Origin of the sequence: Mycobacterium kubicae, assembly GCF_015689175.1 — a bacterium.
GTDB lineage: Bacteria > Actinomycetota > Actinomycetes > Mycobacteriales > Mycobacteriaceae > Mycobacterium > Mycobacterium kubicae.
This window is the reverse complement of the sequence record NZ_CP065047.1, coordinates 4,704,840-4,760,171: the sequence shown is the minus strand read 5'-3', so window position 1 is coordinate 4,760,171 and position 55,332 is coordinate 4,704,840. Positions and strand designations below refer to the sequence as shown.

Genomic DNA, 55,332 nt, shown 5'->3' with positions numbered 1-55,332 from the left:
CTCCACGGTGGCGACGGTGCTCAACTCCTCGGCCAGATCCCGTTCCAGCGGGCCGGGCACGACGATGGTCAGGTCAGCCTGCACCAAGAAGTGGTCGATCGGTTTGGGCAGCGCTTTGCTCATCGCGTTGATCGCGGTGGCGGCGGCGTCGTCGTGGTGGTCCAGCAGGGCGCGGCCTGCGGTGCTGATGGCCCCGCGACCGATCAGCCCCAACGCGTGGCCCTCACCCAGCAGATCTGCGACGGGCCCCGGCTGCAACCGCCGGGCCCAGCGCGGGCGACGCCAGAGCAAGGCCTCGGATGCGCTGGTGACGTCGACGCCAGCCCCGGGGGGCAACTCGGCCAGCATGTCCAGCAACAGTCGGCGATCCAGCGGGGCGGCCGTGGAAAACAACGAATCCGACAGTGCGCCATAGGGTTTGCCGTCGGGACCGCGGGTGCCGATCAGCGCCGGGCGGCCGGGCAGATCCAGCCAGGTGCAGGCCAGCAGGTGCCAACGTTCGGCGGCGGACAGCGAGGTGAACCGGTCGGCGGTCGCCGTCGGCGCCCAGTACGGCCCGTCCCCGTAGGCGGGGACGGGCTCGGGCACGCCGCTGGCGATCAGGCCGGAAGCGGAAGCAAGCTCGAGGATCAGGCCCAGCCGCGGCTCGTCCATGCCGCTCGCCTTGGCCAGGCGCTTGACCTCCCGCACCCCCAGCCCGCCGCTGCGCAGTTCGGCAACCGGGGTGGTGCCGAGATTCTCCAGCAGCACGTCGACGTCGCGCAGCAGGTCGATGACCGCACCGGCGGCCACCGCATCGGCGTCTGCGGGGGTGGTGGTGACCACCACCGGGTCCGGCGCGGTCAGCTGCATCGGACCGGGCCGCTCCCCACGCAGCACCTGCCCGACATGGCGGGGCAAGATCACCGTCTCGGCATCGATGCGGCGCAGCAGTCCGGTCGCGAGCAGACGCGGCACCGGCCGGTCCGCTGGCGCGCCGGGTGCCGCGTCGCGGGTGCGGCCCATCGGGGACCCTTCCAGCAGCCGTTCCAGGACGTCGCGCTGCGCTTCGTCGAGGCCGTCGATCAACGCGGCGATCTCCTCGCCGCTGCGCACCCGGTCTTCCAGGGTGACTTGGCCGGGATGCCAGGGCAGCGCCGTGGCGGCGTCGGCGGGCACCCGTACCGCGGTGTCACCCCAGGCCAAAGCCCGCGCTTTCAAGTCGTCCAGGGCGCCGACGATGTCGGCTTCGGGCGCGTGCTCACCCAGCAGCGCCAGCAGTTTGGTGACGGCCACCGGCTCGACGTCGGCCTGCAGAACCAGTAGGGCATCGATGACGGCCAGGCGCAGAAAGTCCAGCTCATCGGTGGCAGCCTTGACCGACTGACGAGCCTGCGCGCGCGCGGCGAGCGCGGCGATGCTGCCAGGTGGGGGTTGGGCCAGATCGGGCCGCAGTTCGAGCAGCCGAATCAGCCGCTCGTCGGACAAGTCGGCCAGCCACGACCCCAGCGGAATATCCGGGGTTTGTTCGGTCATTGCTGATCAGCGTAGGCCGCACCGGCAGCCTTGCGCCGCGGCCGGGTGTGCGACCTGTCAGAATGGACCCCGTGGCTGACACAGACGGCAAGGCACGCAAACCCAGGTATGTAGACAACGGCTGGCCGACCACAGACCCGGACGACCACGCGGTGAGCGAACTGGTGACCGACCGCACGGGCGCGTTGTCGCCGTTCGGTGAGGTGGCGTTCCCGGTGGACGCCGATACCCTCCCCTACGTCCATCCAGTGACGGACGTCAACTGGTAGGCCCGTGCGATGACCAGCTCAGCCGGGGCTAGCGGGGTTTCCCCCGACGCCCCGGTGAACGCGCTGTCACACCTGGATGAGCAGGGGGCGGCGCACATGGTCGACGTCACCGAGAAGGTGACCACCCGACGCACCGCCGTCGCCGCGGGGGCGCTGCGCACATCCGCTGAGGTGGTGGCGCTGATCTCCCGCGGCGGCTTGCCCAAGGGCGATGCACTGGCCACCGCGCGGGTCGCCGCCATCCTGGCCGCCAAACACACCAGTGACCTCATCCCGTTGTGCCATCAACTCGCCCTGACCGGAGTCGACGTCGACTTCACCGTCGGGGAAACGGACATCGAGATCACCGCGACCGTGCGCAGCACCGACCGCACCGGTGTCGAAATGGAAGCCCTGACCGCCGTCAGCGTGGCGGGCCTCACCCTCTACGACATGATCAAAGCCGTCGACCGGAGCGCGCGCATCGACGACATTCGGGTGCTCCGCAAAGAAGGCGGGCGTAGCGGAAGTTGGACACGACCATGAGCCGATCTGCACGAGTGATCATTTCCTCCACCCGCGCGTCGGCCGGTGTCTATACCGACGAATGCGGCCCGATCATCGTCGAATGGCTGCAGCAACGCGGGATCGCCTCGGGTGAGCCCGTGGTGGTGGCCGACGGAAACCCGGTCGGCGAAGCGTTGCACGACGCGCTCGACGAGGAAGTCGACGTGATCATCACCTCCGGCGGCACCGGAATCTCGCCCACCGACAGCACTCCGGAACAGACCGTGGCCGTGCTGGACTTCATCATCCCGGGCCTGGCCGACGAGATCCGCCGCTCCGGTCTGCCCAAGGTGCCGACGTCGATCCTCTCCCGCGGGGTGTGCGGGGTGGCCGGGCGCACGCTCGTGATCAATCTGCCCGGTTCGCCCGGCGGGGTTCGCGACGGGCTGGGCGTGCTGGAAAACGTCCTAAACCATGCGCTCGATCAGTTGGCCGGCCAAGACCACCAGCGATGACGGTCGTCGTGCGGGCCGAGGTCACCGAGCAGCCGATATCTCTGGCCGAACATGAGGAACTGGTCAGCCACCAGTCTGCCGGGGCCGTCGTCGGTTTCGTCGGGGTGATCCGCGACCACGACGGCGGACGCGGCGTGCGGCGACTGGAGTACTCCGCGCACCCGTCGGCGGGGCAAGTCTTTGCTGAAGTGGTCGCAGAGGTGGCCGAGTCGGCGACCGGGGTGCGTGCCGTGGCGGCCAGTCACCGCGTCGGCGCATTGCACATCGGGGAAGCCGCCCTGGTGGCCGCGGTCGCTGCCGACCATCGCCACGCCGCGTTTGCTACCTGCGCGCGCTTGGTCGACACCATCAAGGAGCGGCTGCCGGTGTGGAAGCACCAGTTCTTCGAGGACGGAACCGAAGAATGGGTTGGCTCGGCCTGATCAGCTGATCAGCACGCAGACCCCCGCAAACAGCGGTGTGCTGCACCGCTTGCGGGGGCCTGCGTACTGATGGTTCTTGAACGCCCGTTACCGAACCGCGAGCGCGTCGAGCGCGTCGTTGCCGCTGACGTCCTGAGCGCGGATCGCCTGCCACAGCTTGGCGGTGTAGCCGACGGTCGATGCGTCGTGGACCTCGGCGGGCGCCTCGGTGACATCACCGGGAGCCGGCGGCACGTCCGCGGGCTGCGGAGCCTGCTCGGGTGCCTGCACGCCGGCCTCGACGACTACGGGAGCAGGAGCGGGAGCAGGCTGCTCACCCGCCGGTGGCGCCGGCACCTGGTCGGCCGGCGGCGGGGCGTCGGCGGGGGGCGCCGGCAGTTCGGCCGGCGGGGCGGGCGGCATTGCGTCGGGAGCCGGCAGGTCGTTGCTGGCCAATTCGACGGCAGGGGCGGGCTCAGCCGGCGCGGGCGCTTCCGCCGGCGGCGGCGCGTCCGGTGCTGCCAGCTCACCGTTCAGCCCGGGAGCGTCCAGCGGCTCGTTGAAGTCGGCCGGCTTGGGGAGCACGTTGCGCGGCGATGGCCCGGAAAGGCTCGTGCCACACACCGGCCACGCGCCACGGCCCTGGGTGGCCAGCACCCGCTCGGCGATGGCGATCTGCTGGTCCTTGGTGGCTAGCTGGGCCGACGGGGCGAACTCGCCACCGCCGTGGGAGGCCCAAGTGCCAGCGGCGAACTGGACGCCGCCGTAGAAACCGTTGCCGGTGTTGATCGACCAGTTTCCACCCGACTCACAACGGGCAACCTGGTCCCATTCGGTGTCGGTTGCCGCGGCCGCCTGACCGGCCATGGCGATGCTGCCGCCACCGAGTACTGCACCGGTGAAGGCGATCTTGGCGACGCTGACGCTTGAAGTAGTGGGCTTGCGGTGACGTCCACTCATTGGCGTTATGAAATTCCTCTCGTGTACACGCCTACGAGGTCAGCTGTCGGGTTCGGGTTTGAGAGGTCACCCGGCCGGTGTCGTCAGTGACGCCGGCTTCACCCCAAGGAGCCCGTGTGGGCCCCGTCTGGTCTCGGTGGACCTGGTGGGTCCCCCGCCTCCATCCGTGGGTCGGGATCCCTCATCTACCGGATGGAGCTCGGCGTGCTGTAGAGGAGGGAGGCTTGTCGCTTGGGTTCGGTGTGACGAGCCATCGCAGACGGTAGCGGGTTCAGCCGGTCGCGTCACGTCTGCCAAAAGTCGGCGTTTCCCTCACAGCCACAACGGAAACGCCTGCAGCGGCTCGCGTTTCCCCAGCTCATAACAGCCCGCAATCAGGGTGTGGCCGTGTCGTTATCGATCCGTTACGTGAGATATTTCACAGTTTCATCCGCCGGCGAACGGCGGGAGTACGTCAACGGTGTCGCCGGCGGATAACACCGTGGTGTCATCTCGGACGGCAATTCCGTCCCGCAGGTATGAGCATCGGCGCAACACCGTGGACAGCCGGTCGCTGCGCACAGCCAGGATCTCCACCAGCCCGGCCACCGAGGTGCCGGCTGGGAGCGTCACGATCTCGGACTCGCAGCCCGCAGCCGCGCGGGCGGCGGCGAAATAGCGCACCGTCACCCGCAACGGGCCGGACTCGCCGGCCGGGCGCACCGCGGGGCTAGCCACCGATCGCACTCATCGGGCGCTCAGGCTGGTGGAAGTCGGGATCGTTGATGCCATGCCCGGCGGGTTTGGCCCACATGGCGGCGCGCCACGCCGCCTCGATCGCGTCGTCGCTGGCGCCGCTGCGCAGCAGGGCGCGCAGATCGGTCTCCTCGGTGGCGAACAAGCAGCTGCGGATCTGGCCGTCGGCGGTGAGCCGGGTGCGGTCGCACGTGGAGCAGAAGGCGTGTGAGACCGAAGCGATCACCCCGAACTTCCCGGACGGGGTGTCGGGGCCGGTGTCGACAAGCCACAGCTCGGCGGGCGCCGAACCGCGCGGCGCCGGGTCGGGCCGCAGCCGAAAGTGCGGCCGCAGCGCCGCCAGCACATCGTCGGCGCTGAGCGCGGCGTCGCGGCGCCAGCGGTGCCCGGCGTCCAGCGGCATCTGCTCGATGACGCGCAGCTGGTAGCCATGGGTGAGGCAGAACCGCAGCAGCTCGACGACGTCCTCGCGGCCGGTGACGGGATCCAGGACGGCGTTGACCTTCACCGGCGCCAGGCCGGCTTGCTTGGCGGCGGCCAAGCCGTCGAGCACATCGGTGAGCCGGTCGCGCCGGGTGATGGCGGCGAAGTGGGCGCGGTCGACGCTGTCCAGCGACACGTTGACCCGGTTCAGGCCGGCTTGGGCCAAAGCGGCGGCCCGGCGCGCCAAGCTCACCCCGTTAGTGGTCAGCGAGATCTCGGGGCGGGGCTGAAGGCCGGCCGCCACGGCGATCACCGTGTCGAGGTGGCGGGCCACCAGCGGCTCCCCGCCGGTGAACCGCACACTGGTGATGCCCAACCGGGTGACCGCGATACGCAGCAGCCGGGCCAGCTCGTCGGCCCGCAACAGTTGCTCACCGGGCAGCCAGTCGAGGCCCTCGGCGGGCATGCAGTAGGTACAGCGCAGATTGCAGCGGTCGGTCAGCGAGACCCGCAGATCGGTGGCGGCCCTGCCGAACGTGTCGACCAACGGTCCGGTGGTGGGTGCGGGTGCGCCGCCGACGTTTGCCGGAACCGGCCGGCTCCGGCGCACCGAGGGGACCCCCAACGCGGTCAGCGTCATGCCGGCACCCGCTCGAGTCGCGTGCCGGCCGGGCCGGCGGGCACTATCTCCTTGCCCAACGGCAACAGCGAGACCGGGATCAGTTTCAGGTTTGCCAGCGCGAGCGGGATACCGATGATGGTGACCGCCATCGCCGTGGCGGTCAGCACGTGCCCGATGGCGAGCCACAGCCCGCACAGCAGCACCCAGATGACGTTGCCGATCAATGCGCCCGTCCCGGCGCGGGGTTTGTCGACGATGGTGCGGCCGAACGGCCACAGCGCGTAGGAGGCGATCCGTAGCGCGGCGAACCCGAACGGGATGGTGATGATCAGTAGGAAGCAGACAAGCGCCGCCAGCAGGTATCCGAGGGCCAACCAGAGCCCACCGAAGACCAGCCAGATGACGTTCAGGATCAGGCGCATATCTCCTCCAGCGGTAGTGCCAGCCTACCCAGTGGCGGTCAACAGGGGGTGCTGGCCGGGGATCCGCCCGAGTAGGATCTGTCAACGTCATCGCGTCCTGCGCAGGCTGGACGCGTCTTTCGTGTTAATCCCAGTGACCAGTCAGACAAGCAGGTGAGACCAGTGCCGACCGGCAAGGTGAAGTGGTACGACTCCGACAAGGGGTTCGGCTTCCTCTCCCAGGAGGACGGCGAGGACGTCTACGTGCGTTCCTCGGCGTTGCCCGCGGGCGTCGAGGGGCTCAAAGCCGGTCAGCGGGTGGAGTTCGGCGTCGCTTCGGGGCGGCGCGGACCGCAGGCCTTGAGCCTCAAGCTGATCGACCCGCCACCTAGCCTGTCGCGCACCCGGCGGGAGACGGCGCCGGCCGAGCACAAGCACAGCCCCGACGAGTTGCACGGCATGGTCGAGGACATGATCACCTTGCTCGAGAGCGCGGTGCAGCCAGAGCTGCGCAAGGGTCGCTATCCGGATCGCAAGACGGCTCGACGCGTTTCCGAAGTCGTCCGGGCGGTGGCGCGCGAGCTCGACGCCTGAGGTGCCGTGCTCATCGGCGCGCCGGCGGTCGCGGCCCGTGGCCGCCAGGTGAAAATGGGTACTCCAGCCTCATTGTGATTCGTTAGCGAGGAGGCGGCGATGGCACAGCAAACGCAGGTCAGCGAAGAGCAGGCCCGGGCCGTCGCCGAAGAATCCCGCGAAAGCGGCTGGGAGAAGCCGTCGTTCGCCAAAGAACTGTTTTTGGGACGCTTCGGCCTGGAACTCATCCATCCCTTTCCCCGGCCGGCCGACGCCGACGAGCAACGCACCGCGGCGTTCCTGGAGAAGCTGCGGGAATTCTTGACCACGGTGGACGGCAGTGTCATCGAGCGCGACGCCAAGATTCCCGACGAGTACGTGAAAGGTCTGGCCGCACTGGGCTGCTTCGGCATGAAGATCCCGTCGGAGTACGGCGGCCTGAACATGTCGCAGGTCGCCTACAACCGGGCCTTGATGATGGTGTCGACGGTGCATCCCAGCCTGGGCGCGCTGCTGTCGGCCCATCAGTCGATCGGTGTGCCCGAGCCGTTGAAGCTGGCGGGCAACGAAGAGCAGAAGCGGAAGTTCTTGCCGCGCTGCGCCGCCGGTGCCGTGTCCGCCTTCCTGCTCACCGAACCCGACGTCGGCTCCGACCCGGCGCGGCTGGGCTCCACGGCGACACCCGTCGACGGCGGTGCCGCCTACGAACTCGAGGGTGTGAAGCTTTGGACCACCAACGGGGTCGTCGCCGAACTGCTGGTGGTCATGGCGCGCGTGCCGCGCAGCGACGGGCAGCGGGGTGGCATCAGTGCCTTTGTGGTAGAGGCGGATTCACCGGGGATCACCGTGGAGCGGCGCAACAGCTTCATGGGATTGCGCGGCATCGAGAACGGCGTCACCCGGATGCACCGAGTGCGCGTTCCCGCCGAAAACCTGATCGGTCGCGAAGGCGACGGGCTGCGGATCGCGCTGACCACACTCAACGTCGGCCGGTTGGCCCTGCCGGCAATGGCGACCGGTTCGGTTAAATGGTCGCTGAAGATCGCCCGCGAGTGGTCGGGTGAGCGGGTGCAATGGGGCAAGCCGATCGGCAAACACGAAGCGGTGGCCCGCAAAATCGGGTTCATGGCCGCGACCACCTATGCCCTCGACGCGGTGGTCGAATTGTCCGGTCAGATGGCCGATGAAGACCGCAACGACATTCGCATCGAGGCGGCGTTGGCCAAGTTGTGGTCCAGTGAGATGGCCTGCGTCATCGCCGACGATCTGATGCAGATCCGGGGCGGTCGCGGCTATGAGACCGCCGACTCGCTGGCGGCGCGGGGAGAGCGCGCCGCGCCGGTGGAGCAGTCGCTGCGTGACCTGCGCATCAACCGCATCTTCGAGGGATCGAGTGAGATCATGCGCCTGCTCATCGCTCGCGAAGCCGTCGACGCACACCTGATGGCCGCCGGTGATCTGGCGAAGCCGGACGCCGACCTGCGGCAGAAGGCCACCGCCGCCGTCGGCGCGAGCGGCTTCTACGCGAAGTGGTTGCCCAAGTTGGTCTTTGGTGAGGGGCAGCGACCGAGGGCGTACGGGGATTTCGGCCCGCTGGCGCCGCATTTGCGGTTCGTCGAACGCTCCAGTCGCAAGCTGGCCCGCAACACCTTCTACGGGATGGCGCGCTGGCAGGCCAAGTTGGAACAGAAGCAGGGATTCCTGGGCCGGATCGTCGACATCGGTGCCGAACTGTTCGCCATGTCGGCGGCATGCGTACGGGCCGAAGCTCAGCGCGCCGCCAACCCCGAGATCGGTAAACAGGCCTACGAGTTGGCCGAATTGTTCTGCCAGCAAGCGACATTGCGCGTCGAAGCGCTGTTCGACGCGTTGTGGACCAACACCGACAGCGCCGACGTCCGCGTCACCAACGACGTATTGGACGGTCGCTACACCTGGTTGGAAGGCGGAATAATGGATCAGTCGGAAGGCACCGGACCGTGGATTGCGCCGTGGGAACCCGGCGCGTCCACCCAGACGAATCTGGCCCGGCGGTTCATTGCGGAATCCTCGCAACCCGCGGCGAGTCGGTGAGGCGGCGCTGATGGGGTCCTACGTTGCCGGAACCGGCGAATTCAACCGCGACACCAATTACATCACCACCCGCATCACCGCTGACGGACGCGACGGCTACCCGGTGGAACCGGGCCGCTACCGGCTCATCGTCGCCCGCGCGTGTCCCTGGGCGAACCGCACCATCATCGTGCGCCGGCTGCTTGGGCTGGAACCCGTTCTCTCCATTGGGTTTTGCGGACCCACCCATGACGAGCGCAGTTGGACCTTCGACCTGGACCCCGGTGGCGTGGACCCGGTGCTGAAAATCCCGCGACTGCAGGATGCCTTCTTCAAGCGGTTCCCCGACTACGACAAGGGCATCACCGTCCCGGCCATCGTCGACGTACCCACCGGTGCCGTGGTCACCAACGACTTCCCGCAGATCACCCTGGACTTCTCCACCGAGTGGACCGCATACCATCGCGACGGCGCTCCGCAGCTCTACCCCGAGCGGCTGCGCGACGAGATCGACGAGGTGAGCACCAAGATCTACACCGAGATCAACAACGGGGTTTACCGCTGCGGCTTCGCCGGCTCCCAGGAGGCCTACGACGCCGCCTACGACCGGTTGTTCACCGCGTTGGATTGGGTGAGCGACCGCTTGGCCCAGCAGCGATACCTGGTGGGCGACACCATCACCGAAGCCGATGTGCGGCTGTTCACCACGTTGGCCCGCTTCGATCCGGTGTATAACGGCCATTTCAAATGCAACCGCTCCAAGCTCAGCGAGATGCCGGTGCTGTGGGGTTACGCCCGCGATCTGTTCCAGACTCCCGGCTTCGGCGACACCATCGATTTCGTGCAGATCAAGCAGCACTACTACATCGTGCAGGCCGACATCAACCCGACCCGCATCGTGCCCAAGGGGCCGGATCTGTCCGGCTGGTTGACCCCACACGGACGAGAAGAGCTGGGCGGCAGGCCGTTCGGTGAGGGCACTGCGCCGGGCCCGCCGGTCGAAGGCGAGCGTGTCCCAGCCGGTCACGGCGCCTAGGACGACCTCAATAGGTGAGGCGCAGGGACCATTCCGCGTGCGGGACGTCGCGTAGGTCACCGGAGGGGTCCACCACCAAGGTCAGCAACTGCACCACCAGGCCGGTCATCTTGCCGCGGTGCGGATCGACCGTCGGGATCGTCACCGCCAGGCGGGTGTCCGGCCGGAACAGGGTCGCGGTGGTGTTTGCGGGATCCTCGTAGACCTGCAGCAGCCGCCAGGGTGCGCGCGAGATGGCTTCGGGCACAGACAATTGCACCGGGTAACGCTCGCTGACCGGCAACTCGCCCTGGGCCTGCGGCTCCTGGCAGTCGTTGAGGTTCAGCGCGTTGCAGTACAGGTAGGGCCCCACCCGCGCCAGATGCCCGTGCGAGTAGGCGCTGATGACCGGCGGGCGCGGACCGGGTTGACGGACCAGCATCCAGGTGCCGACCCCGGTCCCGATCGCCAGCACCACCACCACGGCCACCACCAGCCAGGTGACAACCGGCTTCTTCGCCCGGTTCACTCGGGCACCACCGCAGCGGTGCGGCGCGTGCCCTCCTGCTCGACCATGACGGGCCGGTTGCCGCCCAGGCCCGGGATCAACGAGTTACCCCGGAAGCTGACGATGGTCTGGGCCAACCCGAGGATTAGCAGGGCGCTCACGGCGGTGAAACCCACCCACAATTCCGTGTACACCAACACCCCGACCGCGCCACCCAGGACCCACGCCAGCTGCAACGTCGACTCCGAACGCCCGAACGCCGAGGCGCGCGACTCCTCCGGCAGGTCGTCTTGCAAGGAGGCGTCCAGCGAGGCCTTGGCGATGGCGCTCGATCCGGAGGTGATCAGGGTGGCGACGGCGGCCACGACCAGGTTGCCGGCCACCGCGGCGGCCAATGCGGACGCGGTCACCACCACGGTGCACCGCACCACCAGGACGGCCGGCCTGCCCAATTGCAGTCGCGCGCTGGCGAAGTTGCCGGCGAAGTTTCCGATACCCGCCGCCGCACCGATGATGCCCAGCATGGCCAGTTGCACCCAGCCGTCGGCGTCGTGCGCCTTGGCCACAAACGCCGGATACAGGAACAGGAAGCCCACCATCACCTTGATGGTGCAGTTGCCCCACAGCGAGGTGATGATGTTGCGGCCCAACGGCTGTCGCAGCGTACCCCCGACCTTCTTGGCTTCGTCGGGCCAGCTTCGGCGCAGCGGTCCGCTGTCTCGGTGATAGCTCAAGGTCGCCGGCACCTCGCCGGTGGTCACCTCGACCCAGCGCGGTATCCGCATGGACAGCAGGGCACCGGCGATGGTGATGCCCACGACGACGAACAGCGCTCCGGGCAGCTTGAACAGATGGGTGCAGCCGAATTCGACACCGGCCGCGACCGCGCCCCCGGCGATGGTGCCCCCGAGCAGACCGAACATGGTCAGCCGGGAGTTGACCCGCACCAGGTCGATGGTGGGCGGCATGACCCTGGGTGTCACCGCGCTGCGCAGCACGCTGAACGATTTGGAGAACACCATCATGGCCAGCGCGCACGGGTACAGGACCCAGGACGGGAAGCTGCCGGAGGCACCGTCGTAGTTCATGATCAGCACTAGCGCCAACACGGTGCGCAGCGCGAAGGACAATGCCAGAGCGACCCGGCGACCGTGTTGCAGCTTGTCCAGCGCCGGGCCGATCAGCGGGGCGATGACGGCGAACGGCGCGATGGTAATCAGCAGGTAGAGAGCGACTTTGGACTTGCTCTCCCCGCTGGCCGCCGCGAAGAACAGGGTGTTGGCCAGCGCGACGGCCATCGCGGAGTCGACGGCGAAGTTCGCCACGACCGGCCAGGTCAGCGCCGTCAGGCCGGACTTGTCCGCGCCGTCGGCGGTGGCGGCCCGCTGCACCATCGAGTACATCCGCGAACCCATCTCGCGGCTGCGCATGGCCGCGGCCCGGGTGACGGTGATCCGTTCGCCGTTGCTGGCGCCCCGGGGCGGTGGCGGCGGACCGCTACGGCCGCGTTGGTGTTGCTCGCCGAGCGGGGGAAGATATCGGTTGGCGCTGGGCATCGGCGGCGGGCGGCGCGACCGGCGGTAATCGGAGTCGTCGGCGGGATAGTTCGCCATACCCGGATGGTCGCGCTGGCCCTCGGGTGGCACCGTGCGCCCCGGATGATCACGCCGCCGTCCAGACACGGTTCAATTCTGGCCTATGCCGACGCCGCGTGGAGCCAACCGGCTGTGCTGGCGCACCGTGTCTTCCGGCAGTATTGATACGCAGTGCAGAAAGGGGAGAGCGTGACCGGACCCATCGAGGATTCCGCTGCGGCAACCGTGGCCGAATGGCCCGAGGAGTTGGCGGCGGTGCTCACAGGTGCGGCCGACCAGGCCAGAGCGGCGGTCGCCGAACACAGCGGCGCCGAGACGGTGGGGGAGTATCTCGGCGTCAGTTACGAGGATCCCAACACCGCCACCCACCGCTTCCTGGCGCGGCTGCCCGGCTATCAGGGCTGGCAGTGGGCCGTCGTCGTAGCGAGCTACCCCGGTGCCGATCACGCCACCATCAGTGAAGTCGTCCTGATCCCCGGACCCACCGCGCTGCTGGCGCCCAACTGGGTGCCGTGGGATCAGCGGGTGCGGCCCGGCGACCTGAGTCCCGGAGATCTGCTGGCGCCGGCGAAGGATGATCCGCGCCTGGTGCCCGGGTACACCGCGAGCGGCGACCCGCAGGTCGACGAGGTGGCCGCGGAGGTCGGACTGGGCCGACGGTGGGTGATGAGCGCACTGGGGCGGGCCGAAGCGGCCGAACGCTGGCATGACGGCGACTTCGGTCCCGGCTCACCGATGGCGCGGTCGACCAAACGGGTCTGTCGCGACTGCGGTTTCTTCCTGCCCCTGGCCGGGTCGCTCGGTTCGATGTTCGGGGTGTGCGGCAACGAGTTGTCGGCCGACGGCCATGTCGTCGACAAGTTCTACGGGTGCGGCGCGCACTCGGACACGCCGGCGCCTGCCGGTAGCGGATCACCCGCGTTCGAGCCGTTCGACGACGGCGTGCTCGACGTGCAGGAAAAGCCGGCCGAAACCGCGGATTAGGCGCTTTCCGCAGCGGCTTTGATCTTGGCCAATGAGGCGTTCATGCCCTCGACCAATTCGCTTTCGAAGTTCGTCGTTCCGCCGAACAGCGCGTTGACCGTCATGTTCGACAAGGCTTTGACGCCGTTTTCGGCGTGCCGGGTCTCGGTCACCCGGGTGGTCTGACCGTTCTCTTCCAGCTCATAGGTCCAGATGGTGCCGTTGGTGTTGACGCGAAACGCCAGCTTCTTCTCCGGGATAACCTCGACGATCGTGGACGTGGTCGGCCAGACCAGGCGGTTGCGCCGATTGAGGTTCAGCGTGCGGGTGCCTTGACGCACCGGGCCCAGGGGCTTCATCAAACGACATTGCGGACTCCACTGGGGCATCCGCCGGAAATCCGATATCAGCGCCCACACCTTCGCCGCGGGGGCATTGATGTCGATTTGGGCTTGCAGCAGTGGGGCTACCATCGGTCCTCCCGAATAGGCGTCGGTTATTTGCGGTCTAGATAAGCTTCGAGGCCGGACTGCGCGCCGCGCGACCCACGACGGGCCGCTGCCAGCTGCCACATGAAGATGCTGGTGCCCAGCGCGGACACCCCCAGTCCGGCCACGGCGAGCGGGCGCCAGGTGTGCAGGCTCGGCACCAAGAAAGCCACTGCCGCCGCGGCCAGCCACCCCAGCGCGCCCACCACAATCACCGGCCACACCTCGAGTAGCACGGGCGGCAACGGCGGCGGCTCGGGGCCGCGGACAGGTTCGGTGCTCATTGCGTTTTAACCTAGCCTCCGCCCCGAAGTGGTGGTCGACTTGCCCGCCTCACAGCGACAAACCGCGGTGGCACCCGACGAAGGCGCGGGTTGTCGCTCGGAGGTGGGCAAAAAGCGGGTCGACTCCCGCAGCGACGGATGTGACCAACGAGGCAGCCGTGACGTCAAGCGACTTTCCTTCGCGTTTCTAATGACCCGCGCTAACGTTCCGATGTAACCTCGCGCTGTGCCGGACAGCGATGCGCGACTGGCCGCTGACTTGTCACTGGCAGTCATGCGGTTGGCCCGGCAGTTGAGGTTCCGAAACCCGTCCGCGCCGGTGTCGCTCTCCCAGCTGTCGGCGCTGACGACGTTGGCCAACGAAGGCGCGATGACGCCGGGTGCCTTGGCGATTCGCGAACGGGTTCGCCCGCCGTCGATGACGCGGGTCATCGCCTCTCTGGCCGACGAGGGCTTCGTGGATCGCACTCCGCACCCCGTCGATGGCCGGCAGGTGCTGGTGTCGGTCTCCGAGCGCGGTGCCGAATTGGTCAAGGCGGCCCGCCGCGCTCGTCAGGAGTGGCTGGCTGAGCGGCTGGCGACATTGAACAGCGAGCAGCGAGACACCCTGCGCACCGCCGCCGACCTGATGTCGGCGTTGGTCGACGAAAGCCCGTGACCGCACCTGACTCCGTTCCGGACGTCGATGTGCAGGATGTCACCGATCCCGACGATCCCCGCGTCGACGACTTTCGTGACCTCAACAGCGTTGACCGCCGCCCCGACCTGCCGACCGGCAAAGGTCTGGTGATCGCCGAGGGTGTGCTGGTGGTGCAGCGGATGCTCGCGTCTCGTTTCGCCCCGCACGCACTGCTCGGCACCGATCGCCGGTTGCAAGAGCTCAAAGACGACCTGCCTGGGTGTGCGGCGCCCTACTATCGCGCCTCGGCCGAGGTCATGGCTCAGGTCGTCGGGTTTCACCTCAACCGCGGTGTGCTGGCCGCCGCCAGGCGCGTGCCAGAGCAATCCATCGCCGAAGTCGTCGAAAACGCGAGGACCATCGCGGTGCTCGAAGGCGTCAACGACCACGAGAACCTGGGCTCGATCTTCCGCAATGCGGCGGGTCTGGCCGTGGACGCGGTGCTCTTCGGCAGCGGCTGCGCTGACCCCCTCTACCGTCGCGCCGTGCGGGTCTCGATGGGGCATGCGCTCCTGGTGCCCTATGCCCGGGCCACCGATTGGCCCGCCGACCTGGCGACGCTGCAACGGGCCGGCATCCGCCTATTGGCGCTGACGCCCCGCGCCGACGCGCTGCCGCTGCCCGAGGCGATGGCCGCGGTGCACCAAGAACGGGTCGGCTTGCTGGTCGGCGCGGAAGGTCCCGGCCTGACCCCGGCGGCTCTGCGCAGCGCCGACATGCGGGTCCGCATCCCGATGTCGCGGGGCACCGACTCGCTCAACGTCGCGACGGCAGCGGCTCTGGCCTTCTACGAGCGGGCTAGGCTCGGGCCGTGAATGACGAGTCCGTCCCCTGGGGAACGGGTTTGGCGGTGGCCGGTTTCGTCGCCGCCATCACCGGTGCCAGCGTCGTGGTGTTGAGCCTGGGCCTGATCCGCGTGCATCCGCTGCTGGCGATCGGTCTCAATATCCTGGCGGCCGGCGGGCTGGCGCCGACGCTGTGGGGGTGGCGCTACACCCCGGTGCTGCGCTGGTTCGTTCTGGGCGCGGCCGTCGGGGTGGCCGGTGGGTGGGTGACAGTGCTCGGCCTGACCGCGGTTGGCGGCGGCTAGCGCTGGCCGCCGGAACGGACCCCGAGCAGCACGTCTTCCCAGGCCGGAATGGCCGGCTTGCCCCGGCGACTGCTGGCGGCTGGTTCGGGCTGGGCGGGCGCCGGTTGGGCCGGCTCGTCGAAGGCGATGTGGGCCACCGGCGCCAGCGGCCGCAGCGGAGATTTGAACTCCGGGTCGATCAACTCGCTGGCGGCGTCGTCGATCGCGGTGGTGGTGCCGCCGTGCGCACCGGGCGTGAAACGGAAATGGGCGACGTTGTCCGAACGGCCGGCCTGCCACCCGAGCTGGACTGTCCAGCGGCCGTCTTCGTTGCGCCATGCGTCCCAGTTGAGGCGGTCGGGGTTGAGGCCGCGGGCGACCAGGGCGGTGGTGACCGTCTCCAGCAGGGTGAGCACCGCGGGGCCGTCGGCCAGGACCGGGTGGGACGCCGACGCCAGCTCGGCGGCGCGCGAGCGTTCCAGCAGCACCGGATGGGCGAACCGCTCAACCCGGGCGATGTCGGTGCCGGACGCGGCGGCCACCTGCTCCACCGACGCCCCGGCGCGGATGCGGGCCTGAATCTCTTTCGGGCTCAGCATGTTGGTGACCTGAATGTCCAGCGGCGGCTGTTCGGGCATCGGCTTGTCCCCACTCACAATGGACCGCAATCGGTCGTTTGCGGGCACTTTGAACTGCTCAGCGGTGTCAGCGTCCTCGCAGATGAGGTATTTGCTGTTGGCGTCGAGGCCAACCACCTTGAGCTCCCGCATGGCTTCTCCTCGCAGGCTCCGTGCAGGTCACCACTGGAGCCGATAAGTGCGCACTCTAGACCGACAATCGCCGTTAACCCCGCTGACACGCGGGGGCTGGCCCCGGCTTCGCTAGAGCCGCTCGACCACCCAGTCGATGCACTGGGTCAGCGCGCTGACGTCATCGGGCTCCACCGCGGGGAACATCGCCACCCGCAGCTGGTTGCGGCCCAGCTTGCGGTAGGGCTCGGTGTCGACGATGCCGTTTGCCCGCAGTGTCTTGGCGACGGCGGAGGCATCGACGTCGTCGGCGAAGTCGATCGTGCCCACCACCTGGGAGCGCAGCGCGGTGTCCTTGACGAACGGCGTCGTGTACGGACGCTCCTGGGCCCAGGAGTAGAGGCGCTGCGAGGAGTCGGCGGTGCGCTTGACCGCCCAGTCCAGCCCGCCGTTGCCCAGCAGCCAGTCGATCTGTTCGGCCAGCAGCACCAGGGTGCCGATCGCCGGGGTGTTGTAGGTCTGATTTTTCACGCTGTTCTCGATGGCGATCGGCAGCGACAGGAAGTCGGGCACCCAGCGGCCGGAGCCCGCGATCGCCTCCACCCGCGCCAGTGCGGCCGGGCTCATGATGGCCAGCCACAAGCCGCCGTCGCTGGCGAAGTTCTTCTGCGGCGCGAAGTAATAGGCGTCGGTCTCGGCGATGTCGACAGGCAGCCCGCCGGCGCCGGAGGTGGCGTCGATGACCACCAGAGCCGAACCGGAATCCGCCGGACGGCGCACCGGCACGGAAACGCCCGTCGACGTCTCGTTGTGGGCCCACGCGATCACGTCGACGGACGGGTCCGCCTGCGGCTCCGGGGCGCTGCCCGGTTCGGCCTTGACGATGATGGGATCCCCGACGAACGGGTTCTTGGCGACCGCGGACGCGAATTTCGAGCTGAACTCCCCGTAGGCCAGGTGCAAAGACCGCTGGTCGATCAAGCCGAACGCCGCGGCGTCCCAGAATGCCGTCGCGCCGCCGTTACCGAGGATGACCTCGTACCCGTCGGGCACCGAGAACAGCTCGGCCAACCCCGACCGCACCCGGCCGACCAGGTTCTTGACTGGCGCCTGCCGGTGCGAGGTACCGAACAGCGCCGCCGCGGTGGTGCTCAGGGCCTGCAGTTGCTCCGGGCGCACTTTGGACGGACCCGATCCGAAACGGCCGTCGCGCGGTTTGAGGTCTTCGGGAATCTCGAGCTGGTCAGCCATGGCAGTCAAGGGTAGTGAGCGAACCTGCGGCTCAGCTGGACGGGCCGGTGCTGTGAGCTCGGTCACAGGCTGACGCTGACTGCGGGTTGGGCCACAGCGCCGCCGGCGACCCTGGATAATTCCCAGTACCGCCGGTACCGTGTTCTTTACCCGTCCGATGTAAAACCTCGTCTGGAGGCAGCTCATGGCAAGGACGCAAATGGTTCGGCGTTGGCGCAGCAATATGGAAGTGCGCGACGACGCGGAGTATGTGGAGATGCTGGCCACCCTGTCCGAGGGGTCGGTGCGGCGAAACTTCAACCCGTACACCGATATCGACTGGGACTCCCCGGAATTCGCGGTCACCGACAACGATCCGCGGTGGATTCTGCCGGCGACCGACCCGCTGGGACGGCATCCCTGGTATCAGGCGCAGCCGCGGGAACGCCAGATCGAGATCGGAATGTGGCGCCAGGCCAATGTGGCCAAGGTGGGCCTGCACTTCGAGTCCATCTTGATTCGCGGGCTGATGAACTACACGTTCTGGGTGCCCAACGGCTCCCCGGAGTATCGGTACTGCCTGCACGAATCGGTTGAAGAGTGCAACCACACGATGATGTTCCAGGAGATGGTCAACCGCGTGGGCGCCGATGTGCCGGGAATGCCGCGGATGCTGCGCTGGATCTCCCCGCTGGTGCCGTTGGTGGCCGGCCCGCTGCCTGTGGCGTTCTTCATCGGGGTGCTCGCTGGTGAGGAGCCGATCGACCACACGCAGAAAAACGTGCTGCGCGAAGGGAAGTCGCTGCACCCCATCATGGAACGGGTGATGGCCATCCATGTGGCCGAGGAAGCCCGGCACATCTCGTTCGCGCACGAATTCCTGCGCAGGCGGTTGCCGCAGTTGAACCGGCGGCAGCGGTTCTTGACCTCGCTGTTCTTCCCGGTGACCATGCGGCTGCTGTGCAACGCCATCACGGTGCCGCCCAAGCAGTTCTGGCGCGAGTTCGACATTCCGCGCGAGGTCAAGAAGGAACTCTTCTTCCGGTCACCGGAGTCACGAAAGTGGTTGCGGGACATGTTCGCCGACGTCCGGATGCTGGCCCACGACACCGGGTTGATGCAGACCCGGTCGGCGCGGCTGATGTGGCGGATCTGCAAGATCAACGGCAAACCGTCGCGCTACCGCAGCGAGCCGCAGCGCCAGCACCTGACCGTCCCCGCCGCGTAATCGTTTATGCCGCACGTCATCACGCAGTCGTGTTGCAACGACGGGTCCTGCGTCTTCGCGTGCCCCGTCAATTGCATCCACCCCTCGCCGGACGAGCCGGGATTCGCAACGTCGGAGATGTTGTACATCGATCCGGCGGCGTGCGTGGACTGCGGCGCCTGTGTCAGCGCCTGCCCGGTGGGCGCCATCGCGCCGGACAGTCGGCTGGACACCAAGCAGCTGCCGTTCGTGGAGATCAACGCGTCGTTCTATCCCGAGCGGCCCGCCGACGTGAAGCTGCCGCCGACATCGAAACTGGCGCCGGTGCTGCCGGCGCCGCAGGTGCGGGCGCGTCGCCAACCGCTGACGGTGGCCATCGTCGGTTCCGGTCCGGCGGCGATGTATGCCGCCGACGAATTGCTGACGCAACAGGGCGTGCGGGTCAACGTCTTTGAGAAGTTGCCTACGCCCTACGGTCTGGTGCGGGCGGGGGTGGCCCCCGACCACCAGAACACCAAACGGGTCACCCGACTGTTCGACCGGGTGAGCCGACACCGCCGGTTCCGCTTCTACCTCAACGTCGAAGTCGGCAAGCATCTCAGCCACGCCGAATTGATGGCGCACCACCACGCCGTGCTGTATGCCGTCGGTGCGCCCGACGACCGTCGCCTCGACATCGACGGAATGGGTCTGCCGGGCACCGGCACCGCGACCGAACTGGTCGCCTGGATCAACGGGCATCCCGACTTCGCCGGATTGCCAGTGGATCTCAGCCACGAGCGCGTCGTCATCGTCGGCAACGGCAACGTCGCGCTCGACGTGGCCCGGCTACTGACCGCCGATCCGGACGCCCTGGCGCGCACCGACATCGCCGACCATGCGCTGCGGGCCTTCCGCAAGTCGGCGGTCCGAGAGGTGGTGATCGCGGCCCGCCGCGGACCCGCGCACTCCGCGTTCACCCTGCCGGAGTTGATCGGACTCACCTGCTCATCCGATGTCGTGCTCGATGCCGCTGACCGGCGGCGGGTGATCGACGCGCTGGCAACCGCTTCCGATCCGCTGGTGAAACGAAAGCTCGAGATCTTGAGCACGCTGGGCGACGGGTCAGCACCCGCGACCCGTCCGCGCATCCGGTTGGCCTATCAACTCACACCCCGGCGCGTTCTGGGTCAGGACCGGGCCAGCGCAGTGGAGTTCACCGTCACCGGCACCGACGACGTGCACCGACTGGACGCCGGCCTGGTTCTGACGTCAATCGGCTACCGCGGCAAGGCTCTTCGGGATCTGCCGTTCGACGAGGCGGCCGCCGTCGTGCCCAATGACGCTGGGCGCGTTGTGGATCCGAGCACCCAGCGACCGGTCACCGGCGCGTACGTCGCGGGCTGGATCAAGCGCGGACCGACCGGCTTCATCGGCACCAACAAGTCGTGCTCGCTGCAAACCGTCGCCGCCCTGGTCGACGACTTCAACGCGGGCCAACTGACCGACCCGGTGGCCAAACCGTCGGCGCTCGACCACCTCATAGGCACCCGACAGCCCGAAGTCGTCGACTCCGGGGGATGGCAGGCCATCGACGCGGCCGAAATCGCCAGCGGCAGCAGGGAACACCGACCCCGCAAGAAGTTCACCGACATCGGCGACATGCTTGCCGTGGCCGCGACCGCGCCACAGCAGGCGACGCCGCTGGGGCGCCGCCTGCTGGCCCGGCTGCGTGCCTCGTCCTAACTATCCGGATTGCGCGGACATGGCGGCCTGCAGCTCTTCCATGCTGACCTCGCGCACCGGTTGGCCCAGCGACCACTGGTGACCGAAGGGGTCCTGCACCACTCCGTAGCGGTCGCCCCACATCTGGTCGTCGAGCGGGAGCACGACGGTCGCACCGGCGTCGACGGCGCGCTGGAACTTCGCGTCGACGTCGGTGACGGTGAGGTGGATGGTGACCGGCGTGCCGCCCAACGCCTTCGGCGTCATCGACTTGCCGCCACACATTTCGGGGAAGTCGTCGTTGAGCATCACCATGAAGCCGTTGATGCGCAGCGCGGCGTGGACCAACTTGCCCTGAGGGCCGGGCACGCGGCCCAGCTCGACGGCGTCAAACGCTTTGACATAAAAATCGATCGCCGCGGCGGCGTCGTCGACGACGAGGTGGGGGGACAACGCGGGTTCAACGGTGATGGCCATGGTGATCACTCCTTAGTGGTGATTGGTCGCCCGTCCGGGGCTCACCAAGACTGACCGGGAGAAGCGACAAAACTCATCGCACCCTAGGCGCTGGTGCGTACCTGGTCCCAGCCTTCGACCGACTCCGGGCTGCGCGGGCCGGGCCCGACGTAGATGGCCGACGGGCGCACCAACTTGCCCAGCCTCTTCTGCTCGAGGATGTGCGCACACCACCCCGCCGTGCGCCCGCAGGTGAACATGGCCGGCATCATGCTGGCCGGCACCTCGGCGAAGTCCAGAATGACCGCGGCCCAGAACTCGACGTTCGTCTCGATCGGGCGGTCCGGACGCCGCTCTCGCAGCTCGGCCAGGGCCGCCTGCTCCAGCGCGACCGCGACCTCGTAGCGCGGCGCGCCCAGCCTCTTGGCGGTCGCCCGCAAAACCCGGGCGCGAGGATCCTCCGCGCGATACACCCGGTGCCCGAAGCCCATCAGCTTTTCCTTGCGGTCCAGGATGCCCTTCACCAGGCCGCGGGCGTCGCCGGTGCGCTCGACTTCTTCGATCATCGGCAACACTCGGGCTGGGGCTCCCCCGTGCAGGGGACCGCTCATCGCGCCGATCGCCCCCGACAGCGCGGCGGCCACGTCGGCGCCGGTCGAGGCGATCACCCGAGCGGTGAAGGTCGACGCGTTCATGCCGTGCTCAGCGGCCGACACCCAGTACGCGTCGATCGCCTCGATGTGCCGGGGATCCGGCTCGCCCCGCCAGCGGGTCATGAAACGCGCTGTGACGGTCGGGCATTCGTCGATGACGCGCTGAGGAACCGCCGGCTGGTAGATGCCGCGTCCGGACTGCGCGACATAAGACAGTGCCATCACCGACGCGCGGGCAAGCTGGTCGCGGGCCGTGGGCTCATTGGTGTCCAGCAACGGCTTGTAGCCCCAGATGGGCGCCAGCATGGCCAATCCCGCCTGCACGTCGACCCGAACGTCACCGGTGTGGATCGGCAGCGGGAACGGTTCGGCCGGCGGCAAGCCGCGACCGAAATCCCCGTCGACCAACAGCGCCCACACGTTGCCGAACGTGACCCCCCGGCCAACCAGGTCCTCGATGTCGACCCCCCGGTAGCGCAACGCGCCACCGTCTTTGTCGGGTTCGGCGATCTTGGTGGTGAAGGCCACGACGCCTTCCAAACCTGGGACGAAATCCTCGGGGACCACAGTCATGGGGGGATTCTCGCACCCCATCCCGGAGCCGTCGCTACCGGCCGGTAACTAACCGGCGGGTAGCGTTGGGGCAATGGCAGGACCACACGAGCAGCACCTGGCCGGGATGCGAGTGGAGTACGGATCCGTCGAGAAAGACGGCAGTCCCGACCTCGATGTGGATTGGCTTGCCGAGGGTTGGCTGGCGTTGTTCCGCAGGTGGCTCGAGGACGCCGAACGCGCCGGCGTCGCCGAGCCCAACGCGATGGTGCTGGCCACCGTCGCGGCGGGGAAGCCGGTCAGTCGAACGGTGTTGTGCAAGGACGTCGACGAAGCCGGGGTCACCTTTTTCACCAACTACGACTCGGCCAAGGGCGTCGAACTCGCGGCCACACCCTATGCCAGCGCGACGTTCCCGTGGTACGCGCTGGGCCGGCAGGTGCACATCCGTGGCCCGGTGCGGCGAGTCGACCGGGTCGTCACCCAGGAGTACTGGTCCAAACGGCCCCGCGGCTCGCAGTTGGGCGCGTGGGCGTCGCACCAGTCGCAACCGATCGCCTCGCGCGCGGCGTTGCTCGACCAGCTCGCCGAAGTGACGGCGCGCTTTTCTCATCTGGATCACGTTCCGGTGCCACCGGACTGGGGTGGGTACCTCATCGCTGCCGAGGTGGTGGAATTCTGGCAGGGCCGCGAAAACCGGGTACACAACCGGATTCGCGTCAGCGGCGGAACAATCGAGCGCCTGCAGCCTTGACACCGCGCTGAAAAGGCGCGCGGGTCGAGGCGAAAGGGGCGGAACAATCGGCACATCGCGGCTTCTGGCTGACACCACGCCGCTGCGCACACCGGAGTTCCGGCGGCTGTGGCTGGCCGGCATACCGACGGTCATCGGCGCCAACCTGACTATCTTCGCGGTGCCGGGCAGATCTATGCACTGACCCAGAACTCGGCGTATGTCGGGCTGGCCGGATTCTTCGCGCTGGTGCCGCTGGTGGTGTTCGGTCTGCTGGGCGGAGCCTGGGCCGACGCGATGGATCGGCGGTTGTTGCTGGTGGTCGCATCCTGCGGGCTGGCGGCGTCGTCGCTGCTGTTGTGGCTGCAGGCCGCGCTGTCGCTGAACAACGTGTGGGTGGTGCTGTGTCTGCTGGCGCTGCAGCAAAGCTTCTTCGCGGTCAATTCGCCGGCCCGCTCGGCGGCCATTCCCCGTATGTTGCCGGGACCTCAACTGGCGCCGGCGAACTCGCTGAACATGACGGTCGCTCAGTTCGGGGCCATCGCCGGTCCGCTGCTGGCAGGTCTACTGCTCAAGTGGGTCGACCTGTCGACGTTGTATCTGCTCGACACCGTGACGTGCCTGGCGCCGATCTGGGCGACCTTCCGGCTGGCGCCGATGCCGGCGCTGGACACCGGCGACGCCGCGCGGGCCCGGTGGGGCGTGGGCGCGGTGCTCGAGGGCTTCCGCTACCTGGCCGGCAACACCGTGGTGCTGATGTCGTTCGTGGTGGATCTCATAGCGATGATCCTGGGCATGCCGCGGGCGTTGTTCCCGCAGCTGGCGCACCAGAGCTTCGGCGGTCCCATCGAGGGCGGCTCGGCGATGGCGTTGCTGGCCGCGGCGATGTCGGTCGGGGCGGTGGCCGGTGGGGTGTTCTCCGGCTGGCTGCCGCGCATCCGGCGCCAGGGCCTGACCATCATCGTCGCGATCGTGGTGTGGGGCCTGTCGATGGTCGGCTTCGGTTTGGCCAGTGGCTGGGCGCACGGCCGGGCCGGGGTGATGCTGTGGGCGGCGTTGGCGTTCCTGGCTGCCGGCGGTGCCGCCGATATGGTGTCGGCCGCCTTCCGGCAGACCATCCTGCAGCAAGCCGCCTCCGATGAGCTGGTCGGTCGCCTGCAAGGGGTGTTCGCCGTCGTCGTCGGCGGCGGACCGCGCCTGGCCGACACGCTGCACGGCGCCGCGGCGGCCGCGATCGGGACGACGGCCGCGGCGGCCGGGGGAGGCGCGCTGGTGGTGGTCGGGGTGCTGATCGCCGCGCTGGCGGCGCCCGCATTCCTGCGTTACCAGGCCCCCAGAGCCGTCGCCCGGCGCGAAACCGGCCCCCGAGCAACGGACAACTGAGCGGCCGACCTGCAGACCCGACCCCGGGCAGGCACGCCTGGGGAATAACGACTACCTTCAGCTATGACGCACCGACTGGGGCAGCCATCCAAGCCAGAGCGCAAAGGGGTTCTCGTGGCAGACAACGACGACACCGCATCTCTCAAGTACCCGGGGGGCGAGATCGACCTGCAGGTCGTCAACGCCACCGAAGGTGCTGACGGCATTGCGCTGGGTTCACTGTTGTCCAAGACCGGTTACACCACCTTCGACAACGGCTTCGTCAACACCGCCGCGTGCAAGAGCGCCATCACCTACATCGACGGCGACGCCGGCATCCTGCGCTACCGCGGCTACCCGATCGACCAGCTCGCCGAAAAGTCCACCTTCATCGAGGTGTGCTACCTGCTGATCTACGGCGAGCTGCCCTCCACCGACCAACTGGCCGAGTTCACCGAGCGCATCCAGCGGCACACGATGTTGCACGAGGACCTCAAGCGGTTCTTCGACGGCTTCCCGCGCAACGCCCACCCGATGCCGGTGTTGTCCAGCGTGGTCAACGCGCTGTCGGCCTACTACCAGGACGCCCTGGACCCGATGGACAACAACCAGGTCGAACTGTCCACCATCCGGCTGCTGGCCAAGCTGCCCACCATCGCCGCCTACGCCTACAAGAAGTCGGTAGGCCAGCCGTTCCTCTACCCGGACAACTCGCTGACCCTGGTGGAGAACTTCCTGCGGATGACCTTCGGCTTCCCGGCCGAGCCGTACCAGGCCGACCCCGAGGTGGTCCGCGCGCTGGACATGCTGTTCATCCTGCACGCCGACCACGAGCAGAACTGCTCGACCTCGACCGTGCGCCTGGTTGGCTCGTCGCGGGCCAACCTGTTCACCTCCATCTCCGGCGGCATCAACGCGCTGTGGGGACCGCTGCACGGCGGCGCCAACCAGGCCGTGCTGGAAATGCTCGAGCAAATCCGCGACAGCGGGGACGACGTCGGCGAATTCGTGCGCAAGGTGAAGAACCGCGAGGCCGGGGTGAAGCTGATGGGCTTCGGCCACCGCGTCTACAAGAACTACGACCCGCGCGCCCGCATCGTCAAAGAGCAGGCCGACAAGATCCTGGCCAAGCTCGGGGGAGACCCGCTGCTCGACATCGCCAAGGAACTCGAAGAGGCGGCGCTGACCGACGACTACTTCGTCGAGCGCAAGCTCTACCCGAACGTCGACTTCTACACCGGGCTGATCTACCGGGCACTCGGTTTCCCGGTCCGGATGTTCACCGTGCTGTTCGCGCTGGGCCGGCTGCCCGGGTGGATCGCGCACTGGCGCGAGATGCACGACGAGGGCGACAGCAAGATCGGCCGGCCGCGCCAGATCTACACCGGCTACACCGAGCGCGACTACGTCACGATCGACGGGCGTTAACCTCTCCCGCGAGCGTGCGTGTCTGTACGCCGACACGCCGTAATTGGCGTACAACTGCGCACCCTCGGCGGCCAAAAGTCCTGGCGGCCAGAAGGTATTACAGCGACTCCAGCACCGCCATGGCGGCGTTGTGGCCGCCGATGCCCGAGACCGCACCCCCGCGGCGGGCGCCCGACCCGCACACCATGATCCGCTCGTGCTCGGTGGCCACTCCCCAGCGCCGGGCCGGGGTGTCCAGCGGGTCCCCGTCCTCGGCGAACGGCCAGGACAACGAGCCGTGGAAGATATGGCCCGCGGTCATCTGCAAGGTGCGCTGCAAGTCGGCAGTGGTTGTCGTCTCGATGCACGGCCGTTCCCGCGCATCGGTCATCAGGACGTTCTGAATGGGTTCGGCCAGCACCGAATTCAGCGACGCGAGCACCGCTTCGGTCAGTTGGTCGGCTAGCCCCTCGGCATCGCCGAAGACCGAGTGCGGTGTGTGCAAGCCGAACACCGTCATGGTGTGCGCACCGGCGTCGCGCAGGTCGGCAGACAGGATGCTGGGGTCGGTCAGCGAATGGCAGTACGCCTCGCACGGCAACGGCTCGGGGACCCGTCCGCCGGCGGCCCGCAGGTAGGCGTCGTCCAGTTGCGACCAGGTCTCGTTGACGTGCAAGGTTCCGGCGAAGGCCTGCTCGGGTGTCACGGCACCGTCGCGCAACCTGGGCAACCGCCGGACCACCATGTTGACCTTGACCTGGGCGCCCGGCGCCGAAGCCGGCGCCGCCTCGCCCAGCAGGCCGGCAAGGACCGTGGGGCTGACGCCGCAGAGCACGAACCGGCTGCGCGCCCGGTGTTGCCGGCCGTCGCGGCGGAAAGCGACCTCCCCGCTCGGTGTGATAGCGAAAACCTCTGCGCCGGTGGTGATTTCGGCACCGTGAGCGACGGCAGCAGCGGCCAGTGCGGAGGTCACCGCGCCCATGCCCCCGACGGGGACGTTCCACGCCCCGGTGCCCTGGCCGAGCACGTGATACAGGAAGCAAACGTTCGCCAGCAGCGACGGATCGTTCAATCGAGCGAAGGTGCCGATCAGCGCGTCGGTGGCGATCACCCCGCGCACCAGATCGCTGCGGACCGACTCGGTGATGGCGTGCCCGATCGGCTCCTCGATCATGGCCCGCCACGCTGCCGCCGCAGCAGGGTCGCCGGCGCCCAGCACGTGGCGCCGGGCTTGTGCGCGGGTGCGCAGCGGCTCGAGCAGCGTCGGCCAGAGCCGTTCGGTGACCAGCCGGCAACGTCGGTAGAACTCGGTGAACCCGCGCTGGTCGCCGGCCGCGTCCACCGCGGCGAAGGTCTGTGAACCGTCGGCGCCGATCAGCAGACCTCGGCTGCCACCCGTCTGTGGATCGGGGGTGTAGGAGGAATACGGCCGTCGGGCCAGCCGCACCGCGGCGCCGAGGTCGTCGACGATGCGTCGCGGCAGCAGACTGACCAGATAGGAATAGCGGGAGAGGCGAACGTCGACGCCCTCGAAGGGCTGCGCCGACACTGCGGCGCCGCCGGTGTGGGCCAGGCGCTCGAGCAACCGCACCCGAAGCCCGGCCCGGGCGAGGTAGGCCGCCGCGATCAGGCCGTTGTGGCCGCCCCCTACGACGATGACGTCGTAATCGTTAGCCACCCGAGGTCAGTTGAGGTAACCCTCGACTTCGTCGGCCGGGCGGACCTGCGCCTCACGCGGGTCACCGCCGGTCTCGCGCAGTGCGCGCCGCTGCCGCAGCAAGTCCCAACACTGATCGAGTTCGGCTTCGAGGCGGCGCAGCTGGGCGTGCTCCTCGTCGGTACTGATGTCGCCCTGTTGTACCTGAGCGCGCAGCTCCTTTTCCTGGGCGACGAGGTCGCGGATATGCGCCAAGGTGTCGTTGTCCGATGGTTTCTCTCCGTTACCCATCGCTCCAGTGTGCCCGAGAACACCGGTCAGGTGGTCTTGACTCGGTAGGCTGCTTATCGCCTGCAACACGGTCTGCTGCTGCTCGAACAAGGGGAGGGAGGAGCAATGGTCGGATTGGAGCCGAAAGTCAGCGAAACGTCGGCGCCCATCGCCGACGCGCGCCGGCCCCCGAGATTCGAGCGCCACCCGCTCGGCCACACCTGGTTCGTCGCGTTGGCGGTGATCCCGTTTTTGCTGGCGGCCATCGGATACGGCGCCTATGAGCGGCCGCTGGACGTCACCGGACCGACGGGCTCGCTGCCCACCCTTGCGCCGAGCAGCGCGACGCCAACCAAGCCCGGATTGTCGTTGGCGCTGCTGTCCATCAGCCGCAGCGGCAACAGCGTCACGTTGATCGGCGACTTCCCCGACGACACCGCCAAGGCGTCGCTGATGAAGTCGCTCAAGGACCTGTTGACCACGGATACCAACGTCATCGACCAGATCCGCATCGACCCGATCGTGCGCGCGCTCGACTTTTCCAACGCACAACCGGTTTTCACCGCGAGCGTGCCGATCACCGACTTCAACCTCAAGGTGGAAAAGGACACCGTCACGTTGACGGGGACCGGAGCCACCGCGGAGCAAAAGGACGCCATTGGGCGCGCGGCCGCGACGGCGTGGCCCGGACTCAACGTGGTGAACAACATTCAGGTCGCCGGCCAGCCCTCGCCGTCGCCCTCGTCTCCACCGCCCCCCGCACCTGCTCCGCCGCCCGCGCCGGCACCGCCTCCCGCAGCGGCACCTACGCCACCGCCACCGCCACCGCCGCCGCCGGCGGCCGCGCCCGCCAACTGCAGCGACCTGCAGGCCGCGATCAACGCCGTCACCAGCGGCGGGGCGATCGTGTTCGGCAACGACGGGGTGAGCCTCACCCCGGAGAACAGCCAGATCTTGACCCAGGTCGCCGACAAGCTCAAGGCGTGTCCCGGCGCGCGGGTGACGCTCAACGGCTACACCGACAACAGCGGCACCGAGGGCATCAATATCCCGCTGAGCGCTCAGCGCGCCACCGTCGTCGCCGACTTTCTGTCCAGCCACGGCGTCGCTGCCGATCACGTGACGACCAAGGGCCTGGGATCGACCAATCCCATCGCCAGCAACGACACCGCTGACGGGCGCGCCCGCAACCGCCGCGTCGAGATCCTGGTGGGCTGACGCGTGGACTTCCTGCTGCAGTGGTTGTGCTACCTGGTCGCCTTCGCGGCCGGATCGGGCGTGGCCTGGGGCATCGTCACGGTGGTGTTCAACAGGATGTCGGCAGGCGCCACCACGGCGGACATGACGGTGGCTGACGACTCGCCCACCGAAGTGCTGCCCACCCAGCTCGGGGCGCCGTGATGCACGTGCACTGGTGGCTGGCGATGCTGTCGTTCCTGCTGGGCATGGTGCTGACGGTGGCGTTGATGGTGCGGCCGGTCGCCCAGCGGGTGCCGGCATCGGTGGTGAAGCCCGTCGCGAAGCGTCCGCCGCACAAGCCTGCGCCCGCGCGGAAGAAGCCGGCGCCCGCGAAAGCCGTGGCGGCGCCCAGGAAGAAAGCCGTCGCCAAAGAGCCGCCGACGACGAAGCTGCCTGCCAAGAGAGTCCCGCCGGGCAAGAGGCCGCCCGCGAAGAAGGTGCCGGGTAAGAAGGTTCCGGCCGGCAAAGACGCTGCAACGAAACGGCTTCCGGTCAGGGATGCGCCGACCAGCAGAATTCCCGGCACCAGAGACCGCCCGAGGCAGAAGACTCGGATGCGTCGAGAGCCGCGCACGACGAAGATGCCGACCACACCCTTCGCGCCGTACGGGCCAGGCTCCGCGCGCGCCGAAGCCGACGGAAGCGGGCCGCCCGGATGGCTGGTGAAGGGCCGCTCGGACACCCGGCTGTACTACACCCCGGACGATTCGACGTACGAACGGGTGATCGCCCAAGTGTGGTTCACCGACGAGGATTCGGCCGCACGCGCGTTCTTCACACCCTGGTCCAAGAGCGCGCGCCGCAAACGCGGCAGCATCAGCGGGCAGGGTTAACTCGGGCCGGGTAGCCGCAATACCAGTCGGGCCCCGCCCAGCGGGCTGTTCTCCAGCGAAGCGGTTCCGCCGTGCAGTTGCGCCTGTTGGGCGACCAGCGCCAAACCCAGACCAGAACCGGAATGCGACGCCGTCGACCCGCGGGAGAAGCGCTCGAAGACCACCTGCCGCTCCTCTTCGGGGACGCCGGTGCCGTTGTCGTCGACGGCGATCTCCACGCCGGCTCGGGAGCTGACCGCCGACAGTTGGACCTTGGTGGCGCCGCCGTGCTTGACGGCGTTGGCGATGGCGTTGTCCACGGTCAGGCGCAGTCCGGCCGGCATGCCGACGATGATGCACGTCGGCGAGGGCACCAGCGAGACGTCGGTGGCGGGATAGATCCGGGTGGCGTCGTGCGCGGCGCGGTCCAGCAGGTCGGTGATGTCGACCGGCACGTGGTCGTCGGAGGTGGACAGTTCGCCCTGGGCGAGCCGCTCCAGGGCGCTCAGCGTGGCCTCGATGCGCGACTGCGTGCGGATGACGTCGTTGAGCACCTCTTTGCGCTGGTCTTCGGGCAAGTCGAGGGTGGACAGCACCTCCAGGTTGGTGCGCATCGCCGTCAGCGGCGTGCGCAACTCGTGCGAGGACACCGCGGCGAAGTCGCGCGCCGACGCCAGCGCCTCTTTGGTGCGGACCTGCTCGTTCCAGATGCGCTGCAGCATGCCCCGCATGGCCTCGGCGATCTCGACGGCCTCACTGGCACCGTGCACCTCGACGCGCGGCGCTTCGTCACCGGCGTCGATCGACCGGGTCTGCTCGGCGAGTTGTTTGAACGGTCGCACCGCGAAGGCGGCCAGCAGCCACGCGAACACGGCCGACGCGCCGATGGCGAAGGTACAGATCAGCAACACCCGCCGGTGCAGGTTGTTGGTCTCGGCGATGGTGGCGTCATAGGTGGCACCCACCGCCATCGAGGTCGGTTCGGGCGCCGGGATCTCCACCGTGCGCACCCGGTAGCGCACCCCGTTGACGTAGGTGTCGGCGTAGTCGGCGTGCAGTTTGGGCAGCGTGATGTCGGAGTTCGACTTCACCACGTTGCCGCGACGCACGGTGATCAGGGCGTCTCGGTCGTTGGGCGAGCGCGGGATCTCGTCCAGGCCGCGCGGAACGAAAGGAATCGCGAAGCCCGCCGCCTCGTCCAGGCGTCGGTCCAGCCGCTCCTTGCGGTCCAAGGTGATCCCGACCCACACCACGATGCCGACGATCAGTACCGGGATGGCGGCGCCGATGGCGGTCGCGACCACCACCCGGGTCCGCAGGGAGGGCGTGCGGGCGAACATGCGCGATAGAAGGTTCATCGCCGTCACTGCACTACTACTGCATCCTCAGCACGAATCCGACGCCACGGACGGTGTGCAGCAACCGCGGCCCGCCGTTGGCCTCCAGCTTGCGCCGCAGGTAGCCGATGAACACGTCGACGACGTTGGTGTCGGCGGCGAAGTCGTAACCCCACACCAGTTCCAGCAGCTGGGCGCGGGACAGCACCGCGGTCTTGTGCTCGGCGAGCACCGCCAGCAGGTCGAACTCCCGCTTGGTCAGGTCGACGTCGACGCCGTTGACCCGGGCGCGACGGCCGGGGATGTCCACTTCCAGCGGGCCTACCGTGATGGTCTCCGACGAGGACGTCGCGGTGGCGCCGCGGCGGCGCAGCAGCGCCTTGACCCGGGCCACCAGCTCGGCCAGCACGAACGGCTTGACCAGGTAGTCGTCGGCGCCGGCCTCCAGGCCCGCCACTCGGTCGTCGACGGAGCTGCGCGCGCTGAGCACACACACCGGGACGTCGTTGTCCATCGCCCGCAACGCCGTGACGACGCTGACGCCGTCCAGCACGGGCATGTTGATGTCCAGCACGATCGCATCCGGGCGGGTCTCGGTGGCGCTGCGCAGCGCCTCGGCGCCGTCGACCGCGGTCGACACCTCGAATCCGGACAGGCGCAGGCCGCGCTCCAGTGAGGCGAGCACATCGGAGTCGTCGTCGACCACCAAGACCCGAGGTGAGTTGACGCCAGTGTCCATGCCGCCCATCTTGCCTGATTGTGGGCGGAGGCGGTGGGAGGATCACCGCCGGGTCGCCCACCGGCGCAGTCTCGTGCTCGCCAGGAAACGGCGGCGCTGTCAGCGGTAGACCAGTCCGCTGAGCCGCCAGGCCAATTGGCGCCGCACGGCAGGGATCTGTGCGGCCACCCGCAGGGCGGAGTTGCGGATCGGACGCAACGGCCGGGGCAGTGTCGAAATGCGGGTCAACCGCCCGGTCAACGTGAGCACCTGCTGTGCGCGCGCCCGCTGCGTCGCGCCGTAGGCGTCCAATACCGCTTCGGAATCCCCGCGAAGGACGTCGGTGAGCGCGTTCGCCAGCCCGATCGCGTCGGTGATGCCCAGGTTCATGCCCTGGCCGCCGGCGGGACTGTGCACGTGGGCGGCGTCGCCGGCCAGGATCAGCCGGCCGTTTCGGTAGCGGTCGGCCACGCGGTGCTGGATCCGGAACCGCGATCCCCAGAGCAGTTCGGTCACCACCGTGCGACCGGGCCCGTAACCGCGGGTGTCCAGCAGGTGCTGGGCGAACTCGGCGGTCGGCTCCCGCGGAGCGTCCGCGGCCGGCGCCACGATGCGGTAGATGCCGCCGGGCAGCGGCGCCAGCACGGTCAGGCCGTCGCGCCCATAGAAGAGGATGACTTCCTCGCGCGGCGCCGCACCGGTTACCCGGACATCGGCGAGCGCGAAGCACTCGGCGAACTCGCCGCCGGCGAAACCGATGCCGGCGTGCTCGCGCACCGTGCTGTGCATGCCGTCGGCGCCGACAATGTAATCGGCGGTCAGTGTCTGGCCGTCGTCGAAGGTGGCCGTGACGCCGTGCGCGTGCTCGGCGAGTGCCGTGACGGTTTTGGGCCGGATGGCCTGGCCACCCATCTCGCTGAGGCGCTGCGCCAGGATCTGTTCGGTGTCGGCCTGGGAGATCATCAACGTGTAGGGGTACTTCGTCGGCAACGCGCTGAAGTCGATGGGGATCAGTGTGCTGGCCCGTTGCCGCATGGAGAACCGCGGCGCGATGAGTCCGTTTTTCACCAGTCGCCAGGACACGTCGAGGTCTTCGAGCACTTCTAGGGTGCGGGCGTTGACGGCGGCGGCTCGCGAAGTGCTGGCGCCCGCCGGCAGCTTGTCGACGAGTATCGCGTCCACCCCGCGTGCGAGTAAGGCGGTGGTCAGCGTGAGGCCGGTCGGTCCGGCGCCGACGACCAGCACCTCGGTGTCGTTCATAGCTTGCTCCTTTCCTACGGCCGACTCATGTCAACAGTTGTTGACATGAGTCCATCGTGGCGCGCCGACACGTGCTTGTCAACGCTTGTTGGCCTACACTTGTTGACATGCGCCGGTCGTCAACGGAAACCAAGGCAGTCATCCTGGCCGCGGCGCGACGGCAGTTCGGGACGGTCGGCTTTGACGGCGCGACCATTCGGTCGATCGCCGCCGACGCCGGCGTGGACCCGGCGATGGTGATGCGCTATTACGGCAACAAGGGCCGACTGTTCGCCGCCGCCGCCGAATTCGACCTGCAGTTGCCCGAGTTTGCCGGCGTAGATCCCGCCCGACTTGGCCACGCGATGGTTCGCCACTTCCTGAAACGCTGGGAGGGCGACGACGCGCCGGTGATTCTGCTGCGCTCCAGTGCTACCAACGCCCAAGCCGCGCAACGGATGCGGGAGATTTTCGGCGTCCAGCTGCAGCCGTTGGTCGCTACGTTGGTGCCCGCCGCCGAGGCGCCGCGGCGCGCCGGGTTGATCGCCACCCAGATTCTCGGACTTGCGTTGTGCCGCTACGTGCTTGCGCTACCGCCGATCGCTGACATGGCACCCGAGGAAGTCGTCGAGTCGGTCGGCCCCACCATTGCGCGCTACCTCGGGGTGGAAGGCGCCGAAACTCAACTGTCGCCGGGCAACCCGATGCGCCGATAGCGGCCCAGCCGCGCGGCCAACCTGTCGGCCGTCGGCATCGCGCGCAGCGCGTGCACCTCGGTCGCTATCGCGTTCGCCAATCGCTGTGAGAACTCGACCGGCTCGTCGGCGGCGTCGGGATGCTCGGGCACCACGGCGTCGACGATTCCCGCGCGCAACAGATCCGACGACCGAATGCCCTGCGCTGCAGCGAGTTCCGGCGCATGATCGACGTCGCGGAAGACGATCGCGCTGGCGCCCTCCGGCGGCAACGGCGCCAACCACCCGTGCAGCGCGGCCAGCACCCGGTCGGCGGGCACCATGGCCAGGGCGGGTCCGCCGCTGCCCTGGCCCAGTAACACCGAGACCGTCGGGGTGTCCAACGTGACCAGCTCGGCTAGACATTGGGCGATCTGGCCGGCCAGGCCGCCCTGTTCGGCCTCGGCGGACAGCGCCGGCCCGGCGGTGTCGATCACCAGCACCAGCGGCAGGCGCAGCTCGGCGGCCAGCGCCATGCCGCGCCGCGCCTCGCGCAGCGACGCCGGCCCGACGATCCCGCCGACCACGCGTTGCTGGCCGAGGACCACGGCCGGCTGACCGGCGAAGCGGGCCAGCGCCAGCAGCGTCGTCGCGGCTTCACCGATACCGGTGTCGGACAACAACACTCGGTCGGTGGCGCCGTAGCGCAGCAGATGCGCGATACCGGGCCGGTCGGGGCGCCGCGACGCCACCACCGAATCCCAGGCGGGCACATCGGGCACCGGTTCCGGTGGCTGCGGCACCGGCGGCGGGCCGGGCTCGTCGGCGATGACGCGCAGCGCCCGGTCCACCATCGGTCGCAGCCCCTCCAACGCGACCACGCCGTCGATCACCCCGTACCGCTGCAGGTTCTCCGCGGTCTGCACGCCGGCCGGGAACGGTTCGCCGTAGAGCAACTCATAGACCCGGGGGCCCAGAAAGCCGATCAAGGCTCCCGGTTCGGCCACCGTGAGGTGGCCCAGCGAGCCCCACGATGCGAACACCCCGCCGGTGGTCGGGTTGCGCAGATACACCAGATAGGGCAGATGCGCCTGCTTGTGCAGTCGGACGGCCGCGGCGATCTTCACCATCTGCAGGAACGCGACGGTGCCCTCTTGCATGCGGGTACCGCCGGAGCTGGGCGAGGCCAGCAGCGGCAGCCGTTCGGCGGTGGCCCGCTGCACGGCCGCGGTGATCCGTTCCGCGGCCGCCACCCCGATCGAACCGCCCAGGAAGCTGAACTCGCAGACCACCACCGCGACCCGGCGCCCGAACACCCGGCCCTCGCCGGTCAGCACCGCTTCGTCCAGCCCGCTGGCCGCCCGGGCGCCGGCCAGATCCCGCGCGTAGGACTCCGAGATCGGCAGCGCAAGCGGCTCGTTATCCCAGCTGAGAAAGGACCCTTCGTCGAGCACCGCGTCCCGCAGTTGGTCGGTCGTGATACGACTCACCCAACGAGGCTATATATCCTGGCCCCCATGATCGGTGTCACCCAGACCGAAGCCGTGCTGACCATTGAGTTGCAGCGGCCCGAGCGGCGCAACGCGCTCAACTCCCAGCTGGTCGAGGACCTGCGTGAAGCCGTGTTGAAAGCCGGCGACGGCGAGATCCGCGCCATCGTGCTCACCGGCCAGGGCAGCGTCTTCTGCGCGGGTGCGGACCTCAGCGGCGACGCGTTCGCCGCGGACTACCCCGACCGGCTCGTCGAGCTGCACAAGGTCCTGGACGCCGCGCCGATCCCCATCGTCGGCGCCATCAACGGCCCGGCGATCGGCGCCGGCCTGCAGCTGGCCATGCAGTGTGACCTGCGGGTGGTCTCGCCGGATGCCTTCTTCCAGTTCCCGACGTCGAAGTACGGGCTGGCGCTGGACAACTGGAGCATCCGCCGCCTGAGCTCGCTGGTCGGCCACGGCCGGGCCCGGGCGATGCTGCTCACCGCGGAGAAACTGACCGCCGACGTGGCGCTGCAAACCGGGATGGCCAACCGGATCGGAACGCTGGCCGATGCGCAGGCCTGGGCCGCCGAGATCGCCGGCCTGGCACCGCTGGCCCTCCAGCACGCCAAGCGGGTGCTCAACGACGACGGCTCCATCGAGGAAGCCTGGCCGGTCCACAAAGAGCTATTCGACAAGGCCTGGGGCAGCCAGGATGTCATCGAGGCACAGGTCGCCCGCATCGAGAAGCGGCCGCCGCGATTCCAGGGGGCATAAAACTCATGACGCGCCGAGCGCTCCGACTGGCGGCCGGCACGGCCTCGTTGGCGGCCGGTAGCTGGGTGCTGCGGGCGCTGCACGGTGCGCCCTCAGCGCTGGGCGCCGACCCGGCGGCCATCCGGGCGGTCGCCGAGGGCTCACCCAACTATCGCGACGGTGTCTTCGAGAACATCGACCCAGCATCGATGTTCAACATGGATGCCGAGCAGCTGCGGCTGATCGCGTCGGAGTTCGTGGGGACGCGCAGCGCCAGCCGGCCGGCGGCACCGATTCCCCTGGCCGCCCCGGAGATCTACCAGGGCGAGCCGAGCCCACTGGCGGTCAGCTGGTTCGGCCACTCCACGGCGCTGCTGGAGATCGACGGTTACCGCATCCTGACCGACCCGGTCTGGAGTAACCGATGCTCGCCGTCGGACATCGTCGGCCCGCAACGGCTGCACCCGCCACCGGTCCAGCTCGAAGGGCTCCCGGCCATCGACGCCGTGGTCATCAGCCACGACCACTACGACCACCTCGACATCGACACCGTCGCGGCGCTGGTCCGCATGCAACGGGCCCCGTTCTTCGTGCCGCTCGGCGTGGGCGCCCACCTGCGGGCCTGGGGTGTGCCCGAGCACCGGATCGTCGAACTCGACTGGAATCAGAGCGGTCAGGTCGATCAGCTGACCATCGTCTGTGTGCCGGCGCGGCACTTCTCCGGACGCTTTCTGACCCGCAACAACACCTTGTGGGCATCGTGGGCGTTTGTCGGCCCCAGCCATCGGGCCTACTTCGGCGGCGACACCGGCTACACCAAAAGCTTCGCGCAGATCGGCGCCGACCATGGGCCCTTCGATGTGACCCTGATGCCCGTCGGCGCTTACAACACGGCGTGGCCGGACATCCACATGAACCCCGAGGAAGCGGTGCGGGCGCACCTGGACGTCACCGATGCACGGTCGGGGCTGCTGGTGCCGGTGCACTGGGGCACCTTCCGGCTGGCCCCGCACCCCTGGGCCGAGCCGATCGAGCGGGTGCTGGAGGCGGCCGACCCCGTCGGCGTGCAGGTGGCCGTGCCCATGCCGGGTCAGCGCATCGACCCGACGGCGCCGCTGCGGTTCCACCCGTGGTGGCGGCTCTGATTCGCTAGCGCGCCAGGCTAGGGTGCGGCCATGACCAAACGTGCGGCCAAAGCCGCCACAGCGGCCCTGGTGCTGGCCCTCGCGGCCTGCGGTCCCGCGCGACCGGTTGCCAATCCGCCGACGTCGTCGGCGAAACTGCCGCCCGGTGAGGTCTCCGCGGTGGACATTCCGGCGAGCCGCATCGACGACGCCATCGGCAAGGTCGACGGCCTCGTCGCGGACCTGATGAAGACCAGCGGCATCCCGGGCATGGCGGTCGCCATCGTGCACGGCGGAAAAACGGTGTACGCCAGAGGGTTCGGCGTCAAAGATGTGACCAAGGGCGACAACGCGGACAACAAGGTGAACCCGGACACCGTCTTCCAGTTGGCGTCGGTGTCCAAATCCGTGGGCGCCACGGTGATCGCACACCAGGTGACCGACCACGCCATCACCTGGGACACTCCCGTCGTCGACAAGTTGCCCTGGTTCGCGCTCAGCGATCCCTACGTCGGCACCCATGTCACCGTCGCCGACCTGTACTCCCACCGCTCCGGGCTGCCCGATCACGCCGGTGACCCGTTGGAAGACCTGGGCTACGACCGCAGGCAAGTGTTGGACCGCCTCAAACAACTACCGCTGGCGCCATTCCGAATCACCTACGCCTACACCAATTTCGGCGTCACCGCAGCGGCAGAAGCGGTCGCCGCCGCGGCCGGCAAGTCCTGGGAGGACCTGTCCGACGAGGTGCTCTACCGCCCGCTGGGCATGACGTCGACCAGCTCGAAGTTTGCCGACTTCATCGCCCGGCCCGACCACGCGGTCAACCATGTCAAGGTCGGCGACAAGTGGGAGGCACGCTTCCAGCGCGATCCCGACGCCCAATCGCCCGCGGGTGGGGTCAGTTCGTCGATCAACGACATGGCACGCTGGCTGACCATGGTGCTGGCTAACGGCACCTACAACGGCCAGCGGATCGCGGCGCCCGAAGCACTGCTACCCGCCTACACACCGCAGATCGTGTCGAGCCCGCCGACGTCGCCGAAAGACCGGCCCGTCTTCTACGGCCACGGCTTCAACGTGTCGGTGACCTCCTCGGGCCGCACCCAGTACAGCCACTCCGGCGCGTTCGGGCTTGGTGCGGCAACCAATTTCGTGGCGCTACCGTCGGAAGACCTGGCCATCATCGCGCTGACCAACGCCGCCCCCATCGGGGTACCGGAGACACTGACCGCCGAGTTCATGGACCTGGTGCAATACGGGCAGGTGCGCGAAGACTGGGCGGCGCTGTACCGCAACGCCTTCGCGCCGATGAACGCCCCGGAGGGCTCCCTGGTCGGCAAGCAACCCCCGGCCAACCCGGCGCCGCCGCGACCGCTTGCCGACTACGTCGGCGTCTACGCCAACGACTACTGGGGGCCCGCCACCGTCACCGAGCGTGACGGCCGGCTGCAATTGACCCTCGGCCCGAAGAACCGCACCTTCGACCTGACCCACTGGGACGGTGACACGTTCACCTTCGGCTTGTCCTCGGAGAACGCGCCGCCGGGAACGATTTCCAAAGCGACCTTCTCCGGCGCCACGCTCAACCTCGGGTATTACGACGACAACAAGCTCGGAACATTCACCCGATGACCGCCGGGCTGACCGAAGCCGAAGTTGCGCAACGGGTCTCCGAGGGCAAGACCAATGATGTCCCCGACCGCGCCACGCGCAGCATTGCCCACATCGTGCGGGCCAACGTCTTCACCCGGATCAACGCAATCCTGGGTGTGCTGTTCGTCATCGTCGTCGCGACGGGCTCGGTCATCAACGGGCTCTTCGGCCTGCTCATCATCGCCAACAGCATCATCGGCATGGTTCAGGAAATCCGGGCCAAACAAACCTTGGACAAGCTGGCCATCGTCGGCCAAGCAAAGCCGCTGATACGCAGGGAATCCGGGACACGAATGCTGCCTCCGGAGGAGGTGGTGCTCGACGACATCATCGAACTCGGACCCGGCGATCAGATCGTGGTGGACGGCGAGGTCGTGGAGGAAGAAAACCTCGAGGTCGACGAATCCCTGTTGACCGGCGAGGCCGACCCGGTCGCCAAAGACGCCGGCGACGCGGTGATGTCGGGCAGTTTCGTCGTCGCGGGCACCGGCGCCTACCGCGCCACCAAGGTCGGCAGCCAGGCCTACGCGGCCAAACTCGCCGCCGAGGCCAGCAAGTTCACCCTGGTGAAATCCGAACTGCGCAACGGCATCAACAAGATCCTGCAGTTCGTCACCTACCTGTTGATCCCCGCCGGCCTGCTCACCATCTACACCCAACTGTTCACCACCAAAGCAGGTTGGCGAGAGTCGGTGCTGCGCATGGTGGGGGCTTTGGTGCCCATGGTGCCCGAAGGCCTGGTACTGATGACGTCGATCGCCTTCGCCGTCGGCGTCATCCGCCTCGGTCAACGCCGCTGCCTGGTCCAGGAATTGCCGGCCATCGAGGGACTGGCCCGCGTCGACGTGGTCTGCGCGGACAAGACGGGCACCTTGACCGAAAGCGGCATGCGGGTGGCCGACGTCGAACGCCTGCAGCCTGATGTGCAGGTGGCCGACGTCCTTGCCGCACTGGCCGCCGCGGACACCCGCCCCAACGCCAGCATGCAGGCCATCGCCGAGGTCTACGACTCGACGCCGGGCTGGACCCCCACGGCCACCAGGCCTTTCAAGTCCGCGACCAAGTGGAGCGGCGTGTCGTTCGGTGACCACGGCGACTGGGTGATCGGCGCACCGGACGTGCTGCTCGACCCGGGCTCCGCCGCGGCCGCACAAGCCGAGCGGATCGGCGCGCAGGGCCTGCGCGTATTGCTGTTGGGCGCAAGCGAAATGGTCGTCGACCACCCCGATGCGCCCGGCAACGTCACCCCGGTCGCACTGGTGGTCCTCGAGCAGAAGGTGCGGCCCGATGCCCGCGACACCATCGATTACTTTGCCGCACAAGGCGTTGCGGTCAAGGTCATCTCCGGTGACAACGCGGTGTCGGTTGGCGCGGTCGCGGACAAACTCGGCCTGCACGGTCACACCCTCGATGCCCGCCGGCTACCCACGGAGCAAACCGAACTGGCCGACGCGCTGGACAACTACACCACCTTCGGCCGGGTCCGGCCCGACCAGAAGCGGGCCATCGTGCACGCACTGCAATCACACGGCCACCACGTGGCCATGACCGGCGACGGCGTGAACGACGTGCTGGCCCTCAAGGACGCCGACATCGGTGTCGCGATGGGCGCGGGCAGCCCCGCCTCGCGGGCGGTAGCGCAGATCGTGTTGCTGGACAACAAGTTCGCCACCTTGCCGTACGTCGTCGGGGAGGGGCGGCGAGTCATCGGCAACATCGAGCGCGTCGCCAACTTGTTCCTGACCAAGACGGTGTATTCGGCGCTGCTGGCCCTGCTGGTGGGTCTGGAATGCTTGCTGGCCAAGCCGTTGGGCGCCGACCCGCTGCTCTACCCGTTTCAGCCCATCCACGTGACGATCGCCGCCTGGTTCACCATCGGCATCCCGTCGTTCATCCTGTCGCTGGCCCCCAACAACGAGCGCGCCTATCCCGGCTTCGTGCGGCGCGTGCTGACCTCCGCGCTGCCGTCCGGACTGATCGTCGGCGTGGCCACGTTCGCCTCCTACTTGGCCGCCTACCACGGCCGCCACGCGACCTGGGTCGAGCAGGACCAGGCTTCGACCGCCGCGCTGATCACCTTGCTGATGACCGCGCTGTGGGTGCTCGCGGTGGTGGCGCGCCCCTATCAGTGGTGGCGGGTGGGCCTGGTCGTCGCTTCCGCCCTGGCCTATGTGTTGATCTTCAGCCTGCCGCTGGCGCGGGAGAAGTTCTTCCTTGACCCGTCGAATGTGACTGTGACCTCGACCGCGGTGGGAATCGGCGTCCTGGGGGCCGCCTTGATCGAGGCCACCTGGTGGATACGGGCCAGGCTGCTGGGCGTGCAACCGCGGTTGTGGCGCGAATAGCACCACTGAGTAAGGTTTCACCAGCACAGAAGGGTTCCGCTGGAGTGGGACCCGGGGGAAGGACGGTACCCGCATGGGATTCGTGGACAAAGCCAAGGACCTGCTGTCGCAGAACGCCGACAAGGTCGAAACCGCAATCACCAAGGCCGGCGAGTTCGTCGACGAGAAGACGCAAGGCAAGTACACCGACACCATTCACAAGGTGCAGGAACAGGCCAGGAAAGTCGTCGACACCGGCGAACAACAGAACTGAGCACATGGCGAAACTTTCTGGATCCATCGACGTCCCGCTGCCTCCTGAGGAGGCGTGGAATCATGCCTCCGACCTGTCGCGGTACAAGGAGTGGCTGACCATCCACAAGGTCTGGCGCAGCCCGCTGCCCGATGTCATCGAGAAGGGCACGGTCGTCGAGTCCTATGTCGAGGTCAAGGGCATGCCCAACCGCATCAAGTGGACGGTGGTGCGGTACAAGCCGCCGGAAGGCATGACGCTCAACGGTGACGGTGTCGGCGGGGTGAAGGTGAAGCTGATGGCCAAGGTCGCCCCCAAGGGCGACGGCTCGGTGGTCAGCTTCGACGTGCACCTCGGCGGGCCGGCGCTGTTCGGGCCCATCGGCATGGTGGTCGCGGCGGCGCTGAAGACCGACATTCGGGAGTCGTTGCAGAACTTCCTCGCGGTGTTCGCCGGTTCGGAGCGCAAGCCGTCCGGGTGAGGCGATGAGTTTTCCCCTGGTGGTGAGTCGGTATAGCTGAACCCCGCTCGGGGGCCGACTACACGAGGAGGTCATCGTGCCCATCCGTACCGGCGCGCCGCTGGGCGCTCCCTGCTGGATCGACCTGACGACATCGGATCTCGACCGCGCTCAAGACTTCTACGGCACCGTGTTCGGGTGGACGTTCGAGTCCGCCGGGCCCGAGTACGGCGGCTACGTCAACGCCGCCAAGGACGGGCACCCCGTCGCGGGCCTGATGGCCAACCGGCCGGAGTTCGGATATCCGGACAAGTGGGCCACGTACTTCCACACCGCCGACATCGAGGCAACCGCAGCCAAGGTGGCCCCCGCCGGTGGTTCGGTATGCGTGAATCCCATGGAGGTACCGGCCAAGGGCCTAATGGCCGTGGCCACCGACCCGTCGGGTGCCGATTTCGGCATGTGGCAGCCGCTGGAACACCGCGGCTACGAAATCATCGGTGAGGCCGGCGCCCCGGTGTGGCACCAGCTGACCACGCGCGACTACCGCGCCGCCGTCGACTTCTACCGCGCCGTCTTCGACTGGCGCACCGAGCAGGTGGGTGACACCGACGAATTCCGCTACACCACAGCATGGTTCGGCGATGAACAACTGCTCGGCGTGATGGACGGGGCGGCGATGCTCGGCGCGGAAGTTCCCTCGCAGTGGAGCATCTTCTTCGGTGCCCACGATGTGGACAAGACGCTGCAGGTGATCACCGAGCACGGCGGCGCGGTGCTTCGGGGCGCCGAGGACACTCCCTATGGGCGGCTGGCGGCCGCCACCGACCCTACCGGCGTCGTCTTCAACCTGTCGTCGCTGGACGGGGGCTAGTCGTCCTGGCTGCTGCGCGTGCCGAGCGCGCGGCGGGGGCACCGCCCTATTAACCTCGCAGCTATGAGTCGCCGCCTGCGCCCTGGCTGGCTCGTGGCGCTGTGCGCGCTGATCCTGGCGGTCAGCACCTGGCTGCCCTGGTTGACGACGCACGTCAACGGCGGTGGCTGGGCCAACGCCATCGGCGGCACCCACGGCAGTCTGGAGTTACCGCGGGGCTTCGGCGCCGGTCAACTCATTGTGCTGTTGTCGTCGTCGCTCATCGTGGCCGGTGCCATGGTGGGCCGCGGGTTGTCGGTGCGCGTTTCTTCGGTTGCGGCGCTGGTCGTTTCGCTGCTGATCGGCGCGCTGACGGTGTGGTACTACCAGGTCAACGTCAAACCGCCGGTGCTGGCCGAGTACGGGCTCTACGTCGGTGCGGCAAGTGCCGCCTGCGCGCTGGTGTGCTCGCTCTGGGCCTTGGCTGCGGCATTAGCCGGCGGCAGGCGCTGAGGGGTTCAGGCCGAGGGGAATTCGTGCTTGCCCGACGCCGAGCTGTCGCCGGGTTCGTCGGCTCCGTACACGAACGGGGCGAACACAACTTCGCGGCCATCGGGATCGCGAAACGTGACGGCTCCCATCGCCTCCCAGTAGGGGTGCTGGGGCACGAGCTGAGCGGCGGCCTCGCGTAGCCGCGCCAGCGCCGCCTGCTGGGTCTGCCGATCCGGGAAGTACAGGCACAGCTGTTCGTGGGGGTCGACCGCGACGGGCTCCTGGGCCTCGACGATCTCCATGGTCAGGTGGGAGCTGGGTAGGCCGAAGATGGCGCCGTTGCTGCCGTAGCTCTCCTCGAACGTCTCATACAGCGGCAGCCCGACCAATTCGCGGTAAAACCGCACGGTCTCCAGGAAGTTCGACGAGCGACGGGCAAAGCGGATGGAACCGATCTGCGCCAGGTGGTCGGGCCAATGCGTTATCCGCCGCGGCATTTTGGTCGCCTCCAATCCGTCGAGCCTGTATTTTCGCAGGCCGCTACTCGGGCGGATTCAAGGTTTGCTTGCAACAGTGGCTGTTGACGCGCTCGACAGTAGCCGATCGAGCATCTTGGCGGGGCTGTCCCAGTCGAATCGCTTTCGTGGCCGGTTGTTGAGTTCGGCAGCAACCTCGTCGAGGTAGGCAGCTGAGTGGATTGATAAGTCGGTGCCCTTCGGAAAGTATTGGCGCAAGAGGCCGTTGGTGTTTTCGTTGCTGCCGCGTTGCCAGGGTGAATGTGGGTCGCAGAAGTAGATGTCGAGGTCAGCGGCAAGGCTGATACGGCCGTGAGCGGCCATTTCGTGGCCTTGATCCCAGGTTAGGGTCTTCCACAGATCTCGTGGCAGGACTTGGATTTTGGCGATCATGGCCTCGGCGACCACATCGGCCTGGCGGCTAGCGGGTAGGTGCAGCAGCTGCACGAATCCAGTGGAGCGCTCGACTAGGGTGCCTATCTGAGAGGCCTGGTTCTTGCCGATGATGTAGGGGTCGGACCGGGGCGCGGTGCCGGGATTGCTCCTGGCCCGTTTCCCCGGCCCGCCCTCCGCACCGGACGTGCGACTCTCGTCGCATCCGGCGCTCCACGGACTGCCACCGTTATGCGGGGACCGAGGTCGCCGCTGTGCTGGTCCACGGTGTGGGGATGTTGCTCGCCCGCCACCGATACCGAGTGATCGGAACGGTGGTGGTATCGAACATGACGATCCCATTCTCTTGCGGACGATTGCCTGGCCTTCCGGTCAGGAACCGCCGGTAGAGCTCCGCCCACGTGATCCGCTTGTGCCGTTTGAGCAGCCACTGGGTGACCCGATGCCAGGCAAAGGAATCGAGGTATCCGAAGGTTGCCTTCGACACACCGTGACGGAAATACGCACACCATCCTCGGAGCACCGGGTTGAGGCGTCCGAGGAGATCAGCAAGGCCATGATGACGTGCCTTCTTGGTCAGCGCCCGCACCTTCGTCATGATCGAAAGCAGCGCCTTCTTCGACGGGTAGGTGTAGACAGCTGCCTTGTTCGTGCCCTTCTTGCGGCGCCGCTGGATGCGGAATCCGAGAAAGTCGAACCCCTCGTCGAGGTGGCATACCTGGGTCTTCTCCACGGATAGCCGTAGCCCCAGTGGGGCAATGACATCCGCGACTTCGTCCCATAATGCGTCCGCGTGCGCTTTGGTTCCGGCCACCATGATCACGAAATCGTCGGCATAGCGGACGATCCGATAGGTGGCCCCGCCACGTTTGCGATGGGCATCTCGCCGCTGAGATGTCCGATGGGCATCCCATTTCACACGGAAATGTGCGTCCAACACCGTCAGAGCGATGTTGGCCAGCAGCGGTGAGAGTATGCCACCCTGGGGTGTGCCGGTATCAGATTCCCTGACCGTTCCGTCGCCAGACATGATGCCCGCCTTCAGGAATGCCTTGATCAGGGCCAGGACCCGCTTGTCGACGATCCGCGTGCGTACTCGTTCCATGATGGCGGAGTGAGCCAGTTCGTCGAAACACGCCGCGATGTCAGCCTCGAAGACCCAGTGATAGTTCCGGGTCCCCAAAGCATGTATCTCGGCGATCGCGTCCTGAGCGCGACGTCGGGGACGGAAACCGTAACTGACCGGCTCGAAATCCGCCTCGAAGATCGGCTCCAACACCAACAGCAACGACGCTTGAACCGTGCGGTCCATCGCCGTGGGAATACCGAGCCGCCTGAGTTTGCTGCTCCCTGGTTTGGGAATGAGTATCTCCCGCACCGGAAGTGGAGCAAATGTCCGTGCCTTCAGTTCGGTTCGAACGTGGCTCAGGAACGCCACCGTCTCGGCATCTCCGGTTATGGACGCAGGAGTCAGCCGGTCGACACCGGCTGAGCGTGCGCCCTTGTTGCCCCGCACCCGTTCCCACGCGACGGTGAGAAAGTCCGGGTGGTGGACGAGGTTGAACACATCATCAAAGCGGCGGTCGGAATCTTCGACCGCCCAGTGGTGCAGCTTGCGTTGCATCTGTCGTACCTGCCATGCCGCCTGATCGGGATCGGGCCATGACAGCTCACCGGTATTCACCAGTGCCTCCGTTCGTGTCGTGTTCGCTGCATCAATTCCGCTGGGGCCCTTCGCCATGCACGAGGCTTTCCCCCGCTCGGACTACTACGGCCCCTCCGCCCCACCGCGTGGCCATCGACAGACGACGCGTCAACCCGGATTCGGCGCCCTCGGCTGAGGACGACGACACGGGAGCCTCGCGATGGTTCCCACGTTCACTGCTGACCGCTCGAGGAGGGAGGTGCCCAGCTATGCCCCTGCGATATCGCCACGGCTACGCCGCAGGCATTCACCGTGGCCTCCAGCGGCAGCGACCTAAACCGCAGCCGGAGTTCCCAACACCGAGACGCCAGTGGTGTTGGTGCGCATCGCAGACCAGCCCGAATCCACCGGGTTAGAGCTGGCGGGAGACTTGAGAGGCGTTAAAACACTGGTTCCTCGCGTACACCTTCTCCTCATGCTTGCCGGACCCAGGCCATCCGGTAGTGCCGGCCTGTCCCGTCGTTGTCGGGGCTGCTTACCACCCTCGCCGGCGTCTCCCGGTCCAGGCTGCCCCCAGCTTCGTTACGCTGCTGCGACAGCACAACGGCGCAGGTCTCTCACCTCCGCTCGGTCACACAGCGCCTCGTGGCGCACGAGGTCTCCCTCCCAATGCCCAGGTACGGCGCGGTCGGCGGCCTCGGCGGGGCGCTCGCTGATGTTGACCATGCCCGGAATGCGGCTGCGACCATCTCCTGCGCGAGCTCTCTTACGGGGTCGACGCAGCGCGCGCCCGGTGCGCAGGCAGGTGACCAGATCGCGGCGTAACTCACCGCGTCCTTGCACGTAAAGCGCTCGGTAGATGGTCTCGTGGGACACGTGCATCTCCGGGCTGTCGGGATAGGTCTTGGCTAGCTCGCCGGCGATCTGCTCCGGGCTGTATTTCTTAGTCAACAATGCCTGCACCTTGCCGGCCAACTGCGGGCAGCGGGTCAGCTTGCCGGCCTTCGGGCGGCGCGCCCGTTCCTCGCTCCGGCGTTGAGCGATCCGCGCCGAATACCCCGACGTGGCATCCCACCCGCACTGGCGGGCCCCGAACCGATACTTAGCCCGATAGCGACCGGTCAGACCGCGAGCAGCGCCGTTTCGGTCAATCTCGCGCATGACCGTTGACGGCGCCCGCTTCAATCGATGAGCGATCAAGCGAATCGACTCACCTCGTGAGGTGCCGATCATGATCTGTTCGCGCTCCTCAGGCGACAGCCGCGGACGCTTGCGCCCCTGTGGCGCTTGCAGTTGTGGATTCACGCCACCAAATCTGCAAAACCATCTCCAGCCGCAGCTTCCAGACACGCCGACAGCAACACCGGCATCCTCTGAAGACCATCCCGCAGCGATCAACTCCCAGAACCGACGCCGAGCCGATAACCCCTGCCATTGGCGCGTCACCGAACACTCCTTACTACGAAGTGTTGCAATTACCCCCTGAACCCAAGTCGTGATTTGCCTGCAAAATTACCGGCTCGCGGAAATCACAGCCCGACCGCGCCGGCCGCTGATTCCGCGCTGTTCCAGCGGCGCAACTGGCCACCCGGCACCCATGTCGAATGCGTGCCGCTGGAAATGCGTTCGGGCAATTGCAGTTTGCACACCGGCCCGTCCAGCAGCCGAGCCGCGTCGAAGACCAGACAGTAGGAGGCGTCGTCGTTCATGTCGGTGGTGAGAGTGACCAGATAGCCGTCGTCTTCGGCGCTACCGCCGACCCGGGGAGCCATCGCGGTCTCGCTGCCGTAGACGCCCTCGCCCAACGAGTAGTGCTCCTGTCCGCCGGTCAGTAAGTCGTGCTTGACCAGGCCGTCGAACAGGAACCAGCCCGGCTTGCCGGTGGCGGCATAGGCGTAGCGGTAGGCGCGGGCCGCGTAGTCGGCGTTGATGGTGCCGAATTCGGTGATCGCTTCCGACAGCCGTTCTTCCTTCACCGCTCCGGTGACCAGGTTGAGCCGCCAGCGATGCAGCCGGGCTTGCAGACGGTCCAAGGCCAAGAATCGAAACAGCTTGTCCCACTTGCCGCCACCGGTGTCCAGCGGCTGGGGATCTGCTTCGAAGAAGCCGTCGAGCACAATCTCGTCGCCGTCCTCATAGGCGTTGGTGAAGTGCAGCACGAACGTCGGGTCGGCCTCGAACCAGCGAATGTCGGCGGTCGAGCCACGCCGCGGGATCACCGCGAACCGCGACGGGAGGTCGGGGTAGAAGCGCGGCAGGTGCACATCGTGTTCCAGCAGGCGCGGATCCCAGAACAGCGGAAAGTCGTTGAGGATCGCGTAGTTCTCGGTGAATGCCATGTCGTGCGGCAGACGCGGTCCGGGCAGCGGGATGTCGACGTGGTGGGCCAGGTCGTTGTTTTCGTCCACGACTCCGTAGCGCAGGTACGGGTCTTGCTTGCTGTAGCTGAAGAACAACAGCTCACCGGTTTGGTTGTCTACCTTGGGATGTGCCGAGACTCCCCAGTCGACCGGGAAGCGGCCGTTCCAGCTCTCTTTGCCCAGCGTGTTGGCCGAGTAGGGGTCCAGCCGGTAGAGATCGCCACATTGGTAGAAGCTGGTCAACGCGATACCGCGGTGGACGACGACGTCGGTGCTCGACGCGTCCTTCATCAGGGTCCTTGCGCCCCAACCCGTTTCCCGCTTGGCGAATTGCACCGGCTCGGCCAGACCCGGCCACAGCGGCTCACCCGCTTCGTTCTCGGCGAGGAATCCGTCGGTGCGGACGAAGCGGTTGCGGTAGAACGCTTTTCCGTCGCGGAATCCGACGACGTGAATCATGCCGTCGCCGTCGAACGGGTGGTAGGTCTTGAACGCGGGGTGCAGCGGGTTTTCGGTGTTGCGCAGGTAGATGCCGTCCAAGTCGCGCGGGATGTCACCCGCGACGACGGTCAGGTCGTCGGCATCCCACTCGGTGGTCTGTGGTCGCCACGGACCGGTCCGGTAGGGGTGGTGGTCGTCCTCGGGCAGGGTCGACAGGAATTTGCCGACGATTTCGACGTCCATGTGGTCATGCGCCTTCGGTTGTGGTGACGACGAAACTCACGGTGGTGGCGGTACTGCCACCGAAATTGAGCGTGCCGAAAGTCTGCGCGTCCTCGACCTGGTAGTCGCCCGCGGTGCCGCTGACTTGCTTGGCCGCGTCCAGCAGCATGCGCACACCCGAGGCGCCGACCGGGTGCCCGCCGCCGATCAGCCCGCCGCTGGGGTTGATCGGCAACGGGCCGCCGATCTCGATCTCGCCGTTTTCGATGGCCTTCCATGATTCGCCCGGGCCGGTGAGCCCGATGTGGTCGATGGCCAGGTACTCGCTGGGGGTGAAGCAGTCGTGCACCTCGAACCCGTCCACGTCGTCCAGGGTGACCCGCGCGCGGCGTAACGCGTCCAGAACGGCTGCACGGACGTGGGGCAGCACATACGGGTCCTCGGCACTGCGGGTCAGCTTCTGGCGTAAACCCAGGCCGACGGTGCGGTGACCCCACCCGTCGATACGGCCCACCGGGCGCGCGCCGGGGTGTGCCCGCAAGTAGGCGTCGTTGACCAGGACGACACCGGCGCCGCCATCGGTCATCTGGCTGCAGTCGAACCGGCGCAGGCGGCCTTCGGTGACCGGGTTGGTCGCGTCGTCGTCGGTGATCGGGTCGGGGACGGTCCAGCCGCGGGTTTGAGCGTTGGGGTTGCGCCGCGCATTGGCGAAGTTGGTCTGGGCGATGGCCCGCAGGTGGGTGTCGTCCAAGCCGTAGCGGCGGTCGTATTCGTCGGCGACGTCGGAGAACATCGAGGGCCACAGGTACCGCGCCTGCCCTCCTTCGTGCCCGGTCCAGGCCGCCGCCCCCAGATGCTGGGCGGCGACGTCACCCGGGACGGTCTTTTCCAGTTCGACGCCGACGACCAGCGCGCTGTCGTAAAAACCGGCGCGCAGGTCGGCCATCGCCGCCAGGACCGCGACGCTGCCCGACGCGCACGCCGCTTCGTGCCGTGCGGCCGGGGTGTCCCAGAGGCCGTCGCACACGGTGGCCGGCATGGCCCCCAGATGGCCTTGGCCGGCGAACATCTCCCCGAAGGCATTGGCGACGTGGATGACGCCGATGTCGGAGGCGGACACGCGCGCCGAGGCCAGCGTCGCATTGACGACTTCTTCGGTCAGAGCCGCGAAATCGCGGTCCTCTCTGGCCAGGTTGCGGGCGAAATCGCTCTGGTAGCCGCCGAGAATCCACACGCTAGCCGCGCCGTCCATACGCGGCACGGTACTCCGCCGGTTCAGCTCTCTTCGGAAGAGTTGCTGAACCGGCCATATATAAGGCGGTCCCGTCGGCTCTCGGGCTGAACCGACGGGACCTGAGTGGACGTATAGGCCGGCCGATACGCCCACCTCCGTTGGATCATTACCGCCAGCGGGGTGTAACAAACATTTATCCCACCGGGCGGGTGTGGTGAACACCTACGGCCACTTCATCTGCGGCAGCGCGACTTTTGGTGTGTGTCAACCATGAACTGGCAGTTCGCACGGCACCGCGCCGGGTCATCGGCACCGATTCGGGTGCGCCTCAGTCGTGGGTGAGTGCCCCCATATTGGGCGCCAACACGTCGGCCAGTGCCGACCACGGCACGGTGATAACCGCCAAGCCATGCCCGAATTGGTAGTCGGCGAAATGCAGTTCCAGGCCCGCCGAGGTCGGGATCCAGTTGGCGAAGTTTGCAGCCACCGGCTGGTTTCCCGGTTCGTCGGGCATCAGGTCCGGACCGCCGCCGTAGACCCGCGGGAAGATGAGTTTGGTTTGCTCGGAGAGCCGGTTGAGGCCGCTCTGTTGATTGGCGAACAGCGTGGCCAGGGTGATGGGCTGGGCGGTGCGGGCATCGATGACGACGGTGCTCACGTAATTGCTCGGGTGCGCGGCGTGTTTGGCTGAGTAGACACCGACGATGACTTGGGCAACCGCGACCGCGCGGAAGCTGACGGTCGGAGTCGATTCGAAAGTCCACTCGGCGTCCGGACTCGCCTCGGTGCGGGCTTGGTCGAGTTGGTCGCGTGCTGACGCGGTGCTGGCGTTGTTGAAAGCGTCGATCACCGCGGCGTCGCCGCCGGAAATCTGGCCGAAGCGGGCGTTCCATTGGCCGCGGCGATCATCGGTCGCGCCGGTGATCGAGGCCGTTGTCACCCGGTAGCTCTGGCCGTTGGCCATGCCGGAGTCGGCGACGGTGGTCGTGGTCGTGGTCGTGGTGGCTACCGAGGTCGGTGGTGGTGAGGTCGGCGCCGACGTCGACGTGGTGGTGTTCTTCGGTGGTCCGCCACAGGCGGTTGCCACCGTGGCCACTACGGCGAGTGCGACGGCGACGCGCCTGCTGCGGTGCACGTGTGCGGTCAATTCGGGGCCGGCACTTCGGCGTCGTACGACTGTTGCGCCCAGGTGCGAAACTCCATGATCGCGCCCTCGCCCTGCGCCAACTTGGGGCGATCGCGGTAGACCTTGTTCTCCCAGATCGGGATGTCCTGCTCGATCTGCTTGCAGAAGTCGCGGGCGAAACCCTTTCCCATTCTGGTCATTTCGCCGGTGTCGGGATCGATGGCGACGAAGAAGGTGTAGCGGGCCTCGACGTACTCGCCGTCGATCGGCGTGACGGTCAGGATGGTGCAGGACCGGCCCAGTCCGCGATGCCGTACCACGTCGACCCCCATGCCGAACAGTTCGGAGTCGACCGCGCCGGACACCGGGCCGCGCGGGGTCTCGAAGTTGACCTCGGCGACCGCGCGAAACAGATGCCCGTCCTCCGATACGTCGAGCGCGCCGAAGGCCGACACCCCGTGCACCGTCGCGAAGTGTGCGATGTCGACGGTGTTTTCGAACACTTCCTGTGGATGGGACCGGAAAGTCCACTTGGCGTCTTCGGGCGCGTAGAACGTGAAAGCGGCGTCGTCGCTTTCGGGAATCTTGGGCAGCTCCCACTCCGGTGCGGAACCGCTGGGGGAGTGCCAGACGAAGATGATCCCGGCGCGCTCGACCGTGGGCCATGCCCTCAACTTCGCGGTGGGATTAGGGCGCTTGGTATAAGGGATTTCGACGTTGGCGCCGTGCCCGTCGAACTTCCAGCCGTGGAACGGGCACACCACACAGTCCTCGCGCACCGATCCACCGACGCCGATGTCGGCGCCCAGGTGGGGGCAATACGCATCCAGGACGTACGCGGTGCCCGAGGAGCCGCGGTAACACACCAGGCGCCGGCCGAAGTAATACAGCCCGACGACGTCACCGGCTTCGACGTCCCGGCTGTAGGCGACCTGAAACCACCCTTTCGGGTAGTCGGCGAACGGGAACCGACGTGCAGTGACCGGCATTGACGGCCTTCCAATGTGCCTAAGTTAACTGTCTTTACTATAACAGTGGCAATTCTGGGCCGGTGCCACGCAACTCTTCCGATAGAGGCGGCCGCCCGACTTGCGCCTGGCCTCAAGCGCCCTGGCGCGCCGCGATTCGAGGCTAGGAGTAACACGGCCTGGATAACAACATCTGAGCACGGCAGGTTGGGAGATATGAGGCTAAGTCACTTGTCGGTCCACCGCGATCGGCATTGCCCGGTCCGGCGGCGCATTCGGCCTGCGTAGCAGGGAATGTGACGCAGCTCTGATGAAGATCGCGTGCGAGGTGCCCTGGCAGAGTCGGCAATTCACCGTCCCGCTGGAGCGCATCACTCGCTGCGAGCAACTGGGGTTCGACGCGGTCTTCACCGCTGAGGGCGCGGGTTCGGACGCGCTGACGCCGCTGGCCTATATCGCGGCCCACACTTCGAAGATTCGGCTCGGCACGCACGTCGCGACGGTGACCGCGCGTCCGGCAACCGTGCTGGCACAGGGTCTGGCGACCATCGACGCGATGGCAGGTGGCGGCCGGGTGATCGCCGGTGTCGGCGCAGGGTTTCCCAGCATCGCAGAGGGCTGGCATGGCCGGCCCTGGGGAAAACCCGTGCGCCGAATGCGCGATTATGTCGGCGTCCTGCGTCAGGCTTTCGCGAGCCAGGGTGCGCGGGACACGAGCGGCAACGCGATAGAGAGCACCGAACTGTACTGGGAGCAGTCACGCGCACGCCTCGCCAATCCCGTACGGTGCCAGAGTTCGGAGACCAGCCTTCCCTACAGCGGCTCCGGCGCGCTGGGTGTCTTGCCGTGGGCCATGCCTGTCGAGTCCGGCTTCGAGCCGGAGGTGCACCTGGCCGCCGTCGGCCCGCAAATGCTCGAGTTGACCGCGGAAATCGCCGACGGATGGTTCCCATGGGGTTTCGCACCGGGAATGATGCCGACCTTTCAGCGGCAACTCGACGCCGGTTTTGCGCGCCGCACGGACGGCAAGAGGCGTGCCGAATTCGATGTCTGGGCGATCGTCGACCTCCTCGTCTGCGATGACGTCGCGGCCGGTATCGACCTCTTCCGCGCCTACGTCGTGGAGTGGTCGGAGTACATGCGGCTGCAAACCGAGGCGCTCGGGTTCACCGGCCTTTGCGACCGGCTCGCCGAGCTCGTGGCCGCGGGCCGCCGCAACGAGGCGCTCGCCGCCGTCCCCGACGACTACGTCGACACGGCATTCCTGATCGGCTCGCACCGGCGGATCGCCAAGCGTCTGCAGTCGTGGATGGAATCGGGTGCGACCGGTCTGATCTTCCGCTACGGACCGCAGGTTCAGGTCGGAGCCCACGACATCGCCGAGGACATGGACATCTGGGAGACGATCGCCAAGGCGACGAGCTAGCGCACGCCCGGTCGGGCGCGCGCATCGAGCGCAGTTCCACGCCGTCACCCCGTAAGCGGAAGTCATACTCACCGGAAAGTGCCCCCGGCAGGATTCGAACCTGACAGAACCTGCGGGCCGACCGAATCGCCGACCTGCTGATTTGTCCGCTTGACCTGCATATAAGCCCGCTCCGCCGTTCCGGCAGTTATAGTCACTTTCGGACACGTTGGGACACTCAAGTTGCATGAATCTTGCACGGAATGGCGGGGGATATGGCGCGGAAACGGCGGGGATTCGGGCGGCTGCGGCAACTGCCGTCAGGGCGCTGGCAGGCCGCCTACGTCGGCCCCGATGCCAAGTTGCACAAGGCGCCGCGAACATACGCCAGCGAGCACGACGCGGAGGGCTGGCTCGCCGCCGAACGCCGCAAGATCGACCTCGGCACGTGGGGCGCCGTCGAACGCTCCGACGGTGTGACGCTACGCCGCTACGCCGACAGGTGGATAGAGCAGCGCGCCCTGCGGACCCGCACTCAGTCGCTGTACGAGTCGATGCTTGAGCGGCTGATCCTGCCCGAGCTCGGCGACGCGAAACTGACCGCTCTCACGCCGGCGCGAGTGCGCGAGTGGCACGCCGGGCTCGGCACCAAGCACCCGACCCGCAACGCTCACGCCTACGCCCTGCTGCACGCAATCTGCGCGACCGCGGTCGCCGACGAGTTGCTCGACGCCAACCCGTGCCGTATCCGGGCGGCGATGCAGACCAAGCGGCGCCGCTCGATCGACGTGCTCACGCCCGTCCAGCTCGACGCCCTGGCCGCGGCGATGCCGGCCGAACTGTGCGCGAGTGTGCTGCTCGCCGCGTGGTGCGGGCTGCGCTGGGGGGAGACCTCGGAGCTGCGCCGGCGTGACGTGAGCGCCGACCACAGCGTGCTTCACATTCGCCGCGCCGTCACCTACCGCGCCGGCCGATTCACCGTCGGCGAACCGAAAACCGCGGCCGGGTCGCGCGACGTGACCGTGCCGCCGCACCTGCGGCCCATCTTGGCGGCGCACCTGCGCGAGCACGTCGGCCGCGGCGGTGAGGCGCTGCTCTTCGCCGACGCCGGCGGCACTCACTTGAGGCCTGACCGCTACCGGGCGCATTGGGAGAAAGCGCGCGCCGCGATTGGCAAACCACGCTTTCGGGTGCACGACCTGCGGCACGTCGGCGCGGTGCTCGCGGCGCAGTCGGGTGCGACGACTGCCGAGCTGATGCATCGGCTCGGGCACACAACGCCGCAAATGGCGTTGCGGTATCAGCACGTCGGCGAGGGCCGCGACGCCGAAATCGCGCGCCGCCTGTCGAAGCTGGCGGTCGCAGGATGACCAGACCGCACCGGGGCGCGGTGCTGCTCGAATACCGTTGCCGCGCAAAGGGTTGCCTGCTGTTGCAGATATGGCAAACCCCGGACGGTCCAAAGTTCCGCGCGCCCGCCAACCGTGTCTCGGGCCGCTACGGCTTGGCCCGCAACGTCGAGCGATCGGCCCTGACGGGCGAGTGGGCCGAGATGCCCGGTTGGGAGGGTCCGGGCGCGCCGGCGGAAACCTCCGATTGGGTCGGCTGGCTCGCCGATTACCCGCCAGAGTTCGCATGGTTACGGCTGGTGTGCACTCACGTCGACGAAACTGCGTGGGTGCGCGATCTGCACGCTGACCTCGCGGGCGCGTCACCGGGCCGCCCGGTCCGCATTCTGCGACCCGACACCGGGGGCGGAACCGGCCGCGGTATTGCGTAACCGGACACTCGTAATCTACGGTTCAGAATTACAAGGTTGTTGTTGCCCGTCATGGAATGACGAATCTGAGGTAACCGCAGGGCCGCTCAGGAACCGGAAGGTTCCACCGTGCCCAGAAAGACCGAACCCTCCGCTGCACGCCCCGAGCTGATCGGCATTCAGGAAGCCGCCGACCGTCTTGGCGTCTCTTACCGCAGCGTTCGTCGCTACATTTCCGCCGGCCGGCTCAACGCCGTTCGGGTCGGGCCGCGGCTGTTAAAGGTTCGCGCCGACGACCTCGACGCCCTGATGCGGCCCGTCG

General features: G+C 67.7%; 56 protein-coding genes, 3 pseudogenes and 1 riboswitch (2 of these 60 running past the window's edge). Of the genes and pseudogenes, 32 read left to right on the top strand and 27 right to left on the bottom strand.

What is annotated here, in order from left to right:
- Positions 1 to 1,515: the 5' portion of a helicase-associated domain-containing protein gene (locus tag I2456_RS22200; protein WP_085074028.1), read on the bottom strand. The gene continues 747 nt to the left of window position 1, outside the view; 1,515 of the gene's 2,262 nt are visible here — the first part of the coding sequence; it begins with the start codon at positions 1,513 to 1,515; the stop codon falls past the left edge of the window.
- 71 nt (positions 1,516 to 1,586) lie between these two features.
- Between I2456_RS22200 and I2456_RS22195 the strand changes: the two genes are divergently transcribed.
- From I2456_RS22195 to I2456_RS22180, 4 genes are read left to right on the top strand one after another with little or no spacing between them, the layout of a single operon-like run.
- Positions 1,587 to 1,784: a hypothetical protein gene (locus I2456_RS22195; protein WP_116645695.1), complete on the top strand. Its 198-nt coding sequence runs from the start codon at positions 1,587 to 1,589 to the stop codon at positions 1,782 to 1,784.
- A 9-nt stretch (positions 1,785 to 1,793) separates the two neighbouring features.
- Positions 1,794 to 2,309: a cyclic pyranopterin monophosphate synthase MoaC gene (gene moaC, locus I2456_RS22190; protein ID WP_085074029.1), complete on the top strand. Its 516-nt coding sequence runs from the start codon at positions 1,794 to 1,796 to the stop codon at positions 2,307 to 2,309.
- Positions 2,306 to 2,785 carry a MogA/MoaB family molybdenum cofactor biosynthesis protein gene (locus I2456_RS22185; protein WP_085074030.1) on the top strand — a complete coding sequence of 160 codons (480 nt, stop codon included), beginning with the start codon at positions 2,306 to 2,308 and terminating at the stop codon, positions 2,783 to 2,785. Before moaC ends, I2456_RS22185 begins: the two co-directional genes overlap by 4 nt.
- Positions 2,782 to 3,207: a molybdenum cofactor biosynthesis protein MoaE gene (locus I2456_RS22180; RefSeq protein ID WP_068030903.1), complete on the top strand. Its 426-nt coding sequence runs from the start codon at positions 2,782 to 2,784 to the stop codon at positions 3,205 to 3,207. Before I2456_RS22185 ends, I2456_RS22180 begins: the two co-directional genes overlap by 4 nt.
- A gap of 87 nt (positions 3,208 to 3,294) precedes the next feature.
- On the opposite strand, the gene I2456_RS22175 is transcribed toward I2456_RS22180, so the two are convergent.
- The 4 genes from I2456_RS22175 to I2456_RS22160 form a co-directional block, all read right to left on the bottom strand.
- The gene (locus tag I2456_RS22175; protein ID WP_068030900.1) at positions 3,295 to 4,146 is read right to left on the bottom strand and encodes a transglycosylase family protein; all 852 of its coding nucleotides are present in this window, start codon (positions 4,144 to 4,146) and stop codon (positions 3,295 to 3,297) included.
- Positions 4,147 to 4,157: 11 nt separating this feature from the next.
- Positions 4,158 to 4,333, bottom strand: a riboswitch (cyclic di-AMP (ydaO/yuaA leader).
- Between the two features lie 239 nt (positions 4,334 to 4,572).
- Positions 4,573 to 4,863, bottom strand: coding sequence for a MoaD/ThiS family protein (locus I2456_RS22170; RefSeq protein WP_085075680.1), 291 nt, complete (start codon positions 4,861 to 4,863; stop codon positions 4,573 to 4,575).
- Complete coding sequence (moaA, locus tag I2456_RS22165) at positions 4,856 to 5,944, bottom strand: GTP 3',8-cyclase MoaA (RefSeq protein WP_085075675.1); 1,089 nt, start codon at positions 5,942 to 5,944, stop codon at positions 4,856 to 4,858. The genes I2456_RS22170 and moaA overlap by 8 nt, the downstream gene beginning before the upstream one ends.
- Positions 5,941 to 6,348: a YccF domain-containing protein gene (locus I2456_RS22160; protein WP_085075674.1), complete on the bottom strand. Its 408-nt coding sequence runs from the start codon at positions 6,346 to 6,348 to the stop codon at positions 5,941 to 5,943. The genes moaA and I2456_RS22160 overlap by 4 nt, the downstream gene beginning before the upstream one ends.
- A 162-nt stretch (positions 6,349 to 6,510) precedes the next feature.
- Here I2456_RS22160 and I2456_RS22155 point away from each other — a divergent pair, with 162 nt between their 5' ends.
- The 3 genes from I2456_RS22155 to I2456_RS22145 all read left to right on the top strand — a co-directional run bounded on the left by I2456_RS22155 (position 6,511) and on the right by I2456_RS22145 (position 9,988).
- On the top strand, positions 6,511 to 6,921 hold the full coding sequence (locus I2456_RS22155; RefSeq protein WP_068030888.1) for a cold-shock protein: 411 nt from the start codon (positions 6,511 to 6,513) through the stop codon (positions 6,919 to 6,921).
- A gap of 99 nt (positions 6,922 to 7,020) precedes the next feature.
- Positions 7,021 to 8,973, top strand: a complete 1,953-nt coding sequence (locus I2456_RS22150; protein ID WP_085075673.1) for an acyl-CoA dehydrogenase family protein — start codon at positions 7,021 to 7,023, stop codon at positions 8,971 to 8,973.
- Positions 8,974 to 8,983: 10 nt separating this feature from the next.
- On the top strand, positions 8,984 to 9,988 hold the full coding sequence (locus I2456_RS22145) for a glutathione S-transferase family protein (protein WP_068159394.1): 1,005 nt from the start codon (positions 8,984 to 8,986) through the stop codon (positions 9,986 to 9,988).
- A gap of 7 nt (positions 9,989 to 9,995) precedes the next feature.
- Here I2456_RS22145 and I2456_RS22140 read toward each other — a convergent pair whose 3' ends face one another.
- Both I2456_RS22140 and I2456_RS22135 read right to left on the bottom strand, forming a co-directional pair.
- Positions 9,996 to 10,463, bottom strand: coding sequence for a DUF2771 domain-containing protein (locus I2456_RS22140; RefSeq protein WP_276052837.1), 468 nt, complete (start codon positions 10,461 to 10,463; stop codon positions 9,996 to 9,998).
- A 29-nt stretch (positions 10,464 to 10,492) separates the two neighbouring features.
- Positions 10,493 to 12,088 (bottom strand): MFS transporter, encoded by a 1,596-nt coding sequence (locus I2456_RS22135; RefSeq protein WP_139823338.1) that lies wholly within the window; start codon positions 12,086 to 12,088, stop codon positions 10,493 to 10,495.
- 171 nt (positions 12,089 to 12,259) lie between these two features.
- On the opposite strand from I2456_RS22135, the gene I2456_RS22130 reads away from it, so the two are divergent.
- A complete protein-coding gene (locus tag I2456_RS22130) occupies positions 12,260 to 13,054 on the top strand; it encodes a DUF3027 domain-containing protein (protein ID WP_068159389.1) in 795 nt (264 codons plus the stop codon).
- On the opposite strand, the gene I2456_RS22125 is transcribed toward I2456_RS22130, so the two are convergent.
- Both I2456_RS22125 and I2456_RS22120 read right to left on the bottom strand, forming a co-directional pair.
- A complete protein-coding gene (locus I2456_RS22125) occupies positions 13,051 to 13,506 on the bottom strand; it encodes an SRPBCC family protein (RefSeq protein ID WP_085075671.1) in 456 nt (151 codons plus the stop codon). The genes I2456_RS22130 and I2456_RS22125 overlap by 4 nt on opposite strands.
- A 23-nt stretch (positions 13,507 to 13,529) precedes the next feature.
- Positions 13,530 to 13,805: a DUF2530 domain-containing protein gene (locus I2456_RS22120; RefSeq protein WP_085075670.1), complete on the bottom strand. Its 276-nt coding sequence runs from the start codon at positions 13,803 to 13,805 to the stop codon at positions 13,530 to 13,532.
- Positions 13,806 to 14,031: 226 nt separating this feature from the next.
- On the opposite strand from I2456_RS22120, the gene I2456_RS22115 reads away from it, so the two are divergent.
- From I2456_RS22115 to I2456_RS22105, 3 genes are read left to right on the top strand one after another with little or no spacing between them, the layout of a single operon-like run.
- Complete coding sequence (locus I2456_RS22115) at positions 14,032 to 14,463, top strand: Rv0880 family HTH-type transcriptional regulator (protein WP_068030865.1); 432 nt, start codon at positions 14,032 to 14,034, stop codon at positions 14,461 to 14,463.
- Positions 14,460 to 15,299: a TrmH family RNA methyltransferase gene (locus tag I2456_RS22110; RefSeq protein ID WP_085075669.1), complete on the top strand. Its 840-nt coding sequence runs from the start codon at positions 14,460 to 14,462 to the stop codon at positions 15,297 to 15,299. The genes I2456_RS22115 and I2456_RS22110 overlap by 4 nt, the downstream gene beginning before the upstream one ends.
- Positions 15,296 to 15,574, top strand: a complete 279-nt coding sequence (locus I2456_RS22105) for a DUF2537 domain-containing protein (RefSeq protein ID WP_068159383.1) — start codon at positions 15,296 to 15,298, stop codon at positions 15,572 to 15,574. The genes I2456_RS22110 and I2456_RS22105 overlap by 4 nt, the downstream gene beginning before the upstream one ends.
- Here I2456_RS22105 and sepH read toward each other — a convergent pair.
- Both sepH and serC read right to left on the bottom strand, forming a co-directional pair.
- Positions 15,571 to 16,323, bottom strand: coding sequence for a septation protein SepH (gene sepH / locus I2456_RS22100; RefSeq protein ID WP_068159381.1), 753 nt, complete (start codon positions 16,321 to 16,323; stop codon positions 15,571 to 15,573). The genes I2456_RS22105 and sepH overlap by 4 nt on opposite strands.
- 111 nt (positions 16,324 to 16,434) lie before the next feature.
- On the bottom strand, positions 16,435 to 17,553 hold the full coding sequence (serC, locus tag I2456_RS22095; RefSeq protein WP_068159379.1) for a phosphoserine transaminase: 1,119 nt from the start codon (positions 17,551 to 17,553) through the stop codon (positions 16,435 to 16,437).
- Positions 17,554 to 17,737: 184 nt separating this feature from the next.
- Between serC and I2456_RS22090 the strand changes: the two genes are divergently transcribed.
- Positions 17,738 to 18,760: an AurF N-oxygenase family protein gene (locus tag I2456_RS22090; RefSeq protein WP_085075668.1), complete on the top strand. Its 1,023-nt coding sequence runs from the start codon at positions 17,738 to 17,740 to the stop codon at positions 18,758 to 18,760.
- Positions 18,761 to 18,766: 6 nt separating this feature from the next.
- Positions 18,767 to 20,464: an FAD-dependent oxidoreductase gene (locus I2456_RS22085; protein ID WP_085075667.1), complete on the top strand. Its 1,698-nt coding sequence runs from the start codon at positions 18,767 to 18,769 to the stop codon at positions 20,462 to 20,464.
- Here I2456_RS22085 and I2456_RS22080 read toward each other — a convergent pair whose 3' ends face one another.
- Complete coding sequence (locus I2456_RS22080) at positions 20,465 to 20,920, bottom strand: VOC family protein (protein ID WP_085075678.1); 456 nt, start codon at positions 20,918 to 20,920, stop codon at positions 20,465 to 20,467.
- Between the two features lie 83 nt (positions 20,921 to 21,003).
- The gene (locus I2456_RS22075) at positions 21,004 to 22,125 is read right to left on the bottom strand and encodes a citrate synthase 2 (RefSeq protein WP_085075666.1); all 1,122 of its coding nucleotides are present in this window, start codon (positions 22,123 to 22,125) and stop codon (positions 21,004 to 21,006) included.
- Between the two features lie 73 nt (positions 22,126 to 22,198).
- On the opposite strand from I2456_RS22075, the gene pdxH reads away from it, so the two are divergent.
- From pdxH to I2456_RS22060, 3 genes and pseudogenes are all read left to right on the top strand, one after another.
- Positions 22,199 to 22,858, top strand: a complete 660-nt coding sequence (gene pdxH, locus I2456_RS22070; protein WP_068030838.1) for a pyridoxamine 5'-phosphate oxidase — start codon at positions 22,199 to 22,201, stop codon at positions 22,856 to 22,858.
- 46 nt (positions 22,859 to 22,904) lie between these two features.
- Positions 22,905 to 24,220: pseudogene (locus I2456_RS22065) on the top strand (MFS transporter).
- A 114-nt stretch (positions 24,221 to 24,334) separates the two neighbouring features.
- Entirely contained in the window at positions 24,335 to 25,627 is a 1,293-nt protein-coding gene (locus tag I2456_RS22060) for a citrate synthase (RefSeq protein ID WP_082952245.1), read from the top strand.
- Positions 25,628 to 25,724: 97 nt separating this feature from the next.
- On the opposite strand, the gene I2456_RS22055 is transcribed toward I2456_RS22060, so the two are convergent.
- Entirely contained in the window at positions 25,725 to 27,284 is a 1,560-nt protein-coding gene (locus I2456_RS22055; protein WP_139823336.1) for a phytoene desaturase family protein, read from the bottom strand.
- 6 nt (positions 27,285 to 27,290) lie between these two features.
- A complete protein-coding gene (locus I2456_RS22050) occupies positions 27,291 to 27,554 on the bottom strand; it encodes a DUF2630 family protein (protein WP_068031256.1) in 264 nt (87 codons plus the stop codon).
- A gap of 105 nt (positions 27,555 to 27,659) precedes the next feature.
- On the opposite strand from I2456_RS22050, the gene arfA reads away from it, so the two are divergent.
- From arfA to arfC, 3 genes are read left to right on the top strand one after another with little or no spacing between them, the layout of a single operon-like run.
- Positions 27,660 to 28,751, top strand: a complete 1,092-nt coding sequence (gene arfA / locus I2456_RS22045) for a channel-forming protein ArfA/OmpATb (RefSeq protein ID WP_085075665.1) — start codon at positions 27,660 to 27,662, stop codon at positions 28,749 to 28,751.
- 3 nt (positions 28,752 to 28,754) lie between these two features.
- Positions 28,755 to 28,934 (top strand): channel accessory protein ArfB, encoded by a 180-nt coding sequence (gene arfB / locus I2456_RS22040; protein ID WP_085075664.1) that lies wholly within the window; start codon positions 28,755 to 28,757, stop codon positions 28,932 to 28,934.
- Positions 28,934 to 29,605 carry a channel accessory protein ArfC, sunset domain variant gene (arfC, locus tag I2456_RS29030; RefSeq protein WP_371869950.1) on the top strand — a complete coding sequence of 224 codons (672 nt, stop codon included), beginning with the start codon at positions 28,934 to 28,936 and terminating at the stop codon, positions 29,603 to 29,605. The genes arfB and arfC overlap by 1 nt, the downstream gene beginning before the upstream one ends.
- Here arfC and prrB read toward each other — a convergent pair.
- The 3 genes from prrB to I2456_RS22020 form a co-directional block, all read right to left on the bottom strand.
- Positions 29,602 to 30,942 carry a two-component system sensor histidine kinase PrrB gene (gene prrB / locus I2456_RS22030; RefSeq protein ID WP_068030819.1) on the bottom strand — a complete coding sequence of 447 codons (1,341 nt, stop codon included), beginning with the start codon at positions 30,940 to 30,942 and terminating at the stop codon, positions 29,602 to 29,604. The genes arfC and prrB overlap by 4 nt on opposite strands.
- Positions 30,943 to 30,958: 16 nt before the next feature.
- Entirely contained in the window at positions 30,959 to 31,669 is a 711-nt protein-coding gene (gene prrA, locus I2456_RS22025; protein ID WP_116645677.1) for a two-component system response regulator PrrA, read from the bottom strand.
- Positions 31,670 to 31,759: 90 nt separating this feature from the next.
- Complete coding sequence (locus tag I2456_RS22020) at positions 31,760 to 32,899, bottom strand: FAD-dependent monooxygenase (protein ID WP_085075662.1); 1,140 nt, start codon at positions 32,897 to 32,899, stop codon at positions 31,760 to 31,762.
- A gap of 107 nt (positions 32,900 to 33,006) precedes the next feature.
- Here I2456_RS22020 and I2456_RS22015 point away from each other — a divergent pair, with 107 nt between their 5' ends.
- The gene (locus tag I2456_RS22015; RefSeq protein ID WP_085075661.1) at positions 33,007 to 33,594 is read left to right on the top strand and encodes a TetR/AcrR family transcriptional regulator; all 588 of its coding nucleotides are present in this window, start codon (positions 33,007 to 33,009) and stop codon (positions 33,592 to 33,594) included.
- Here I2456_RS22015 and I2456_RS22010 read toward each other — a convergent pair.
- Positions 33,561 to 35,042 carry an acetyl-coenzyme A carboxylase carboxyl transferase subunits beta/alpha gene (locus I2456_RS22010; protein ID WP_085075660.1) on the bottom strand — a complete coding sequence of 494 codons (1,482 nt, stop codon included), beginning with the start codon at positions 35,040 to 35,042 and terminating at the stop codon, positions 33,561 to 33,563. The genes I2456_RS22015 and I2456_RS22010 overlap by 34 nt on opposite strands.
- A gap of 27 nt (positions 35,043 to 35,069) precedes the next feature.
- Between I2456_RS22010 and I2456_RS22005 the strand changes: the two genes are divergently transcribed.
- The 8 genes from I2456_RS22005 (at position 35,070) to I2456_RS21970 (ending at position 42,963) form a co-directional block, all read left to right on the top strand.
- Positions 35,070 to 35,801 (top strand): enoyl-CoA hydratase, encoded by a 732-nt coding sequence (locus tag I2456_RS22005; RefSeq protein ID WP_068165550.1) that lies wholly within the window; start codon positions 35,070 to 35,072, stop codon positions 35,799 to 35,801.
- A 5-nt stretch (positions 35,802 to 35,806) separates the two neighbouring features.
- Positions 35,807 to 36,925, top strand: coding sequence for an MBL fold metallo-hydrolase (locus I2456_RS22000; RefSeq protein ID WP_068028848.1), 1,119 nt, complete (start codon positions 35,807 to 35,809; stop codon positions 36,923 to 36,925).
- A 30-nt stretch (positions 36,926 to 36,955) separates the two neighbouring features.
- Positions 36,956 to 38,539 carry a serine hydrolase gene (locus tag I2456_RS21995; protein WP_085075659.1) on the top strand — a complete coding sequence of 528 codons (1,584 nt, stop codon included), beginning with the start codon at positions 36,956 to 36,958 and terminating at the stop codon, positions 38,537 to 38,539.
- Positions 38,536 to 40,905 carry an HAD-IC family P-type ATPase gene (locus tag I2456_RS21990; RefSeq protein WP_085075658.1) on the top strand — a complete coding sequence of 790 codons (2,370 nt, stop codon included), beginning with the start codon at positions 38,536 to 38,538 and terminating at the stop codon, positions 40,903 to 40,905. Before I2456_RS21995 ends, I2456_RS21990 begins: the two co-directional genes overlap by 4 nt.
- 73 nt (positions 40,906 to 40,978) lie before the next feature.
- Complete coding sequence (locus I2456_RS21985) at positions 40,979 to 41,158, top strand: antitoxin (RefSeq protein WP_068028838.1); 180 nt, start codon at positions 40,979 to 40,981, stop codon at positions 41,156 to 41,158.
- 4 nt (positions 41,159 to 41,162) lie between these two features.
- A complete protein-coding gene (locus tag I2456_RS21980; RefSeq protein WP_068165541.1) occupies positions 41,163 to 41,618 on the top strand; it encodes a type II toxin-antitoxin system Rv0910 family toxin in 456 nt (151 codons plus the stop codon).
- A 76-nt stretch (positions 41,619 to 41,694) separates the two neighbouring features.
- A complete protein-coding gene (locus I2456_RS21975) occupies positions 41,695 to 42,471 on the top strand; it encodes a VOC family protein (RefSeq protein WP_085075657.1) in 777 nt (258 codons plus the stop codon).
- Positions 42,472 to 42,534: 63 nt separating this feature from the next.
- A complete protein-coding gene (locus tag I2456_RS21970; protein WP_068028828.1) occupies positions 42,535 to 42,963 on the top strand; it encodes a hypothetical protein in 429 nt (142 codons plus the stop codon).
- A gap of 5 nt (positions 42,964 to 42,968) precedes the next feature.
- On the opposite strand, the gene I2456_RS21965 is transcribed toward I2456_RS21970, so the two are convergent.
- The 8 genes and pseudogenes from I2456_RS21965 to I2456_RS21930 all read right to left on the bottom strand — a co-directional run bounded on the left by I2456_RS21965 (position 42,969) and on the right by I2456_RS21930 (position 51,867).
- Positions 42,969 to 43,439: a VOC family protein gene (locus tag I2456_RS21965; RefSeq protein ID WP_085075676.1), complete on the bottom strand. Its 471-nt coding sequence runs from the start codon at positions 43,437 to 43,439 to the stop codon at positions 42,969 to 42,971.
- 57 nt (positions 43,440 to 43,496) lie between these two features.
- Positions 43,497 to 43,949 (bottom strand): annotated as a pseudogene (locus tag I2456_RS21960) (IS30 family transposase); the annotation flags it as partial.
- 130 nt (positions 43,950 to 44,079) lie between these two features.
- Entirely contained in the window at positions 44,080 to 45,534 is a 1,455-nt protein-coding gene (gene ltrA, locus I2456_RS21955; RefSeq protein ID WP_033711551.1) for a group II intron reverse transcriptase/maturase, read from the bottom strand.
- A gap of 612 nt (positions 45,535 to 46,146) precedes the next feature.
- Positions 46,147 to 46,941 (bottom strand): annotated as a pseudogene (locus I2456_RS21950) (IS30 family transposase); the annotation flags it as partial.
- A gap of 83 nt (positions 46,942 to 47,024) precedes the next feature.
- Positions 47,025 to 48,539 carry a carotenoid oxygenase family protein gene (locus I2456_RS21945; protein WP_085072469.1) on the bottom strand — a complete coding sequence of 505 codons (1,515 nt, stop codon included), beginning with the start codon at positions 48,537 to 48,539 and terminating at the stop codon, positions 47,025 to 47,027.
- 4 nt (positions 48,540 to 48,543) lie between these two features.
- Positions 48,544 to 49,770, bottom strand: coding sequence for an acetyl-CoA acetyltransferase (locus I2456_RS21940; protein ID WP_085072470.1), 1,227 nt, complete (start codon positions 49,768 to 49,770; stop codon positions 48,544 to 48,546).
- A gap of 310 nt (positions 49,771 to 50,080) precedes the next feature.
- Positions 50,081 to 50,716: a DUF3298 domain-containing protein gene (locus I2456_RS21935; protein ID WP_241008022.1), complete on the bottom strand. Its 636-nt coding sequence runs from the start codon at positions 50,714 to 50,716 to the stop codon at positions 50,081 to 50,083.
- Between the two features lie 179 nt (positions 50,717 to 50,895).
- Positions 50,896 to 51,867, bottom strand: a complete 972-nt coding sequence (locus I2456_RS21930; RefSeq protein ID WP_085072472.1) for a Rieske 2Fe-2S domain-containing protein — start codon at positions 51,865 to 51,867, stop codon at positions 50,896 to 50,898.
- A 289-nt stretch (positions 51,868 to 52,156) separates the two neighbouring features.
- Here I2456_RS21930 and I2456_RS21925 point away from each other — a divergent pair, with 289 nt between their 5' ends.
- The 4 genes from I2456_RS21925 to I2456_RS21910 all read left to right on the top strand — a co-directional run.
- Positions 52,157 to 53,272, top strand: a complete 1,116-nt coding sequence (locus I2456_RS21925) for an LLM class flavin-dependent oxidoreductase (RefSeq protein ID WP_085072473.1) — start codon at positions 52,157 to 52,159, stop codon at positions 53,270 to 53,272.
- Between the two features lie 254 nt (positions 53,273 to 53,526).
- Entirely contained in the window at positions 53,527 to 54,621 is a 1,095-nt protein-coding gene (locus I2456_RS21920; protein ID WP_085072474.1) for a tyrosine-type recombinase/integrase, read from the top strand.
- Complete coding sequence (locus tag I2456_RS21915) at positions 54,618 to 55,031, top strand: hypothetical protein (protein WP_085072475.1); 414 nt, start codon at positions 54,618 to 54,620, stop codon at positions 55,029 to 55,031. Before I2456_RS21920 ends, I2456_RS21915 begins: the two co-directional genes overlap by 4 nt.
- Before the next feature lie 108 nt (positions 55,032 to 55,139).
- Positions 55,140 to 55,332: the 5' portion of a helix-turn-helix domain-containing protein gene (locus I2456_RS21910; RefSeq protein WP_241007787.1), read on the top strand. 14 nt of this gene lie beyond the right edge of the window; 193 of the gene's 207 nt are visible here — the first part of the coding sequence; its start codon is at positions 55,140 to 55,142; its stop codon lies off the right edge, out of view.

Excerpts from the sequence above, each read along its gene's own strand:
- I2456_RS21945 (WP_085072469.1), bottom strand. The coding sequence starts at position 48,539 with ATGGACGTCGAAATCGTCGGCAAATTCCTGTCGACCCTGCCCGAGGAC.
- I2456_RS22120 (WP_085075670.1), bottom strand. The coding sequence starts at position 13,805 with ATGAGCACCGAACCTGTCCGCGGCCCCGAGCCGCCGCCGTTGCCGCCC.
- I2456_RS22085 (WP_085075667.1), top strand. The coding sequence starts at position 18,767 with ATGCCGCACGTCATCACGCAGTCGTGTTGCAACGACGGGTCCTGCGTC.
- sepH (WP_068159381.1), bottom strand. The coding sequence starts at position 16,323 with ATGCGGGAGCTCAAGGTGGTTGGCCTCGACGCCAACAGCAAATACCTC.
- arfC (WP_371869950.1), top strand. The coding sequence starts at position 28,934 with ATGCACGTGCACTGGTGGCTGGCGATGCTGTCGTTCCTGCTGGGCATG.
- I2456_RS21965 (WP_085075676.1), bottom strand. The coding sequence starts at position 43,439 with ATGCCGCGGCGGATAACGCATTGGCCCGACCACCTGGCGCAGATCGGT.
- I2456_RS22125 (WP_085075671.1), bottom strand. The coding sequence starts at position 13,506 with ATGGTAGCCCCACTGCTGCAAGCCCAAATCGACATCAATGCCCCCGCG.
- I2456_RS22005 (WP_068165550.1), top strand. The coding sequence starts at position 35,070 with ATGATCGGTGTCACCCAGACCGAAGCCGTGCTGACCATTGAGTTGCAG.
- I2456_RS21935 (WP_241008022.1), bottom strand. The coding sequence starts at position 50,716 with ATGGCCAACGGCCAGAGCTACCGGGTGACAACGGCCTCGATCACCGGC.
- I2456_RS22015 (WP_085075661.1), top strand. The coding sequence starts at position 33,007 with ATGCGCCGGTCGTCAACGGAAACCAAGGCAGTCATCCTGGCCGCGGCG.
- I2456_RS21925 (WP_085072473.1), top strand. The coding sequence starts at position 52,157 with ATGAAGATCGCGTGCGAGGTGCCCTGGCAGAGTCGGCAATTCACCGTC.
- I2456_RS22150 (WP_085075673.1), top strand. The coding sequence starts at position 7,021 with ATGGCACAGCAAACGCAGGTCAGCGAAGAGCAGGCCCGGGCCGTCGCC.
- I2456_RS21980 (WP_068165541.1), top strand. The coding sequence starts at position 41,163 with ATGGCGAAACTTTCTGGATCCATCGACGTCCCGCTGCCTCCTGAGGAG.
- I2456_RS22075 (WP_085075666.1), bottom strand. The coding sequence starts at position 22,125 with ATGACTGTGGTCCCCGAGGATTTCGTCCCAGGTTTGGAAGGCGTCGTG.
- I2456_RS22175 (WP_068030900.1), bottom strand. The coding sequence starts at position 4,146 with ATGAGTGGACGTCACCGCAAGCCCACTACTTCAAGCGTCAGCGTCGCC.
- pdxH (WP_068030838.1), top strand. The coding sequence starts at position 22,199 with ATGGCAGGACCACACGAGCAGCACCTGGCCGGGATGCGAGTGGAGTAC.
- I2456_RS22185 (WP_085074030.1), top strand. The coding sequence starts at position 2,306 with ATGAGCCGATCTGCACGAGTGATCATTTCCTCCACCCGCGCGTCGGCC.
- I2456_RS22180 (WP_068030903.1), top strand. The coding sequence starts at position 2,782 with ATGACGGTCGTCGTGCGGGCCGAGGTCACCGAGCAGCCGATATCTCTG.
- I2456_RS21995 (WP_085075659.1), top strand. The coding sequence starts at position 36,956 with ATGACCAAACGTGCGGCCAAAGCCGCCACAGCGGCCCTGGTGCTGGCC.
- I2456_RS21920 (WP_085072474.1), top strand. The coding sequence starts at position 53,527 with ATGGCGCGGAAACGGCGGGGATTCGGGCGGCTGCGGCAACTGCCGTCA.
- I2456_RS22090 (WP_085075668.1), top strand. The coding sequence starts at position 17,738 with ATGGCAAGGACGCAAATGGTTCGGCGTTGGCGCAGCAATATGGAAGTG.
- I2456_RS21990 (WP_085075658.1), top strand. The coding sequence starts at position 38,536 with ATGACCGCCGGGCTGACCGAAGCCGAAGTTGCGCAACGGGTCTCCGAG.
- I2456_RS22000 (WP_068028848.1), top strand. The coding sequence starts at position 35,807 with ATGACGCGCCGAGCGCTCCGACTGGCGGCCGGCACGGCCTCGTTGGCG.
- I2456_RS22080 (WP_085075678.1), bottom strand. The coding sequence starts at position 20,920 with ATGGCCATCACCGTTGAACCCGCGTTGTCCCCCCACCTCGTCGTCGAC.
- arfA (WP_085075665.1), top strand. The coding sequence starts at position 27,660 with ATGGTCGGATTGGAGCCGAAAGTCAGCGAAACGTCGGCGCCCATCGCC.
- I2456_RS21940 (WP_085072470.1), bottom strand. The coding sequence starts at position 49,770 with ATGGACGGCGCGGCTAGCGTGTGGATTCTCGGCGGCTACCAGAGCGAT.
- I2456_RS22050 (WP_068031256.1), bottom strand. The coding sequence starts at position 27,554 with ATGGGTAACGGAGAGAAACCATCGGACAACGACACCTTGGCGCATATC.
- prrA (WP_116645677.1), bottom strand. The coding sequence starts at position 31,669 with ATGGGCGGCATGGACACTGGCGTCAACTCACCTCGGGTCTTGGTGGTC.
- I2456_RS22020 (WP_085075662.1), bottom strand. The coding sequence starts at position 32,899 with ATGAACGACACCGAGGTGCTGGTCGTCGGCGCCGGACCGACCGGCCTC.
- I2456_RS22160 (WP_085075674.1), bottom strand. The coding sequence starts at position 6,348 with ATGCGCCTGATCCTGAACGTCATCTGGCTGGTCTTCGGTGGGCTCTGG.
- I2456_RS22135 (WP_139823338.1), bottom strand. The coding sequence starts at position 12,088 with ATGGCGAACTATCCCGCCGACGACTCCGATTACCGCCGGTCGCGCCGC.
- I2456_RS21915 (WP_085072475.1), top strand. The coding sequence starts at position 54,618 with ATGACCAGACCGCACCGGGGCGCGGTGCTGCTCGAATACCGTTGCCGC.
- moaA (WP_085075675.1), bottom strand. The coding sequence starts at position 5,944 with ATGACGCTGACCGCGTTGGGGGTCCCCTCGGTGCGCCGGAGCCGGCCG.
- I2456_RS21930 (WP_085072472.1), bottom strand. The coding sequence starts at position 51,867 with ATGCCGGTCACTGCACGTCGGTTCCCGTTCGCCGACTACCCGAAAGGG.
- I2456_RS22145 (WP_068159394.1), top strand. The coding sequence starts at position 8,984 with ATGGGGTCCTACGTTGCCGGAACCGGCGAATTCAACCGCGACACCAAT.
- I2456_RS21985 (WP_068028838.1), top strand. The coding sequence starts at position 40,979 with ATGGGATTCGTGGACAAAGCCAAGGACCTGCTGTCGCAGAACGCCGAC.
- prrB (WP_068030819.1), bottom strand. The coding sequence starts at position 30,942 with ATGAACCTTCTATCGCGCATGTTCGCCCGCACGCCCTCCCTGCGGACC.
- moaC (WP_085074029.1), top strand. The coding sequence starts at position 1,794 with ATGACCAGCTCAGCCGGGGCTAGCGGGGTTTCCCCCGACGCCCCGGTG.
- serC (WP_068159379.1), bottom strand. The coding sequence starts at position 17,553 with ATGGCTGACCAGCTCGAGATTCCCGAAGACCTCAAACCGCGCGACGGC.
- I2456_RS21970 (WP_068028828.1), top strand. The coding sequence starts at position 42,535 with ATGAGTCGCCGCCTGCGCCCTGGCTGGCTCGTGGCGCTGTGCGCGCTG.